We start from the raw sequence: 57,671 nt of genomic DNA, 5'->3' as shown, positions 1-57,671 counted from the left end.
CGTCACCGAGTGCCTCAAGTGGGCGCTCGCCAACCCCGACCTCACGCCGACCGGGGTGTGGGCGGCGACCACCAAGCGCGACCGCACCAGGCTGCGCAAACAGCTCACGGCCCGCCTCGGTGACGACTGGGCCGGGGTGGTGGCCGACCAGGACCGCCGCCGACGCGAGCAGCGGCACACGGCACGCACCGCCCCGCCGACCGTTCGAGACAAGGCCCTCGCCCGCCTGGAGCTGGAGCTCATCCCCACCCGGCCCGAGCCCTACAGCCGTTGGAAGCAGCCGATCACCCCTCAGCAGGCGGCCGCCAACCGGCGCGTGCTGGAACTCGCCCTCACCGGCAAGGCGGCGTAGCGCTGTGTTCACCGACTGGGCGCAAGCCCTCGAAGCCGAGTCCCTCCCCCTGGACCCCCCCTCCGCACAGCAGCTCGCCGCCGCGGCCCGGGTCACCGCCCACCACTCCCGCGACAAGCACGACATGACGCTGCTCCTGGACGTCCTCGGGCTGCCCACCGACCCCGACACCGTCACCGCCCTGCTCCCCCTCATCCCGGAAACCGGAGACGCACCCACCATGACGACCGCTCCCGCCACCGAGACCATCGACGTCCCCGTCGTCCCGCTGACCTTCTCCAACCCCGTCCAGGAGCTGCTGGACTGGGCCCTCGCCCACCCGGCCGCCGCCGTCCGCAACCGGGCCACCCGCATCACCGCCGACCTCGCGGAGCTGACCGAGCGCCGCGACACCGAGGCCGCCCAGCGCGAGGCCGACGAGAAGGTCGCCAGGGCCAAGGCCGAACTGGAACGCGCTCAGGAGGAGCTGCGGACCGTGAAGGCGAACACCCGCACCACGGCGGCCGCGCCCACCGCAACCCGTACGGGCAGTGGCCGCAGCCGGCAGGAGCTCGCCGCCATCCGGCCCTGGGCCCGGGAGAACGGACACCAGGTCGCCGACCAGGGCATGGTGCCCCAGCGGATCCAGGAGGCGTACGACACCGCCCACCGGGCCCCCGCCCGGAAGGCCGGCTGACCCATGGACACCAACGCACCCATAGTCCTGGACGGCTTCCTGGAGGAGCCCAGCGTGCCCGGCGACCTGCACGGCAGCACGGCCCGGTTCCGCCTCACCGTCTCCCCCACCGACGAGCGCACCGACGAAATGATCCTGCCGTGCGGCGTCACCGACCCCGCCCTGGCCCTCGCGGCCATCCACGACCTGGCACCCGGTGACAAGCTCCGCGTCACCGGCCACCTCCGACTCCCCCGCACCCCCGACGAGCCGGTGTGGCTGGCCGTCACCACCCTCGCCGTCCTGGAGACCGCGCCCCTCCTCACCGACCCGGCCCCAGACGCCACGGCGGTGCTGGAGCGGTTCGGGCCGTACCTCTGCTACTTCGACGCCGACACCACCGGCGTGGAGGTCTTCACCGAGACCGGCCAGCCGGTCGGCACCGCACCCGACCCCGACAAGATCGGCGCGCTCCTCGACACGTACGAGGAACGCCAGTCCGCCGGCGGCGAGTGACCACCCACACCTGACCACCCCAGCGCCGTGCCCCGACCGAAAGGCCGGGGCACGGCGCTTTCCTCTTCCCCTTCCATCAGCACCAGGAGCTCTTGCGTGTTAACCGTCCTCGTCCCCGCCTCACTTGCCGTCGTCGCCACCCTGCTCGGTGCGATCGTCTCCGGCCGCTTCCAGGAACGCGCCGCCGAACGACAGATCCGCGTCACCCACGGCCAGACGATCCGCCGCGACCGCCTGGAAGCCGTCACCGCCCTGGCCTGCGCCGCCAGCGACCACCGCACCGCGATGTGGCGGCGCGGCGACGCCACCCTCACGAGCGCGGGCACCGAACGGATCGAAACCCTGCGCGGCGAGAGCCACATGACCCGCAGCGCCATCACCCGCCCCCTGATCGCCCTGCGCGTCCTCATCGAGGACCAGGCCGTGCGCACCGCCGCCGACCGCATGATCGAGCTGACCTACGCCATGCGGAACGCGTACGCCACCACCGAGGACCTCACCACGGCCCGCGAGGCGGCGAAGGACGCCCACGACACCTTCGTGAACACCGCCGCCCACTACCTCCGACCGGCCAGCACCCACCCCATCTAAGAGCAGGAGAGCCCCCGATGATCCGTCGCTTCCGCCGCTGCGGCCGCGCTCCAGGCGCCATCTCTCTCCAGGACCAGGCCGTCGTCGACCAGTTCCGTGCGACGCTCACCGCCCTGCGCAACCCGCAGCCCTGGGCTCCCGGCCTCTCCCAGGACATCGCCGTCAGGGTCGGCCCGTTCATCGAACGCGCGCACACCCGGCCCGGCGACGACCACGGGACGATGATCGCCGTCGCCCTGGTCCACCCCGCCACACCGCACGCCGCGGCCTACCGCAACGCCCGCGAACTCGGCTACATCGAACGCGGCTGGCTGCGCTGCCCGACCAGCGCGATCCTCGGCATCTGGCAGCCCGGCTACGAGACGCTCACCCACGCCGCCGCGAACCTCCCCCTGCCCGACGACGTCGGCATGGAACCCGCCCACTACGCCCTGCACATCGAGGCCCGCAAACGCGACGGCAGCCTCGACGGCTACACCCTGCTGCGCCTCGGCCCGTACACCCAGACCCACCACGCGCAGCAGGACCACTACCGGCTCACCGCCGCACTGGCCGGGCAGGACACCACCCTCGTGCCCGGACACCGCGTGTCCGTGCGGTTCGGGCCCCTCGATGTCAGCGACCACCAGCTGTTCACCAACCCGTGCGGCACCGACGTCGTCGCGCTCCTGAACACCGCAGTCGTGGGTTCGGGCGCGTGACGTCCCAGCCAGGCTGATTCTCACTGTGAAGGCCCGCCCCCCCTGCCGCGAAAGCTGTGGCAGGGGTGCGGGCCTTCTTGCGTTTCTACGTGGCTCCCCTGCCATGCGAACGGCACCAAGGGCTACAACAAGTGTGGGCAGCCCAAGTGAAGGAGTTCACCAGCGCTCGTACGCGGTGAAGGGCTTGGCGGAGTTGCTCGAGCGGATGGCGATGATCCGGTCCTTGTAGGGGAGGAGGCGGTCGAAGGAGCCCGCGTTGTTCCGGAAGGTGCGGTCCTCCTCCTCGTCTCCGGTGGCGGCGTCGAAGCCGTACAGGTGGTCCCCGTATCTGTCGGATGCCTTCACGGCCATGACCCGGCCTGCATGGGTGTGCAGTCCCTGGATGGTGTAGGCGGCCCCGCCGATGTCGTCGTTCTGCCACAGTTCGTCGCCGGATGTCAGGTCGAAGGCGACGAGACGTCCCCAGGGGCCGCCGTCGGTGAGCGCGAAGAGTCGCTTGTCGGAGACGACCGTGTCCGGGCCGATCGAGCCGTAGTCGTCGCCGGTGACCTGGACCCGCGCTCCGGGGCGGCCGCCCGGCCCGAAGGTGAGGAAGGCCTCGATGCCCCGGTCGCCCTCGTCGACTCGCAGCACAATCGGGTCGGTGGCTGTGATCGTGACGCTCGAGCCGGTGGCAACGCCATTGCGGGTGTCGAGGGGTGTGGTCCACCGTTCCTTGCCGTCGGCAGGGTCGAAGGCGGCCAGCTTCACCTCCTCGCCGCAGGCCAGTACTGCGACGACCTGCTTCGGCGCAACGGCGGTCCTGGCTGGGGCGCAGCCCTTGGGCACAGCGGCCGTCCAGCGTTCAGAGCCGGTGAGCAGATCGAATGCGCGCACGGTGGTGGTGTCCGTTCCGGTCCCGGCGTCGAGGACCACGCCGAGCCCGCCGCCGGTGGCCAGGGCATCGGATCTGTCGGCGGTGCCCCCGCTCGCCATGGCGAGGGTGGTGTTCCACAGTTCGCGCCCGTCGGTGAGGTCCAGCGCCGTGACGACGGCGCAGCGCCCGCTGGCTGCTCCGGTCATTCCGGTATGGGCGACCAGCGCCCGGGCGCTGTCGGTGGTCTTGCTGGCGGCGTAGATATCGGTTCCCCGCGGCGGGACGAACTGCCAGCGCTCCTTGCCCGAGTCGGCGTCGAAGCCGGTGACGGCGTCGTACCGGGCGAGCGTGAGGGTGTCGCCGACGAGCCAGGTCTGGTGGGTGCTCTCCTCGGCAGCTTTGCTTTCGCTCCGGGAATCCCAGACTGTCGTCATCGAGGATCCCGGCCAGTAGCCCAGGAAATCCAGGGTCCCCCAAGTAGTGCCGCCGACGATCGCCAGTGCGACGCCTATGCCGGTAAGGCAGCCGAGCCGGGACCTCCATGCGCGTGGAGTTCCCGTGCCGCCTCTTCGGGCGCTGCTCGTTCGCTCCGCCATGAAAATCCCCGCCCCTGGTCCAGTCACTCGGATGGCCTACAGCGTAGATGCCAGTGATCATCCGTGCTGCCCCGCAGCGATGGCACCCCGTGAGGAGATGCCGTCCCCGCGTGCGGGGGGAGAGGTGAAGCCCCTGTGCTGCTTGGACGTCCACCGTCGAGCGCTGCCTCCTCCGGCACGAAGAGAACGGAGGGTGGAAAGTTGCCGGTGGCACGGTCACGCACGGCGAAGTCCGGCGGAGGGGTATCCAAGGGCCGGGCCCGGGTTGTTGTCTTTGCGGCCAAGCTGGGCCTGGCTGGCAGGATTATCGAACGGCCGTTGGACGCCGGACACTTCGTCGGCCGGGCCACCGGCTACGGGGTCCACGGCAGCAACTCGGAACTATGAGCCTTTTCCAACTTCAGCTTGAGGCGTGGCGAAGGACGACCACGGCCTTCACGATGTCGGTGATCTGGTTGGTGCTGCAGCGGATCTTGGCGTGGCTGCCGTTGTGTCGGATGGTGGTCCGCTCGGCCTGCGGGTGTCCTACTTTCTGGTCGTCGAACCCTGGCCATTCGCATGTCGTGCTGGGCGGCGTGCCGGGGCGTGCCGAAGTCTTCATCTTCAAACCGCTGCCAGGATGCGGATGACGCACCACCCGGCGGTCACATCCCGCAAGGTGACGGAGACGCCCATCAACCCGGACGGGGCGGTTCCGCCAGGACGAAGCAGGGGTCAGTGCTCGGTGAGGTCCCGGACGTCCCAGCCCGTGTCGATCATCAACTCCGCGTACCGCTTGCCGCGGTCGCGGTGGGCAGCGAGCACCAGGAGGTGGGTGGGGCGCGTCGCTCCGACGAAGACGAGCTGCACAGCGGCCTGGACGCTCTTTAGCTCGCGCTGGGGGTCGCTCTCCTCGGCGATCATGCGGAGCGACTCGGTCACGTCGAACTTCTTGCCGGTCTTCTCCAGGCATTCCAGGATCAGGGTCGCCGCGTGGGTCTCGCCCTTGGCGCTCTGAATGGTTCCGGGCACGGCTCGCACTGCCGACACCGCGGCGGAGCTCCGGGGGGCGCCGCCCACTGCTACAGCCGGCTCGGCCGTAGGGGTGAAATCCAGGCCGACGGCCTTCAGCGGCCGGTCGGCGAGCAGTTCCATCTGGACGGTCAGCTGCTCGATGAGCATGCCCCAGCCCACCTCGTCGAACGCGGCTCCGTGGACGAGGAGTTCACGCAACAGAATCCGCACCCTGCCGCCGGGGGTCGCCGCAGACCTATCCAGGCGGCTGAGCGCCGGTAGCCCGTCGCCGACCAGGGGCGTGAAACACGCCCGCAGGGCGTTCCACAACTCGGTGACTGCTTCGTGGCTGTCCCCGGGCCTCCAGTGGGTCCCTGCTGCGCGGGCCGCGTCGATCAGGGCGCGGTGGGCTGTCGGGCGGCCGGGCGGGGTGTAGCCGGGCAAATAGCAGGAGATCGACTGTGGGTATGCCTGGGAGTTTCCCCGGCCCTGCCGCGCGCCCAGCACACGCGGCGGGTGCTTGAGGAGGACGTTTTCGGGGAAGGTCGCGGCGGCCATGCGTTCGAAGGTGGGCACGACGTCGGTCGCGGTGGCCTCGTCGAACAGCAGGACCGCGACTTGGCCCTCGGGGCCGGCTCCATGGACTTGCTGGGGACGCCGGACGGTCAAGCGGCTGGCCACTGCCGCGATCTGTGGTCCGAAGCGGCGGCTGACCGGCAGCTCCGGGGCGCCGGCCAGAGGGAACGCCGACGCGGGCCCGTCCACGGTGCCGGCGTCACGGTAGATGCCCTGGTTGGTGTCGCCTACCCGCTGCACGACGGTGGGCGAGGAGGCGAAGACGAGGTCCAGCAGTTCGTGCTGGGGGGCGCTGGTGTCCTGCATCTCGTCGAGGAGAACAAACGGGAAGCGCGCGGAGACGGCCGGGACGATGCCGGGGCGCTCGGCAAGGTACTGCTGGGCGATGGCGTACATGTCCTGGTAGCGGAAGATGCCTCGACGGGCCAGCGTCCGCTTGAGGCTGGACAACTGCTTGCCGCTGGCCGTCTCGGCGCCGAAGGGCGGTTCCCTGGTCGCGCCGGTGACCACGAGTTCGCCTCTCGTGTAGGTGAACGTTGCCCCGGTGACGATGCCGACGCCTTCGCGCTGGCGTTCCACGTAGCTGCGCAGGGTGGAGTAGTTGTGTTGTTGCAGGAGCCGGATTGCTGCGGTCTCGAAGGCCGCGTCGTCGACGGACCGGACCTCGACGCCCTTGGCCCGCACGGCCGGCAGCGCGAGGAAGGTGTGCACGAAGGACTGGATGGTGCCGATGAAGTGCGGGTAGCGCAGCAGACTCCGCCCCCCGGCGAGGGAGGCCACCCGGTCTGAGATCTCGTTTTTTGCCGTGTTGGTGTGGGACAGCACGCACACCCCGCGTGTCGGGGAGGTCCATGCGTCGGCCATGAGCGCGAGTTTGAGCCCGATTAGGGTGGTCTTGCCCGACCCCGGGGCGGCCTGGAGGTCCTGGGTGGTCTCGCTCTGGAGGAAGTCCCACTGCGCGGCGTCGAGCGGGTCGAGTCCCAGGAGCTTCACCATGGCCTCCACTTTGTGGGTGGCGAAGGCATCGGGCAGGTGGGTGCCGGTCACGGGGTCACCTCGCCGCACAGGTGCTTGAAGGCGTCGACCAGGTAGGGCGGGACGTCGCTCTCCGTCAGCGGGGTGGAGGTGAGCAGTTGGGCGGCGAATTGCGCGGTGATCGACTTGCTGGCGCTGTTGAGTTTGAGTGGTCTGTAGATGTTCAGGGCGGCCTGTTCCAGAGTGAGGTTCTGGCTTTCCCACTCGTCGACATTCTTGTCGGCCTGGGCGATGACCTGATCGGTCTTGGCGGCGTCCGGCCAGGACCGTTCTGCGACGGATGCGAGCTTGGCCGCGCGGTGCATCAGCCTGGCCATGGTCCAGGAGGTGGCGGCGAGGTCGTACTCCAGCGTCCACCAGTTCGACACGAAGGTCTTCACCGGTCCGTCGTCGCCGCTGGCGAGGTCCGTGACGTGCGCGGCGATCTGCTGCTCCGTCATCTCGTCCCAGCACTTCAGTTCGCCGCGCATCTTCTCCGGGGTGCCGGCGGGGACGAGGTCTCGGTCGCGGATGCAGGCGACGGGGACGGGTATCTGCTCGCCGGAGCGCTGGAAGACGTGGCTGTAGCGGAACAGGCCGACGTGGCCGACGTTGACCACGCTGACGCCGAGCTCGTTGAAGGGCATGTCCAGGGCGGCGGCGAGGGCGGGCAGGAAGATTGCCTCGGCGTCGCCCTCGACGATCGCCAGGCCCCGGGCGAAGAACATGTTGGCCTTGGTGACGTCCAGGAACCGGGTCAGGAACGCGTAGTCCTCGCCGGTCAGACGTGTGATGCCGTGCCGCAGCGGGAAGGCGCGGCCCTTGACGACAAGGGTCAGGCACTCGACGGGCGTCGACGACGCGAGTTGGGGGCTGTGGGTGGTCAGGATGACCTGGACCGGGGCCCTGCCGCCCTCCTGCGGCCCTTGGGCCTTGTCGCGGAGCAGGTCCATGATCCGGGTCTGGAGCTGGGGGTGGAGGTGCGCCTCGGGCTCCTCGATCAGCAGCAGGGGTGCCAGTTCGCTCTTGCCCAGCAAGAGGAGCTCGGCGGCCATGAACAAGGCGTTGTTGTAGCCGAGCCCGCGGCGCGTCCACTCGTCGGACTCGGTAAAAAGATTCAGTTCGAGCCGTTCCAGCGCGCGGGCCAGCGTCGCGTCGGTGGCGACGCTGATCTTGGCGCGCAGGACGTCATCGCCGATCGCGAACCGCTGCAGGTAAGCCGAGTTGATGTCCTGACTCACATCAGCGACGGCATCGTTGTCGCGAATGTCGTGCTCGGCGCGGCGCAGGATCCCCACCAGAGTGGACGGAGGGTCGTCGCCATCGGGGTCGTAGTCATCGATCCCCTGGTCTTTCATCGCCGGGTAGCCGGCGAGGATCTGGGACAACCGTGATCCACGGCCCGAGCGCAGTTCCGCCTCCGCGTCGCGCAGGGGGCGCAGGTAGGTGGCGCGCAGGAGTTCGCGTGCGGCGCCGTCCAGGGCGGGGCCGTTGCCGTCCGGTCCGGTCCGGGTGGTGACCGAGACCCGGTTTCGGACTGGGTCCATCCGCTGGGCCTTAAACGTCACGCAGAGCCAGGCAGCGCCGCCGCGGTCGTGGGTGAGCAGTTCCAGGAAGACCGCCTGCTCCTCGGTCGACAGAGCAGTGAACCCGCACACAATGGTGAAGGTCTCCGCCCGCCCGCCCTTCCCGAGGTGAAAGTCGTCCTGGGAGACACGGTAGTAGTCCGACGCCGCGGTCTGCAGGCACAGCCGGATCGCGTCGATGATCGCCGTCTTCCCGCTGTCATTCTCACCGACGAGCACGTTCGTCCCGGCCGTGAACGACAGGTCCAGCGACGCGTCCGTCTCGCCCTCGCTCTGGGCCGCGGCTCCGAAGACCCGGAAGTTCTCGACCCGAAGATGCGCCAAGTACACAGATTCCCCCGCCGACGGGGCCGCGGCGCCCTCTTCTCCGGGAAGGAGTCCCCCAGGCGCGCGGCCCATGATCGATATTTCCGGAATCCTATGCTCTCCGAGGTCGCCGCTCGCGGAGAATCCGGCAAATTGCGGAGACAAGGGTCCCAGGCGCCTCGCCCAGCCCGGACAACCGCACTCCTGCGGGCCACCCGTGACGGTCTTGCCCGGCCCGGCAGGGCAGCGTGCAGGAGAGCCGCCGCTCCCCGCAGAACCTCGCCCTGGCCGCCGAAATCGAGTACAAGGAAGCGCAGCTCAAGAGCGCCCGCCGACGCAACGCCAGCCTCCTGCGCAGGTAAGAGGCTGCTCGCGCGGAAGATCCCGACCGCAGGTTCTGAGAAGAGAAGGCGCTACCGGGCGATGACCGCGATAAGTGCCTCCCCGCCCTCAGCCCACCGCTGAAGAGCTTCGCGGCCGACGAGACGAACTCATTCGGCAGGGGATCTGGTCAGGAGGACATATCGCTTCTGGTTCCACTCACAGAAGGGACGGGAAAGGTCACGGACTTGATGTTCTTGTCGGCGACTGCCTGGCCTGGCGAAGCGCGATCACGCCAAGATCCGCAGCCTCGGCGAACGCGCCATGGCCACCCTCAAATGCTGGCGGCTCCGCCTCTTCCAGGCGGATCCGCAGGTGGACGCCGTCGGCCCAGACGTAGACGTAAAAGCCGCGGTGCTGGTGTTGATGGGCATGCGGGCGGATGGCACAAAGGAGCTGATCGCGATGATCGACGGCTACCGGGAGTCGTCCGAGGCGTGGGCCGGCTTGCTGCGTGACTGCGCACGCCGTGGCATGCGTGCCCCAGTGCTGGCCATCGGCGACGGTGCACTCGGCTTCTGAAACGCGTTGAGCGAGGTCTTCCCCACCACCCGCCACCAGCGGTGTTGGGTTCACAAGACAGCCAATTGCCTGGACGCCCTGCCCAAGTCCGCGCAGCCCGCGGCCAAGCGCGCGACCCAGAACATCTACAACGCCGAGGACAAGGAGCATGCGGTCAAGGCGGTGATCGCCTTTGCCGAGCAGTACGGCGCGAAGTACCCCAAGGTCGTCAAGCGGATCACGGACGACGCGGACGAACTGCTGGCGTTCTTCGACTATCCGGCCGAACATTGGATCCACCTACGCACGACGAATCCCATCGAATCTACCTTCGCCACCGTGCGGCTCCGAACGAAGGTCACCCAGGTTGCCGGGAGGCGGACCGCCGCCCTCCCGATGGTCTTCAAGCTCATCGAGTCCGCCCAAGCCCGCTGGCGATCGGTGAACGCACCCCACCCCGTCGCCCTGGTCCGGGCCGGCGCCCGCTTCGAGCGTGGCCACCTGGTGGAACGGCCCGAAGGGATGGCCGCATGACCGACCCGCAGCACGACTCCGAACCCGCCGAGCACCTGCGTTACGCGCACTACCTGCAAGCTCTCGACGCTGTCGCGGATGCGGAGGAGGCCGATCTGGTGGCCACGGTGCTGCGCGACCAGGATGTGGCGATGGCGCAGGCCGCAGTGATCCACCACCTGGACCGCCGGGCCTCCCAGCTGCTGACCGACACCGCTTTCACCGCCTGGGCCCACCGCATGGCCGCCATCGTCGGGGACCGGGATTACCTCAGCCGCCGCCTGCGCGAGTGGACCCTTCTCAGGACCATGGCCATGAACGAGTCATGGGCGGCCGAGGAGCTCACCGCCGCATCCGACTGGTTCCAACGCACGGCCACGACCGCGCGGATCATTACCTCATCCAACGCCCTCAGCTTGCTCGCCGAACGGGGACGCACCCGCCGCGTCCGCAACGCGGCAAGCCGACGGATGGAACGACCGGAGCAACCGCCGAACTGACTTGATCCACAGGTATTGACTATTCCTCACGGCCAGGAGCCTTGCCTCGTTACGAACGCAGATCACCACCGACCATCACCCCGTCGTCACAGGATGGGAAGAGCTCCGTAATGACAGTAGGCCGGCTTCCTGAGGAAGCCGGCCTACTGCGTTCGGTTTTCGGTTAAGCGCGCCGTCTCTTTCTGGCTCTACGCAGGATATCCCCCACGTACGTCGCACTTCCCACCGCAAAAATGACCGTTAGGAGGGTTTCTCCCTGTATGGCCAACCATAGGGTGAGGCCAGCCAGTACGGTCGCTATTGCGGCGTCCGCTATAGCTTGAATCCTACCGTTTTCGAGAACTGCCAACTTTCCCCCTTCCAGTGATTCGCTCAGCACTTGACCGTGTATACGTTCCATGTGGCAAGCACGGTCGACTTTACTGCGCCAGCGTAGATCTTGGTGCATTTTTTGCGGGCGACAGCGATGGCCGATACGCTGGCGATATACCAGGCTACGGCTCGCAAAGCGTAGATTACGTGCTTGAAGCTCTTTGGCAGGTTGTCCTTGATGACGGACAGGTAGCCGCCAACAACTCCTCCACCTAGGGCCATGGCCTTCGTTTCCTTCTTATTGAATTTTACAGTCACGTAGTAGACCGGGGAGTACCACGGACTCCACCGCGTGACCTTATACGCACCGGTCAGGTCGGTGCATCCGATGGGATCCGCGGCGCAGTACTCGTAGGCGGTGGCGTTTCCGTTCGGAATCGGGTCCGCTGACAGGAATCGCCCGATGCTGGGATCGTAGAGGCGCACGCCCATCAGCGTCGCTCCGCTGGGGGTTTCGCTGGAGCGCTGTTTGCCGCCGAGCCAGCCGTAGCGGGTGGGATCGGTTCCGGGCAGCAGGTTGCCGTACTCGTCGTAGGCGTTGACCACCGGGGTGGAGCCGGAAACCAGCGGAATTTGTGTGGCGACGTCTCCGTGCAGGTTGGTCAGCTGCAGGACGACGTCTCCGGTTGCGCTGGTTGCGGCGATCAGATCGCCGGTCAGGTCCTTCACGCTGCGGCTGATGCTGCCGTCGGCTCCTGCGGTCCAGTCCGGGCTGTCGCTGCCGCTGCCGTAGTGGTTGGTCAGGGTGGCAGAGTTGCTCCAGGCCCCGCTTTCTGCCTGTTCCTCCGTAGTCCAGGAGGCGAGTCGGCCGGCAGCGTCCAGGTTCCAGGTGGTGCGCTTGGAGTTTGCCGTGCTCTGGCGAACCATGTCGTTGGCGTAGTAGGCGTACTGTGCCCCGCCGGCCTGGGTGGTGGTGCGGCCGAGTGCGTCGTAGACGGTGCCGGTGCCGGTCAGCCGGTCCGCGCTGTCGTATCCGTAGTTGACGGTGTCCGTGTCCGCTGTGCCTCCGTCGACGTCATCGACGGTGGTTGTCAGAGCGGTGCGGTTGGTGTTGTCGTCGAAGGCGTATGCCCGGTGGGTGGTGACGCCCGCTCGCGAGTCGTCTACGCGAGTGAGGCGGCCAGCCGCGTCGTAGGTGTGCTCCTGGTAGGCGCCACCTCCGGTGTAGGTGGTGCGGTTGGCGACCTGGCCGTGGATGCTCTGGCTGGTGGTTTCGCCCTGGACAGTCCAGCCGGACTCCCAGTGCCAGTAGCGGGATGTTTCGGCGCCGGTGGGATCGATGTTGAACTCGACGTCCATGTTCCACGGCAGCTTCTGCTTGTAGAGGCGGCCGTCGGAGTCGTAGAAGCCCGTGACGTCGCCGATGGTGCCCATCACAGAATCATGGATCCGTGTCGGCAAACCGCCGAGGTCATCGTAGTCGTAGGAGACCGTTGACGGTACGGAGTCTTTCACCCGGATCTTGCGGTCGCGGCTGTCGTATTCGCTTCGGGTGGTGTTGCCCAATCCGTCGTTGTAACTGATTTCCCGGCCGAGCACGTCGATCGTGTGCTGGATGGTGACGGTGCCGTCGGCGGCCGTCGCTACGGCACCGCTGGCGGGATCGTACGTGGTGGTCTGGGTTGCTACCGCCGTGCCGACGCCGCCGGTGATCTGGGTCTGCGTCGCGCGCCCTGCGGCATCGGAGACGTGGGATGTTGTGCGGGTCACTCCGTTGGCAGTCTCGGTGATTTTGGCGGGGTTGCCCCACCGGTCGTACTCGATGGTGCTGGTCGGTAGTTCGTTCGGGTTCGAACCGCTGCCGGTGATCTGGGCAGCCGGGCCCGTCGAGCAGACCAGGTCTGCCCATTCCGGGCGTCCCTCGCACGTACCGGTTCCGGTGCCGGACCAGTAACGGGTGACTGTCGCACCGGCGTCTGCCCCGTTGGACTTCGGTGCTGTGGTCTTGACTGTGCGGCCCTGGGCGTCGTAGCTCGTGCCCGATTTGAGCTTCAACCCGCCGGGGTCTACGACAACGGCGGTCTGTAGTCCCTTTGCCCAGTCGTAGACAGTGGCTGTACTGCGCGTGTCTCCGTCGGTCGGGTAACCGTCGATCGCAGCGCCGACGGTCGTGCTGGTGAGCTGGTTGGACACTGTGGCTGTGCCGTCAGTGGGTCGGCCTTCGTCATATCCGATGGTGGTGTGTGCCCGGGCCGCCACCTGGACCCCGGCGGGAAGGGCGGGGCTGTCCGCGTCGCCGTTAAGAGGCTTTGTCAGGGTGACAAGGTGCAGAGGCCCGTACTCCTCCAGCTTCCGCATGCCGTCGGCGGAGTACACCGAGACGGTACCGAGCTGTCGGGCGCGTTCGGTTGGAGTGTCGGCGAGAATGCCGAGTTCGCTCTGCTCGTTGACCTGGTAGGCCTCGCTGCCCACGGCCAGCTCGAGGTTGGTGGCCAACAGCTCGAAGACGGTGTTGCCGAATCGGTCGTACTGCGTCACGGTCAGGTGCCTGCCAGGAAGGCCGGTGTTCACCGCTCGCCCTGAGGCGTTGGTGTAGGTGATGGTGGCCTTGCCGTAGTCGGTCGCTGCCAGATCACCTCCGAGGTGAGAAGCAGGAACCTGGTCGGCGGGGAAGACCGCGGTGGCGTCTGTCGGCGCGTCCGTCTGGCTCCACTGGGCAGCCTGGTTGGGGGAAACCGCGTTCGGTGCCTTATCACCCGACAGCGGTACTTCGTAGACGAGAGAGGTGACGGCTTTGTTGCCGTCCTGCTCGTCCTTCGTGCCAGCCTTCAGCGTGGGACGGGAGAGAGCCAGCATCATGCCCTCGCCTGCCACAGCGTTGGAACCGACCTTGCCGTACTTGAACGTCCACGGCAGTTCGCCGGGAGGAGTCTGGGTCAGCACGCGGTCAGCGCTGTCGTAGGTGTACGAGGTCTTGAGCGCTGGGGAGATACGCGGGTCCCACTGCTCGCGCAGACGGCCCTGGTTGTCGTACGCGTACTGGGAGACGGCTGTCGCGGTCGATGTCGATGCGCCCGGAAGGGTGGTCCAGAGACGAAGTCCCGAGACCTGCCCCGCAACAGTGCCCAACGAAGTAGCGCTCGCCGTTGTGGCGGTGGCGTACTGGTACTCCAGGATCCGGCAGCCCTTGGTCGACGGTGTGGCTGCACAAGTGGGTGCCGACACAGCCGAGGACGGAGCGATCACATACTTGGGACGGGCTAGAGTCTTGCCGCCCAGAATGATCTTCTCCGAGATCACCGTCGTGGTCGAGTTCTCTGTGGGAAGGAATGTCCGAGACAGCTGCCAGGCAGTTGCGGCCGGATCGACCTTGGTGAACACCGAAGTGGACCCCTTCGTGTCCTTCAAGGTGAAAGAACCCGCCAGCGTGCCGGTCAAGGTCAGACCGTTCGCACGTGTCTCCGGCTTCCATCCGCCACTGGTAGTTGCGGTAAACCCGATCTCCGCGCCTGCCACGTCCACCACGGCCAGCGAGGTGGCCGAGGTCGGGCGAACATAAGCCCAGTCGCTCTCAGAGAGGTTGGCGAGGGTTCCTGAGGTCCACTGCGGACCGAAGATGGCCACCTGCCCTTCCTGCTGGGAGCCGTTGGCAGGCCGACGGGATGAGAAGGAACGCGTGGCAGTCAGATCGAAGCCGGAGGCATCAGTGGCCGAAAGGCCGAAGTCTCCTGTAAGCGCATTTACACTGCCGGGACCGACATCCTCGCTGGGAGCCTCGCCGGCATTGCGGTCCACCGTGACCGTGGTGGGCGGAGAGGCGTCAGTGGTGGTGGCGTCGGTGAACACCGCACGCAGGTCCACTGGACCGTCTTCGCTCAGGGTGTCAGTGATGTTCCAGATCAGCGCTTCGGTATTTCCGCCGGTGACCGTCGCAGGCCAGGCAGGCAATACTGAACCATTCGCCTTACGCCGCACGTCCTGGGCGGGAACGTTCTTCCAGGTGTCGGTCTCGCCACGGCGGTACTGGTAGCGCACTCCGGTGTCAGTGGTCTTGCCCTGGCCGGTCAGCTCAGCGCGGCGCGCGGGGCGGTCACCGTCCCCGGGGGTGAGCAGAGCTGCGCCCGACCCTGCGGAGAAGGTATAGCCCGTTTCCGCCGAGATGTTGCCGGCTGCGTCCTTGGTCCGTGCGGTCACGGTGTGCTTACCGGCGCGGAACACCGGCTTTGTGGTGACGGCAGTGCCTGTGGTGGGCAGCGACTGCCACGTGCCCGAATCCAGTTTCCACTGGACTTCCTTCACATCGCTGGTGGGCGGGGTGAAGCGGAAGGTGCCGGTGAAGTTGCCGGCGTCGTCGGGCGTACCGGACCACTGGCTGGCAGGGAAGTCGGTGGAGGACACCGCGGTTGTGGCAGGTGCGGTGGTATCAACCGTGAGTGTGCGGAACGGGGCGTAGGCGCTGTTCGCGGTAGCGTCCGAGGCACGTGCACGCCACTTGTAGCTGCCCGCCGGCAGGGCTGTGGGTTTCCAGGACGCCTGTGCGCCTGAGGCCACGTATGCGGTGGTACCTGTGCGCAGGGCCGAGGTGCCGTTGGAGGCCCATACCTCGAAGTCGAACTTTACCTGGGAACCGTCGCCGTCCAGAGCCTTCGCTGACAGCGTGGGCGTGGTGACATTCGTCGAGGCTGCGGCTGCGGGGGCTATCAGGGTCGGGACGTTGGGAATGGAGTTGTAGGTCACCGACAGGTACGGGGTGTTGCTGGCGGCGTTACCCGAGTTGAAGCGCTTCCACCCGTAGGGGTCGGACTCGTCGGAGGCACGCAGTCCCAGGTGGTTGGTGGCGTTGCCGTTGGCAGCCCAAGTCTGCGCCAGCGAAGTTGCGTCGACATTGACCCAGCCGTCGTTGCACGAACTGGAGAAGCCCTTGGTTTGTGTGCTGGTGGCGTACTTTGTACCCCAGCTCGGCTGGGCCGTCCAACGGGTGCTCGTCGAGGGGGCACCCGTGCTGTACAGGTCCCAGCCCTTGGCCGTGCACGACCACGAGTGGTACGCGAAGAGGTTGAGCTTCGCCGCGGTGACCTGCTTCCCGGTGATGTTCTTCATCGGGAAAGACAGGAGGGAACGGGCGACCTGACTCGACCCGTTGTTGCCGATCTTCAGGTCGGTGGAAGTGGACTGGTCGGTGGTGTGGCCCTCCTGGACGAAGGTGTCGAAGCTGGCTCCGACGTTGATCGACGGGTCGATCGTGACCGGGAACTGGGTCTTTTCGTCGGCCAGGAACCCTGCGTCCGGTGTCAGGGCGATGGTGATCCTGTCACCGTCCTGGGTCACCTTCACCCCGACCTTCGCGGTGCGGGTGTGTTCACCGGAGTTCTTGTCGGTGCGGGCGTCCCACATCACCGGCGACGGCAGAATTCCTGCGGCCTTGCCCTTCGAGTCGGTGAAGGTGACTGATCCGTCGTCGTGCACCTTGGCCTTGAGGCCCTTGGCTTGCAGGCTGTAGGAAACCTGGCCGTTGACATCGACGGCGGAGCGGTCCTTCAGCTCCAGGAACTGCTCGTAGCCGGTCCGCGTGGACTCGATGAGCATGTCCGTCGCTGGCATTACGTTCTTGTACCGGGCGACCGTGCTCTCGGCGCCTTCAATGGTGGGGGTGGGCAGAGACCCGTACCAGCCGAGTTCCATGGGCCGACCGGCACGATCCTCTATCGTCACCAGCGGCACGCCGGCTGATGCGTTGGCCACTCCGGTAGCCTTCAACGCTTTCGGAGCTGGCTTCTTGCCGGCGAGGGTCAGCCCGTGTGGGTGCCCCTTCGCGCTGATCGAACCGTCTGCGGACACGGCCAGCGTCGGGTCGACGTCGTGCCACGAGCCGTCGTCTTCTTTGAATCGGATGGGGCCTGAGTACATCTCAGACGTGACTGTGCCGTCGGCGTTCACAAAGGCGGACGACGTTTCCGAGCGAGCCTCAGTGACCTCGATCCTGCGGTTTTGGATCTTGGCTTTCAGTCGCGCAGCGGCTTCCGAAGCGGCAGTTGCCGGGCCCAAGTCCTTGGACGTGGCCGGCGGCTTCGTGGTTTCCGTGTCCTTGGCTAACGCGATTGCCGCACCGGTGCCCTGGACGATCACGCCCGCCTGCACAGCCATCACGAGGGTCACCGCCAGGGCGACAGGTCTCAGCCGCTGTTTGGACGGGCGGAGAGGTTGGTCGGAGTCCGCGGGTCTGAGCCGCGTCCCTCTGTTGAAGCTAGGCAACATGTGAAGTCCTCACTGGTGTAGACCATCTCCACCAACTGGCGATCTTCACATAATCATTACGTCATGTCACCACCCTCCCGTGAGGACGGCTCAAAATGTTGCATATGTTGAATCTGGCCATTCAGGCTTGAAATCAACCCAGCAGACCTTAAAGACTGTTCCACAACTGGACATAGGGCCGACTGGAGTTCGGATGGAGCGCCTAATTGCCCTCCTTGACACCAATTGCCGCCTACAACGAGCCCCCAATCAATTGACGCATACCGATCCCTGGCGAACTACGCAGGTGGCTCCAGGGAGCCTCTAACCAACACTTTTCAGAGTCTGAAAATTCACATATTTGGGTGAAATTCCCATACCTGACATTTCATTGCAACCATCTTCCAACCCAAAGATGACTTCTGGGCCCGGCGAGGAGCGAGAGCGCCGCTCAAGAGGTTGGCATGCGGCCCAAATGAGAAGGAACGGTCTAGTCGGGTGCGTGCTGTACTCTGTTGCCGTCGCCGAGGCGGCTTGTATCCCATACGCTTTTTAGCCGCTGTCCGGCAGAACGAAAAGCCAAAGTCCCAGGGGCTGCATTGAATAAGGTAAATCTCCAAGTCGGAGAAGAAGTTACCCACTACCGCGAAGGCGACAACGTCGGGTTGATCGTCAAAATTCGACGGCCCTGGTGGGCTTTCTTCGGACGCGTCTACTGGGTTCAGTGGCGTGAGGGCGTCTCCCCTGTGTTGATACACAACGGATTACAACCAGCAGGCGATTCGCGCCGAACCCATGGCAACCATGTGACGTAACACTACATACCGATCAAGCGTCCCGGCTTGACAAGTACGACCTCGCGAAGCAGGAGAAGATGAGCCTGACAGGCTCCTATTCAAACATCGCGACCTATGGTGTGCAGCAGCCAGTTACAGTAGCGGTCTCTTCGGGGCAATCCGCTCCTTCTTCGCGCACAAGGACAGGGCAGTTCTGGACGCGAAAAAGACGCTGAAGCGTGCGCACCAGATATCCACTGGCGGCACTTCGAAAAAGCCGTCATTGCCGAGAGGGAGTGACTTGACCTCTCTGATTTCTCTTGAGCCTTCCGATAGCAACGCGATTGCCGTCATCTCGCACTTTCCGGCCCGCTCTGTCTTCTATAGCTGAAAAATCAGCAGTCACGCAAGCCGGTCGGGTCATTGCCCGACTGCCTGCGCCGAAATTATTCAGCAGAGGGAAAATTGTTCGATCGCGTTGCCCTCGGTGTCGCGTCTGCGCTTGCGCTGAGGTTTTCCTCTGTAGCCGATCGGCCACCTTCCGCAATGTGGCCCAGGTCACAATGATCATGGGGCGGGAAGGGCTGGCGGGGAGGTACCTTCGACGCGTGCAGGACAAGTGCAGAGGTGATGAGATTGATAACTCGCAGCGAAGTTCCCAGAGTTCACGACTCGCTGGCAACGTATTGAGGTGGCTCATAGCCGCCGCAGTTCTCACCGTAACTGCATGGATGGTGTGGGCGGTTGTCATGGTCGGCGGCGGCATCACGCTTGCGATCGGCTGTGCCGTCCTGATCGCCCCATGGGTCTTGGTGTACCTGCTCTCGCGGCGTCGCCTCCCTGCGGTAGCCGCCAAGAGAGACCCTGTCCTCCAGGAGCCCCCGAGCACCTGACAAGCTTCCTCGGCACACCTCGAACCAGGGGCCGCCATCTGACGGGGCGAAGAGCGAGCAGGCTGAGAAGCTCGCGACTGGCTCGCTGACGCAGTGTCAAAACCTGGAACCGAAAACCGCTCTGACGCTGCACCAGAACGCCGTGCCCGGCAAGTCGGTTGACAAGCTCGGCCCGGTGACGGTGCACACCGATGCCGATGCGGTCCGTCGGCGCCAAGGCCACTGCGGCGGGTATCAAGCGGCCAGCCCGACACGTCGGCTGCCGACGGTACCGAGCTGTACTTCCACGTGTCCGCAGGCACCGCCGGCGGCAAAGCCTCCCTCCCAACCATGATGACCACTCAGGTCCCGATCGGCCGGGCCTTCGCGAGCGCGAGCAAGGGACAGACGCAGATCCTGGCCGGCTCCACCGAATCCGCGATCACCACGGACGCGACCGCGAACTCGGTGGCGAAGGATGCCGTCTCTTCTGCATTGGCGTTTTTTGCAGCTCTGCTGCCGGCGACGGCTCCCGCGAGGTTTGGTTTGTCCTGTTTCCCTACGTGGTGCTCGCGTGCGCGGTTCTTGTTCTTCGTCCCGATTGGCCTGCCGGGGACCGCGGTTGTGGGATTCGGTGCGTTGGCCGGCTGAGGCGTTTTCCCGTGGAGGCAGCGAAATCCTCGACGGACGCGCGCGGGTGTGAGGCGCCCGTGGCGGGTGGGCCGTTCCCAGGGATTGCGGAGGTCTTCTGCGAGGGGCCGGGCAGGGCGGAGTTGGGTATGGGCCGCGATGACGAGCCAGGTCCAGCGGCCGGCGGCGGCTGGCTGGCGCCGGTGGCCGACCACCACAGCCAGACCGGCTTTGGGCTGCGGTCTCTACAGAGGTGATCGACCTGAAGACGGATGACGGGGCCTTCGATGACTGGCAGGTCTCCTTCGGGTGGCCGGCCCAGGCTGAGCGCCGGACCAGCAGCGGATGCAGGCGGTCCCGGACAGTGGCGACGGCCTTCCCGTAGTGAGTGATGGCGGTCACCGTGGTGACCGATGGAACAGGCTGAGTGGCTGCAACCTCGAAAGCGAACTCCGCCCCGCGCTTGGGCTTGCGCCCACGTTCACCCGTCGGCTGCGGCAGGGGCGGGAAGTACGAAACGTGGTCCGAACGCATCCGGCCCAGCAGCTCCACAGGCAGGAAAAACAGACGACTCACCGGCACCACCGACTGCGGAACGGGGCCAAACGGTTGGCCCTGTCTCACGATCCGCTACCACCGCGACGGCCGTGTGGTCGGCTTCGCCGACCACACGCCGCCCCTGACAGTGGACTGCAGAATCAACGCCCCTTCCATCTGCTGCCCCCCCGGCCGTGACGCCGAGCTCCACAGGCTGCACCGCGCGGGGGTGCCCGGCGAGGCAGTCGATACGCGGACGATCCGGCCGGGCCAGGCGGGCTGCAGGACCGCCCCTTTGCAGCAGGGGAAGAAGGTGACGGATGCTCGAATTGGTTCTTCGGCCCCCCATCCTTCTCATGCATGCTGCTCGTAGCACGGGCGAAAAGCGCCCGGGCTGGGGCGTCAGGGCCGGTCAGCCATGATGTGACCGGATTCGCCCGAGCATCATGTGGAGATCGTGCGAAGCGCGCTGGTAATTTGAGAGCCGCGATCCCGTGAGGTCGGGGGGAAGTCAGGGTTTGCGACCGCCACAACGGTGCCTAGGTCAAGCCCTCGTACGTCTGCCTACCTGCCTGCGCGCGCGTAGGTAGTACAGAGAGAGGCCGATCGTGACCCAGGCAGGGCAGGGAGCGCACGCTCAGGAAGGCGAGGGAGACCCCTCGGAGTCGAGTGCCTCGGTGCACAAGCATTCCTTCGGTCAGCGGCCCGCACCTGACGAGACAATGCAGCTCCGCGTACCCGAAGACGGTATACCCACCACCCGCGCCGAAAAGCTGCAGATACCCGGCGGAGGGCGGCGTCAGATATCCGACGACAACGCTGATATACCCTCCAACGCGGAGGAAAACGGGCGGACCTCACCGACCGGCGACTCCCCGGCGAACGCCTCCGGATCACGCGCGTCCCCCCGCTCGCCCGCCAAAGCCACCGCACCCGGCCAGCCGGGTGCCCGGCGCCGCCGCAAGGCACCCAAGCCAGCGCCCGCCGACCGCCTCACCGCCGCGGTCGCCGCCGCCACCACCGCCGTCGTCGCCGTGCTGGGCCCCTGGCTGCGCCGCGTGCGGCCGCACTACCCCCGGCCCGGACGGACCGGCTGGAAGCGCTGGGTGCCCTCCTGGCGGCAGACCGGTGGCGCGGTCCTCGCGTCGTTCGGGCTGAGCGTCCTGACCCTGACCGTCGCCTACGCCGTCACCGACATCCCGGACGACCTCAACTCCTACGCCACCCAGCAGGACACCGTCTACTTCTGGGCCGACGGCACCCCCATGGCCCGCGCCGGCTGGGTACACCGGCAGGAGATGGAGCTGGACGACGTGCCCGAGGACGTGCGCTGGGCGGTGCTCGCGGCCGAGAACGAGAGCTTTTACAGCGACCCCGGCATCTCGGCCAAGGGTCTCACCCGCGCCATCCTGCGCACCTTCGGACAGGGCAGCACCCAGGGCGGCTCGACCATCACCCAGCAGTACGTCAAGAACGTCTACCTCAGCCATGAGCAGACCTACAGCCGCAAGTTCACCGAAGCCATGATGGCCCTCAAGCTCGACAACAAGATGAGCAAGGACGAGATCCTGGAGGGCTACCTCAACACCAGCTGGTTCGGCCGCGGCACCTACGGCATCCAGCGTGCCGCCCAGGCGTACTACGGCAAGGACGTCAGCGAGCTCAACGCCAGCGAAGGCGCCTTCCTCGCAGCCCTCCTCAAGGGCGCCGGACTGTACGATCCGACGCTCAGCGCGGCCAACCGCACCCGTGCAGAGGAGCGGTGGCGGTGGACGCTCGACCGGATGGTGAAGATCGGCAAGCTGTCGCCCGAGGAGCGCGCCGGCTATCGGACCTTCCCGAAGCCGCTGGAGAGCAACCCGCTCTACAACACGGGTGAGCAGAGCGACTATCTGGTGGAACTCGCCACTCAGCACGCCAAGAAGACGGCGCACATCTCCGACAAGGACTTCGACCGCGGCGGCTACCAGGTCTACACGACGTTCGACAAGAAGCGCATGGACCAGCTCACGAAGGCCGTCGGCGCTGCACGCGACAAGGCCCGCAAGGATGAGCCGGGTGCCGCGAAGCACGTCCACTACGGAGCCGCTTCCGTCGCTGTCGACGGGCGGATCCTGGCCATCCACGGCGGCCCCGACCACCGTAAGCAGGGTTACAACGAGTCCAACGCGACCACCGTGCCCGCTGGTTCGGCGTTCCAGCCGTTCGTCTACGCCGCCGCCCTGGAACACGGCGTACGCAAGAGCCGGGACAGCGGCCCCGTGCCGGTGACAGGCGAGACGGTGTACAACGGCGACGACAAGGTGCCCGTCACCACGCCGGAAGGGCCCTACTGGGACCGCAGCGGCCGCAAGGTCGCCGCGAAGAACGACGGCGGGCGGTCCTACGGGCAGATATCCCTGCACCGGGCCCTCGCATCCTCCGTCAACACCACCTTCATGCAGCTTGGCATGGACACAGGACTGGACAAGGTCCGCGCCACCGCCCAGGCCGCCGGACTGCTCCACTCCAGCCTCGGCGCCCAGGTGCCCGCACTGACCACCGGCAGCTCCACGCCCAGCGCCATCCGGATGGCCAGCGGCTACACCACCTTCGCCGCCGAAGGCCGGCACACCGAGCCGTACACCATCCTCAAGGTCACCCGCAACGGCCACGAGGTCGATATGGACACCCCGGTCCCGCGCCGGGCCATGGACGCCGACACCGCCGCCGAGGTGCAGTCCGCCTTGACGGACGCCTTCCGCACCGCCTATCCGGAGACCGCAGCAAAGGCGGGAGGCAACGTCGCCGGGAAGAGGGGCACCACCGAGCGCGACACCGCCGCCTGGTACGTCGGCACCGAGAAGAAGGTGTCCACCGCGGTCGTCGTCTACCGCATCGACCTGGCCAAGAGCCTCGAACCCCTGCCGCTGGAGGGACTGGGCGGCACGATCGCCGACAGCGTCCCGTACAGCATCTGGTCGGAAGCCCTGAGCCCCCTCGGCTGACCACCCGTGCGACCGACACCGTCCACGCCACCGAGAGATTGAGCCGCAGATGAACAAGCCGTCGGGCCGACGTCGCAAAGACCCCGCACACCGCCCCCTCCCCGCCCGCCCCAGAACGCTCGCCCTGGCGGCCGTCCTCGTCGTCGCCTGCACCCTCGGCGGCTACCTCACCCTGTCCGGCACCGACGACACCACCCCGACCGCGTCCGCGACGAACCGCTCGCCGCGCCAGCCGCTGTCCGGGGCCTCGGGGGAACCGGCCTGGGACGGCAAGGTCAAGGTGATCGGCGACGGCTCAACCTCCTACACCGGCCCGCAGAAGGGGCAGCTCAAGCCCCGGCCCCTCAAGCCCGGCGAGAAGCCGCCGCAGTTCGTGGTCTTCTCCTGGGACGGCGCCCTCCAGGGCGATGACGGACTGTTCGCGCACTACCGGGAGATGGCCAACCGGCACGACGCACATATGACCTTCTTCCTCACCGGGATCTACCTGCTGCCCAAGGGCAAGAAGGACCTGTACGACCCGCCGCAGCACTCCCGGGGTAGCGCGGCCATCAGTTTCCCCACCGATGAGCACGTCTACACCACCCTGGAGCAGCTGGGCGGGGCCTGGAAGGACGGCAACGAGATCGGCACCCACTTCAACGGGCACTTCTGCGGCCCGAAGGGCGGCGGCGACTGGAGCGTTGCCGAGTGGAAGAGCGAGATCGACCAGTTCTACGGCTTCGTCGAGAAGTGGAAGACGAACACCGGCAGGACCGACCTCGACCCACTGCCGTTCGATATACGCCGCGAGGTCACCGGCGGCCGCGCTCCCTGCCTCGAAGGCCAGGCCAACCTGCTCCAGGCCGCCAAGAACTACGACTGGCGCTACGACGCGAGCTCCGCCGGCGACTTCCAGATATGGCCGAAGAAGAAGAACGGCATATGGGACTTCCCGTTGCAGATGCTCCCGTACGAGGGCGGCAAGTACCAGGGCCTGTCCATGGACTTCAACTTCCTCTACAACCAGTCCGAGGGCAAGACCGACGGTGACCCGGCCATGCACCCGAAGTGGCAGCAGGAGACCCTGAACACCTACATGGCCGGGTTCAACCGCGTCTACTACGGCAGCCGCGCCCCATTGTTCATCGGCAACCACTTCGAGGAGTGGAACGGCGGCATCTACATGAAGGCCGTCGATCGCATGATAGAGGACGTGTGTACCAAGAAGGACGTCAAGTGCGTGTCCTTCAAGGAGCTTGCCGACTGGATGGACGTCCAGAAGCCCGCCACCCTGGAGCGGCTCCGCAGCCTCGACCCCGCCCAGTCTCCGGACTGGTCCAGCGTCGTGAAGTGACCGGCCAACGGCCGTCAACCGCCCCGTCGGTGACAGTCCGGAAACCTCCTTACATCAGTCGTCCTACCTCCTTCACACCAGCTGCACAAAGCGTGCGAAGATGCCGCTTAGCTCGGCGGTCCCATGCCGGGAAAAGAGGGAAGAACGCCAGTGAAGTCAAGAAAACTGAAGCACACGCGACGCCGGGCAACGATATTCACGGCGGCCGCCGCATCGGCCGTCGCGGGGGTCGCACTTCTGCCCAACTGGAACGCGGGCGCCTCCACGGTGACCGAGCCCCAGGTCGACGCAAGGACCAAGGCCGCCTTCCAGAGCTTGGCCGACGCGGTCTTCACCGACCGCACCAACGCGCTGGTCGACCGGCCTAGCCACGGCGGCAAGAAGGCCATCGCCGAGGGCTTTTCCGGCAAGGTGAAGCTCTCCTCCGGCATAGGCCGGACCGAGAACGCCGCCCGGAAGCAGCTCGACGACCGCAAGAACCGGCTGGCGCGCAACGGTGAGAAGTACAGCGCCGGCAGCACCAAGGTCACCCTGGACCGCACCGAGGTCAAAGGCCGCACCGCCGTCGCCAGGGTCACCGAGAACACCACCCTGACCTACGCGAAGGTCACCGGCGGCGAGCCGGGCACCACCGGTTTCCAGGCGCACCACGAACTGACCTTCACGGCAGACACGCAGGGCTCCTGGAAGGTCACGAAGATCCGCGAGACCGGCGACGGCTACCTCGCGGTCAACCAGCTCGCCCAGCCGAAGACCACAAGCGTGGCGGCCAAGACCACCACCACCACTCCGGCGGCGCCCCGCGCCGCCATCACGAAGCGCCCGCCGGCCGTCCCCAAGAACCTCACCGGCGGCGAGTACAACTACCAGGCGATGGCCGCGTACGCGGAGAAGCACTGGACGAACTACAACCCCGCCTACCCCAACTTCAACGGGGCCGGTGCCGGCGGCGACTGCACCAACTTCGTCAGCCAGTCCCTCAAGGAGGGCGGCTGGAAGCACGTGCCCGGTTACGTCTACGACTACACGCGCTGGTTCGGCACCGCCGACATCCAGTCGCACTCCTTCGTCGGCGTCAACGAGTGGTCCTGGTTCGCGCAGAACTCCAAGCGCACCACCAGCCTGGCCAACGTCTACCAGATGGACGTCGGCGACGTCCTCCAGATCGACTTCGACAAGGACGGGTCCAAGGACCACACCATGATCGTCACGTCGCGCCGTAATGGCGTGCCGTACCTGACGTACCACTCGACCAACACCCTGCGCCGTTCGGTGACGAGCATCATCTCGTCCTACCCGAACGCCGCGTACTACGCCTACCGCACCTGACGGTCGGCGGCCCCCGCGTCACAGCGCCCCTCGTCCGTGACGACGAGGGGCGCTGTGACGCGTCGCGGACACGGAGTAGCCCGATCGTTCTCAGAGAGTTGCCCGGTGACGCTAGTCGGCGTCCTGAATGCACTCCTGGGTGTACCTCGCGCAGTCGGTCATCATCCGGTCGATCTCTCGCTGCCCAGCCCGAGCGACTCACGGCCGGTCATGGAGTACAGCGGTGCCGGTGCCCCGCTTCGGCTTCTGGCAGGTGGCGCCGTTCTTCCCCGCCGCTTCCCGGTCGGCGAACAGGGCTTGGCGGGCGAGGTCGACGTCGAACGACCCCGCCGCCACTCATGCCTTCCCCCGGTGGGACAGCCGAGTTCCAGGTGCCCGAGCCGGAAGTGGCCGAGTTCGATCAGCTGGTTGCTGAACAAGCGCCTCACGGCTGACTCGCTGCAGCAGTCGATGTAGTCAAAGACGATCTGGTGGTCCTGCACCGCCCACGCCCCGCCAGTTGTGCGCACTTGCTCGCGGGTCAAGTCATCGAGGACCAGTCCGTGACCGTCGTCGACGTCGGTGGTCTCCAGGTCCAGGGCGGCGGGGACGGCAGCGGCCGGGCGCGGCACGGAGTCACTGCCTGTTCCGGAGCCTGGGCTCCACCGGCCTCCTCCACCACTCCCCCGCCGAGCAAAGTCCGAGCACGCGGCTCCCCCGCCCGGACGTGAAGTCCACCAGCAGTCGTCCGCAGCCGAGCGCCGTCAGGTGTCCTGTCCCAATAGACGCCGAACGGGCCGCCAGGCAGACGTCGGGCGCACTCGCCGTCGACCCACGTCAGGTGCGCAAGTCCGACTTCGTCCGACAGAAGGTCGATCCCTTGCGTGGTCCGGCAAGTAACAGGTCCAGGCCCTCCGCTGCATCGGTGGGTGATGGACAGTGTGCGTACGGCAGGCTGGCGGGTGCCAAGCAAGTTCGCGGGGTATCCGCAGCCCGCTCAACCACACTGTCCGATCCACATGTCTGTTCAGCCGCCGGCGCGCGCTCTCGTTCAGGGGTCGGTTTGGCGGACCGAGGTGTCGCGATGTGCTCCGAACTGCTTCCACTCAGCCTTGCAACGACGCCGACCCGTGCGAACCCAGAGTCCGCGGACCTCTCTCGTCTCACATCAGCCAGCTCGACAAACCGGGAAGAACTGTGACGACGGGATCACCACATCCGGCTGTGGGAGATGACGACCGTGTGATCTGCAAGACTGAGCCGGAATTGGCCCCCTCCAAACTGTCGGGGCGGGGCCTACGCTGTCGTATCGGGGTGGGGAATGCCGAAGCACCGGTTGTCCAGAAAGAACCGCTACATCGCCTTGGCTGCGACAAGTGCCGTCGTCGTCGTAGGCGGTGCCGGGTTCGCAGCGCAGAGCTCGATAGCCGCTCCGGCGTGGCCGACGCAGAAGACCTACACGGGCCGCGCGTTCGACGCTTGTACGGCGCCCTCGCTCACTGCGATGAAGGCGTGGAAGAAGGACGCGTACTACGGCGGTGTCGCGGTCTACATCGGTGGGAAGAACCGCGGCTGCGCGCAGCCCAATCTGACCAGGTCTTGGGTGAAGTCAATCGACACGAGCGGCTGGCGCGTCATTCCCCTCTACGTCGGCGCCCAACCGCCCTGCCAGAAGAGCGCAAACAAGGAGAGGTTCACCGCGGCCTCAGCGGCTTCGGTCGGGGCGCGCAACGCCAAGGACGCGATTGCCAAGGCCTCAGCGCTCGGCATGAAGGCCGGAAGCCCCATCTACCTCAACATGGAGTCCTACGACACCGCCGACAAGGTGTGCAACGACGCGACCCTCACCTACGTGCGGTCTTTTACGAAAACGCTGCGTGCCAAGACCTACCGCGCCGGCCTCTACGGCTTCAGCAGCTCAAGTGCCAAGGCGATCGCAACCGCCAAGGACCGTACGGACCTGCCAGGCAACCTCTGGTATGCCCTGTGGAACGGGCAGGAGACCACCACCAAGGACTGGCCTTGGAACCCGAAGCTGTACACCGACCACAGCCGCGGTCACCAGTACAAGGCCAACAGCAAGGAAACCCGCGGCGGTCACACCATCACCATCGACCGTAACTCCTGGGATGCGCCGGTCGCCATCATCGGCTGAGTGGCCGACCGGAAAAACACGGCCCAGTTTCGAAGTTTCATGACGGTCCGCCGACAGAGTCGGCGGACCGTTTTCATGCCGTGGGCTGTAGATGGGCAGGTCGAGAGACCGAGCGTCGATTCGGGCCGAGGGGTCCCCTCCTCTGCTCATCACCCTCTGCCCGTCGGCCGTCACGGCGCAGGCGGTGCTGCGCCGCTGGGACTGTAAAACGTTTGGCTCTGTCTCACATTCGGTGGTGACTCTGTGTGGTGAAGGGTCGTTGATATCGATGTGATGGATGTCAACCAGCTTGTGCAGATGGTCTTTTCGGGGATATCTCCGCTGGTCATTGAGGATGTGGTCGACGAGGGTGAGCGGGTCGTGGTGAGGGCGCGGACTCCGCAGAAGACCGCGCCCTGCCCGGTGTGCGGGGCGTCGTCGGGGCGTGTCCACGGTTATCACTGGCGGACCGTGGCCGACGTACCGGTCGACGGCCGACGAGTGGTGGTCCGCGTACGGGTGCGGCGTCTGGTCTGTCCCACACACGGCTGCCGTCACACCTTCCGCGAGCAGGTGCCCGGGGTGCTGGAGCGTTATCAGCGACGCACCACCCGCCTGACCGCGCAGGTCAAGGCGGTAGTCAAGGAGTTAGCGGGCCGGGCAGGGGCGCGCGTACTGGCGATACTCGCGGGAGGTCTGTCACGTCACACGGCTCTGCGTGCCCTGTTGCGGATCCCGTTGCCCACGGGACGGGTGCCCCGCGTGATCGGCGTCGACGATTTCGCTCTGCGCCGGCGCCACCGCTATGCCACTGTGGTGATCGACGCCGAGACCCATGAGCGGATCGACGTCCTGCCCGACCGCACGGCTGACACCTTGGAAGCCTGGCTGCGCAAGCACCCGGGCGTCGAGATCGTGTGCCGTGACGGCTCGGCGACCTACGCAGAGGCCGTCCGCCGCGCTCTGCCCGACGCAGTGCAGGTCGGTGACCGCTGGCATTTGTGGCACAACCTGTGCGAAGCCGCCCTGAGCGAGATCAAGGCGCACAGCACCTGCTGGGCCACCGTACTGGAGGCGCCCCTGTATGACGGGCCCCGCGCACGGACCACTCTGGAACGCTGGCACCAGATCCACGACCTCCTGAACCAGGGCGTGGGCCTCCTCGAATGCGGCCGCCGTCTGCAGCTGGCCCTGAATACCGTCAAACGCTATGCCCGAGCCGACCGGCCCGAGCGGATGCTCCGCGTCCCGAAATATCGCGCCAGCCTCGTCGATCCCTACCGCGAGCACCTGCGTAAACGCCGGGCCGACGACCCCGCCGTCCCCGTCCAGCACCTCTTCGGAGAGATCAAGGCCCTTGGCTTCACGGGCTGCCCCAACCTCCTGCACAAGTACATCAACCAAGGCCGCGCGGACGCCGACCGCAGCCATATCTCCGCACGCAGACTCGCCCGAATGCTCCTCACCAGGCCCGACAACCTCAAGGCCGAGCACCACGACCTCCTGGCCCGACTCACCGCCGCCTGCCCCGAGTTGGCCCAACTGGCAACCCACATCAGGACCTTCGCTCTACTTCTGAAGCCTCAGCCAGAAAACGCTGATGCACTCGACCCATGGGTCGCCCAGGTCCGCGCGGCCGATCTGCCGTATCTGCACGCCTTCACCCGCGGTCTCGAGCGAGACCGCGACGCTGTGATCGCCGCATTCACACTCCCGTACAGCAACGGACCGACCGAGGGCGTCAACACCAAGACCAAGCGGATTGCCCGCCAGATGCACGGACGAGCAGGCTTCACCCTCCTTCGCCACCGCATCCTCCTCGGATAACACCACGCAGAGTCACCACCGAATGTGAGACAGAGCCGCTCGTTTGACAGTCCCACGGAAAATTGCCAGGTCGGCACCTTTCTGGCCTACGCCTCGACGAAAGCCACTTCGACGCCGGTTCGCAATACATCTCATTTCGCCTCGCCGGACACCTCGACGCGGCTGGCATCGCGGCCTCCATCGGCTCGGTCGGCGACGTGTACGACAACGCGCTCATGGAGTCAACGATCGGCTTGTTCAAGACCGAGGTCATCAAACCGCAGCGGACGTGGAAGACGCTCTCTCACGTCGAGTTCGCCACCGCCGAGTGGGTCGACAGGTACAACCACCGTCGGCTCCACGCTGAGATAGGCACATCCCGCCCGTCGAATACGAGACCAACTACTACCGAGCAACCACGAAACCCCAGCTCACAGCCACCAACTGAGATCTCCACCGAACCCGGGGGCGGTTCAGTGAGCGCACACCTGGTCGCAGTGGTGGCTCAACAGTCAGCAGGCTCGTGGTCTTCGTGGCCGGTCGTGCTCGTAGTGTGCGATCTCCAGGACCTGCCGCCACGATTCGACATCGGGTCGGCGCCGTAGCAGTGCCCGGCGTTCGCGTTCCGTCATGCCGCCCCACAGCCCGAATTCCACGCGGTTGTCGAGCGCTTCGGCCAGGCACTCGGCGCGCACCGGGCAGCCCGTGCAAACCGCCTTGGCACGGTTCTGCGTGGCACTGTCCGCGAACAGTTCCTCCGCGTCGGTGCTACGGCAGGCCGCGTTCTCGCGCCACGATGTCCTCGCGTAAGTCACGTTTTCCTCCCCCGATGGCAGCTTCGGCGTAGTTGCGTAGTCGTCGGCGGATCGGGCGAGCAACTTCCCCACGTCTTACCGCCGAGCACCCCCAGTACCCGGTCAGCGAACGTACATCCTCCGCGATCACCACTCGGGTGGTGATCGCAAGGGTGTCCCCCTACCCCTTACAGCGATAGCCTCCGGCAGCAACAACCCGGCTACACCTCTGTGACAGATCGCCGCGGACCCTTCGCAAAAACCCCGGTCAGCCACAGCCGACAGGTGAGGTGACCGACCAGATTGAGGGTGACCACCCAGCCCGGAAGACACGGCCGTGGCGAGGTCACCTTCGACCCCGTGACGTGTGCCAGAGGACCTTGACCAAGTTCTCCGGCGCAGCCAGTACGTTCGGTGTCAAGCTGGGCGCGTCGACCCCGTACGACAAGGATCACTAGCAGCGGATCATCGCTGGCAGCAAGACCAATGCGAGACATGACCCCGGGGGAAAGAATGACAGGGTCTCAGGCAAGCCCGGTGTCTTCTACTCGTTCTAGAGCACTGATGCTCCTCGCCGTTCTGGCGCTGGCAGGATGCTCGCCTCAGGGAAGCGGTTCCGGCAACGAGGCGGGGGCCGAAGTCGGCACAGCACTGGCGACCGAGGGTACTCAGTCGAGCGGGGTCGTGGGGACCGAGAGCGCGAAGGTCGGCGAGGTCTGGTACTTCGCCCTCCCGGTGCCCTACAACACTTCCTCGCAGGCCATCGAGATCACTGAGGTCGCCCTCAAGCGCGTTCCCGCCGGGATCAAGGTCCTGGAGTACGGCGCTTATCACCTGGAGGACGCCGGCGGGCTCCCGCTCCTTGCGGACGACGGGGGGCCGCACACCCCTGATTTCGGGAAGCTGAAGAACTACGGCCTCAAGCCGGTGAAGGTCAAGGCCGGTGAAGAGAGCAACATCTTCTACCTGGCCAAGCTGAAGATCACCGCACCGCCGAAGGAAACAGCCCGCTGGTGCCGCTTCGACTACCGCCAAGGCGGCCAGGCCTACAGCCAGACCATGGACTGTGAAGTCGAGCTGAAAGTCGCCAAGTAGGCGCCCGTCCTCCCTACCGGCCCTCCGGTCCCGGTGCCCCGCGCGCTTCGCGGGACACCGGGGGCCGGACCGCACCGGCTGTGCAAGAAGCCGTCCTCGTGGCCAGGACCTCGCCCCCCAACCCCGCGCAGCGCCGGCACCCCACCAGCCCGCACGCACAAGGGCGCGCCCTCGACCTCCCCAGGTTTCAGGCGCGCCCTCTCACCCCAGTTCAGAAGGGGTGAACGTCATCTTCTCTGCCCCGCCGCCCCCTCGGTACGCCAGCCGTCCCGCTCCGTGGACCTCTCGGCGGTGGCGCACGTGACCTCGATCCACTTGTCTCTGGAGATTGTCGTGCTCATCCCCTGTCCGCGCCGCCGCACCGGCTGCCCCCGCCCCGGGGTTCCCGGCACCCGCTACCCGGCACGTGCTTTGCACCTGGGGCCGGTGATGGGTGGCCAGCGTGAGGGCCTGATCGAGGTCGGCGTGACCGACCCCGGCGACGGCTCGATACGGGTCTTCGACTGCATCGCCGTCCGCCGGCGGAACTGACGGCAGGTCACCCTGCTCTCGGTACGGTCCTACGGATGGTCGTTGCAGTCAGTACTGGAACCGACAGGTGCGCGGGGGACGTCGGGGCCGAAGCACCGCCAGGAACAGGGCCAGTTGCCCAGCCTGGACTTTTCGTCGAACCGCCTTCGGGATTCGAAGCCGATTCCTCCGCTTGACGAGGATCTGGAAGAGCACCCCGGGGGAGCGTCGGGCGATGCCACCGAATTCCATCGCTCAGTACAGAAACCTGGGAAAGATCGGCCTGAGGCCCGGCCCGGCTTCGCCTGGCCCCACCTCGCCCCCCATAAGAGGAATCCGGCATTCAGCCCTTTCATAGATCCGAGTATGGTGAGGAAAGTCTCGCCCTCTCCTCATACCACATTTCCGCACAAGCGCTGGATCGCCTACCTCTCCTCCCCGCCCTCCCTCCTCCATGTACCCGAAGGACTGGGGGCAGCGGCCTGCCGATCCCGCAGATCACCGAACCTGCGGACCACTCCCGGTGCGTATTGAGGTAGATCCGGATTTTTCGTTCAAAGCGGGTGGGCCGCGATGCCCACGCCGCTGAGCGGGACCACTGCCGGTTCGCCGGCCTGATCCCCGAAGTCGTTTCGTACCAGGCCATGTTCGGCCTTCTCGAGCAGTCGGCGATACAAACGCACGGCGAATGTAGAGATTTCAACTTGTTCGCCCTGTGGGCGGACCGGGAAGTTCTCCACATTCACCGCGACAGCCTCGCCGTGTGACCGCGAAGCGGGTATCGGCACGACTCGGCATCTTCGACGATGCCATCGAGATCAAGACACACCCAAGTCGCCCCAACGCCCTCCCGGCCGATTTCCGACGTACCACCGAGCGCACGGGAACTCGGTCGCAACCCGCTCCGCCTGGCCCCTCCGCCTGGAATACGAAGGCACCAGACACCTCAAGTCCCCCCGAAAGGGAAGGCAACCGCCGAAGAAGAGGAGATTATTTTGCCAGGGAGATATTGAAGTGCTCGGCGGGATCGGGTCGAATGGGCCGACTCACTAGGTGCAAGGAGCACGAAGAGCCCGTCATGACCCACCACAGCCAGTTGTACGCGCCTGCCCCGCAAGCCCGGGCAGCGAGACAGCCGTTCGTCCCTCGCTCCTCCGCGAACAGCGCCGCGACCGCGCTTCCCACGGCAGCGGAACGCGCGTGGCTCGACAGCTTCCTGGGCACACGTCCCCTGACCGACGCCGAAGTGCGGCGGCACGAACGGCGGAATGCGCTGCACACGCTGAGGGGCCTCCAGGCGCTCGCCCGGTTCGCGGAGGAGCGAGTGGACGCGTTCGCGGCCTCCATCGGGGTACCGCTCTCCACCGTCGAGCTGATCACACGTCGGATCGGTAACCCTATGGTCCGTGCCCAGGTGGTGGGCAAATTGATCGTCGCGGCCGAGCGCGGCGTGGACTTCCGGCTCGGACCCGCCTCCTGGCTGCCCGACGGTCTGGACGGGGTGGGAGAGATCGGCGCCGTCTTCGGCAACCTCGTCGACAACGCCCTGGACGCTGTCACCGGTACCGGACGGCCGGAACCCCGCGTGCGGGCCGTGCTCCGATACGACCGGGGCATCGTCGACCTCTCCGTGTACGACAACGGGCCCGGTGTGGCGCCCCACTTGCGGAACTGGGTCTTCGAGCAGGGCTCCTCGACGAAGACGGCATCGTCCATAAGCCCCCGCGGGATCGGCCTCGCGCTGGTACGCGCCATCGCCGAGGCACGGAACGGGTCGGTCGAAGTGAGGGGCGAGGAAAGCGGCGGCGCCGTCTTCACCGTCCGCATGTGCGCCGCCGAACAACACCACGGAGCCCACCGACACGTCACCTGCCGGGCGAACACGGGTCCGTCCAGACGACGTCGGGGAGACCGGTGATCAACGTGCTCGTCGTCGACGACGACTTCTACGTGGCGAGGATCAACGCCCACTACGTATCCGAGATACCCGGCTTCCAAGTGGCGGGAATCGCCCACAGCGCGGCTCCGGCCCTGGCGGCCGTCGAGCGCGGTGGGATCGACCTCATCCTGCTGGACCAGCACCTCCCCACCGAGAGCGGACTGTCCGTCGCCCGCCGCCTGCGCGGCCTGGACCTGGACGTCGACATCGTCATGGTCACCGCCGACCGCAGACCCGCCTCGGTCCGCGCGGCCCGCCGCGCGGGTGTCCTGCACTACCTCGTCAAACCCTTCACCTGCGAAAACCTCCGCGAGAAGCTGGAGTCGTACGCCACGATGCGCGCCGTGCTCGACGACACCACGGAGATGAACCAGGAAGCCGTCGACAGGTCCCTGGGCAGCCTGATCCCTCCGGACACGGGGTGGGACCTGCCCAAGGGTTTCTCCGAGCGCACCGCGGACCTGGTCTCGCGGGTGGTCGAGGAGCACGGTGCCGGGCGCCAGCTCGCCGCCCAGGAGGTGTCCGAGCTGACGCAGATCAGCCGCTCGACCGCGCAGCGGTACCTGAAGCTCCTCGCCGACAGCGGGCGGCTGCGGCTCACCCTCAAGTACGGCACCAGCGGCCGACCAGAGCATCTCTACTCCTCGGCGTGAGCCGAACCAGGACCCTACGGGATATGGACGCCTCCCCCGGACGGCCCGCACCCCCGTCGGTCTGCTGACGGTCCTCCCTCACGGCCCGGCAAGACCCGACCACGCGACAGGAAACCCATAGTGCCGATCCGTTTTCTCCCCGAGCCCGGTCCCACTCGGCTGCTGACGCTCATCACCATGGTGATGAGCCTGGGGCAGGGGCTGTGGATGGCTCTGAGCGCCCTCTACGCGGTGACAGTCGTCGGCCTGTCACCCGGCGAACTGGGCACCGCCCTGGGCGTCGCGGCTCTCCTCGTCCTGCTGTCCAGCATCCCGCTGGGCCACCTCGCCGACCGCGGGGGACCGCGTACCGTACAGCTGTGGTCGTTCCTCGCCCTGGCCCCGCTGACCGCCGCCCTGGTCGCGGCGCAGGGCTTCTGGTCGTACCTAATCATCACCTCCGTGCAGGGACTGGCCTACCGAGCCGGCAACAACGCCCGTAAGGCGATGATCGCGGCCAACGTGCCCCGGGAGAACCGGGTGCACGTCATGGCGTACATCCGGGCCGCGGTCAACGCGACCCTGGCGGTCGGTGCCTGTCTGGCCGGTCTCGTCCTGGTGTGGGACGAACGCGTCGGCTACGTGAGCGCCGTCCTCTTCACCGCCCTCTGTTTCCTGATCACAGGAGTGCTCACGCTCAAGGAGCGAGCGGTTCCCCCGGTGCCCGCCAAGCCCGGCGCGGCCTTCTCGGTGCTGCGGGACACACCGTTCCTGGCGTTCACCGTGCTGGACGGCGCCCTCGTCACCCACGCCCTGCTGCTCGACCTCGTCCTGCCCCTGTGGGTCATCCAGCACACGGACGCGCCGCGCTGGACGAGCGCGGCGCTGCTCCTGCTGAACACCGTGCTGGTCGTGGCCTTCCAGACGCGGGCCGCGCGCGGCGTCCGCGACCCGAGGTCCGCCTCCTTCGCGAGCTTCCAGGGCGCCGGCTGCGTGGCGGGCGCCTGCCTGCTCTTCGCCCTGACCGACGACGCAGATGTCGTGGCGGCTTGTGTGCTGCTGGGCGTCGGCGCGCTGCTGCACGCGTTCGGGGAAATCCGGCAGGCGGCGGGCAGCTGGACCATCGTCTTCGATCTGGCGCCCGACCACGCGCAGGGCCAGTACCAGGGTACGTACAAGATGGGCGGGGACATCGGCAAGATGTTTGCCCCCGCCGTGTTCACCTGGCTGATCATCGGTCACGGCGCCCTCGGCTGGGTCGTGCTAGCGGTGGCCTACGCCGTGCTGGGCGCCGCTGTTCCGGCCGTCGTGGCCCTCGGTGGCCGCAGTGCGGCCTCGACGAAGGATCCTGCCACGGTCTGAGCTCTCCTGCCCGGCCTGCCCGTATATCCCGCGGCGGCGTGCACCCTCCAGGGGCACGCCGCCGCCCTGTTTCCGGCCGACAGCCGCTCCGTGAAGCAGACGGCCCACCGACCGCCGGCCAGGCCGCCGTCGGCCAGCGGGGAAAACGAGCAGAACGTTCCTTTTCCCGGTCAAGGATGTTTAGCGCGGCAGCGCGCACAACCGGGACCGGCTCCCGGAGCCGTCGATAGCTTCGTATGCAATCCGCCGTCGACGAGTTCGGACAGACATGACCACAGCATCGGACATACGCCTGGGTGCCGGCCTTCTGAAGCACGCGCTCGTCCAGCCGGACCGCACCGCGTTGACCGTGGGGCACCGTGCGTACAGCTATGCCGAGGCCGCGACCACGGCTCGCCGCTGGGCCGCCCTGCTGGTCGAGGCCGCAGATGGCCGGCCCGCCCGGGTCGGAGTCTTCGCCCACCGCAGCGAGGCCTCCTACCTGGGAGTCGCCGCCGCGTTGTGTGCGGGCGCCGCGTTCGTCCCGCTGAACCGCAGGTTCCCGGCCGAGCGGACCCGCTCGATGCTGGAGAGCGCCGACGTCGACGCGATCGTCGTGGACGCGGCCTCCCTGCCCGGCCTCGCCGACCTGCTGCGGGGGCTGCCGCGCAAGCCGGTCGTTCTGCTCCCCGACGTCGAGCGGGCCCAGGTCGGGGAACTGGGTGACGTACGGGTCCTGGATGCCCGGGACCTGGCCGCCGCCACGCCGCTGGAGGAACTGCCCCCGGTCGCACCCGACGACATCGCCTACCTGCTGTTCACCTCGGGCAGCACGGGTGCGCCCAAGGGCGTCCCCGTCACCCACGGCAACGTACGCGCGTTCCTCGACGCCAACCAGGAGCGCTACCGCCTCACCCCCGAGGACCGGCTGACGCAGACCTTCGACCAGACCTTCGACCTGTCGGTCTTCGACCTCTTCATGGCCTGGGAGAACGGGGCCCGAGTCTGTTCGATGGACCCCATCGAGCTGCTGTCTCCGTTCAAGTACCTGGAGCGCAACCAGATCACCGTCTGGTTCTCCGTGCCATCCGTCGCCGCCGTCCTGCGGCGGCGCGGGGTACTCCGCCCCGGGACGATGCCCACGCTGCGCTGGAGCCTGTTCTGCGGCGAGGCGCTGCCCCGCGAGACCGCCGAGGCCTGGCAGGCGGCCGCCCCCCGGTCGGTGGTGGAGAACCTGTACGGTCCCACCGAACTGACCATCGCCTGCACAGTGCACCGCTGGGACCCGGTCACCGGGCTGGCGGGCTGCGTCCACGACAACGTGCCGATCGGCCGCCCCTACTCGGGCCTGCATCCGCTGGTGATCGGTGAGGACGGCACCCCAGTGGCGGACGGTCAGGTGGGGGAGCTCTGCATGGCGGGCCCGCAGACCACACCTGGCTACTGGCGGGCGCCCGAACTCACCGCCGAGCGATTCTTCCCGTACAAGGGGCGAACCTACTACCGCACCGGCGACCTGGTGCGCTGGCAGGACGACGCCTACGTCTGTCTGGGCCGCAACGACCAGCAGATCAAGGTCGGCGGCTACCGCGTCGAACTGGGCGAGATCGAGGCCGTCCTACGGCGGGCCGGCGCTGCGGAGGCGGTCGCCCTGCAGTGGCCGGACGCCAACACCGTGACCGCTGTCGTCTGCGGCGACGTCGATTCCACGGCGCTCACCGCGGCCTGCGAGGCCACTCTGCCCCCCTACATGACACCCGCCCACATCCATGTGGTGGCCGAGATGCCCGTCAACGGCAACGGCAAGACCGACCGGGGCGCACTGCGCGACCGCCTCCGGGCCGGCCTGTGACCGCCGCCCCCACCTCTTTACCAAACGCCGCCCGAAGAAAGGCCACTGTGAGCACAGTCGACCAACTCGTCGCCCGCACCCTGGGAATCACCGAGGATCGTCTCACCGCCGATCTCGCCTACCAGTCCGTCCGCGAATGGGACTCGCTCGGCCACGTCGCGCTCATCGTCGCCCTGGAGCAGGAGTACGGCGTCGAAATCGGCGACGACCTCATGCTGGAACTGCGCACGCTCGGCGCAGTGCGCGCCTTCGCCGACGGCCTGGCGAACCCCGCGGCCGCCGCCGGCTCCACAGCGCCCGCTCCCCACACCGGTGCCCCCGACGGAACGCCGCTCGACGGCACCGTCCACCGGGGTCTGGAGAGCGTCACCTTCGACCAGTCCGCCATCACCCTCATCGACGGCGCCGAGGGCACCCTGGAGTACCGGGGCTACAGCATCCACGACCTCGCCGAGCACGCCTCCTTCGAGGAGGTCGCCCACCTGCTGGTCCACGGCCACCTCCCCGACGCTGCCGCCCTCGAGGTCTTCGCCAAACAACTGCGCGCGGCCCGCACGCTGCCCGCGCCGGTCCTGGACCTCGTCCGGTCCCTCGCGCACGCCCACCCGATGGAGGCTCTGCGTACCTGCGTCTCGGCGCTCGGCGCCTTCGGCGCCCGCCGGCCGGCGGGCGCCGACGAGAGCTACACGGAGGCCCTCGAAGCCGGAATCGAACTCATCGCCCGCATACCGATGATCGTCGCAGCGCACCACGCCTTCCGCAGCGGCCGCGAACCGCTCTGGCCCCGCGAGGATGCCGGCCACGCCGAGGCGTTTCTCACCGTGCTGCTGGGAGAGAAGCCCACCCCGGCCGCGGTCCGCGTGATCGACAAGGGCTTCGTCGTCCACGCCGACCACGGGTCCAACGCCTCCGCGTTCACCGCCCGCGTCGCCATCGGCTGCCGCGCCAACATGACCGCGGCGCTCACCGCCGCCATCGCCGCCTTCTCCGGTTCGGTGCACGGCGGCGCCGCCGAACGGGTCATCGGACTCGTCGACGAGGTCGGCACCCCCGAGAACGCCGAGGCCCACGTCGCCGCCCTCCGGGGCCGGGGCGAGCCCGTCATGGGCTTCGGCCACCGCGTCTACCGCACCGAGGACCCGCGCGTGCGCCATCTGCGTGCCAGCGTCGTCGAATTGAGCGAGGAACGCAGCGACCGCACCGGCCTCGACATCCTGGACGCGGTCGCCGCCGCGATGCGGCCCTGGCAGCGGCACGGCGTCGCCGCCAACGTCGACCTCTACGCCGGTCTCTCCTACCGCCTCCTTGGGCTGCCGGACGACCTGGCCGTCGCCCTGTTCGTCGTCGGACGGGCGCCCGGCTGGGTTGCTCAGGCGCTGGAGCAGCACGCCAACAACGTCCTCATCCGCCCGCTGCTGGCCTACGCGGGCCCGCGCGGTCTGGCCTACCCCGCAGGAGCCGCGCGATGAGCACCATGCCCGTCCCGCCCTCCCTGCCGTCGCGGCTGCCGGACTTCGCCGAAAAGCACGGCTTCGACCTCGGCGCCGTCCCCTATACCGGCCGCGTCCTGCTGGAATCGCTGCTGAGGGGCGAAGACCCCGCGCAGGCCGCGGTCCTGGGCAAGCGCCTGGCACTCGGCGAGGACCCGGCCCTGGAGATGCCGTTCCGCCCCGCCCGCATCCTGGTGCAGGACTACACCGGCATCCCGCTCCTGGTCGACCTGGCCGTACTGCGCGACCGGGCTGCCGAGCCGGGCCGCGTCAACCCGGCCCTCCCCGTCGACGTGGTCGTCGACCACTCGGTGCAGACCGACTGGGCGGGCCGCCCGGATGCCCTGGGCCTGAACGAGGCCCTGGAGATGTCCCGCAACCACGAGCGCTATGCCTTTCTCAAGTGGGCCGAAGGCGTCTTCGACGGGGTGCGGGTCATCCCGCCGGGGCGCGGCATCGTCCACCAGGTCAATCTGGAACAGCTGGCCACCGTAGTCACCGAGGGCCCCGACGGCTCCCTGATGCCAGACACCGTCCTGGGCACCGACAGCCACACGACCATGGTCAACGGCCTGGGCGTGCTCGGCTGGGGCGTCGGCGGCCTGGAGGCCGAGGCGCAGATGCTGGGCCTGGCCCAGGCGATCCGCATCCCGCCGATCGTTGGGGTGCGGCTGACCGGCACCGTCAGCCCCGGGACATCGCCCACCGACGTGGTCCTGGCTCTGACCCGCCGCCTCCGCGAGGAGAACGTCCAGGGCCTGATGGTGGAGTTCACCGGCCCCGGCGTCGAGGAACTCTCCGCGCCGGACCGCTGCACGGTGGCCAACATGGCCCCCGAGTACGGCGCCATGTCGGCGTTCTTCCCGGTGGACGAGGAGACCCTCGACTACCTGCGGCGAACTGGGCGCGACGAGGCGGCGGTGACCCGCGTACGGGAGTACTGCCGGGAGCAGCGCCTGCTCCGGGAGGGCGCCGAGCCCGCCTTCCGGCGAACCCTCACCTTCGACCTGGGCGAGGTGGGCCCGAGCCTGGCCGGCCCCAGCCGCCCCGACCAGCGCATCTCCCTGGGCGAACTTCCGGGTTCGCTGGCCGCGCTCTGCCCGCAGGGTCTGCGGAGCGAGGCCGGTGTCCAGGATGGTGACCTCGTCGTCGCGGCCATCACCTCCTGCACCAGTACCTCCAACCCCAAGGCCATGCTCGCCGCCGGCCTGCTCGCGAAGCGCGCCGTCGAGCGCGGTCTCCGCGTGCCCGCCCACGTCAAGACCAGCCTGTCGCCCGGCTCCAGAGCCGTCACCCGCTATCTGGCCGACGCCGGACTCCTCACCGACCTGGAAACGCTCGGCTTCCACGTCGCCGGGTACGGCTGCATGACCTGCAACGGCGGTAGCGGCCCTCTCAACGAGGGCATCGGCGAGGCCGTCGACCGCGCGGACCTGACCGTGGCCGCCGTACTGAGCGGCAATCGTAATTTCGCCTCCCGGGTCCACAGCCAGGTCCGCGCCGGCTACCTCGCCTCGCCCGCCCTCGTCGTCGCGCTCGCTCTGGTCGGCAATGTCCGCACGGACCTCGAGAGCCAGCCACTGGGCATGGACCGCGACGGCAGACCCGTGCACCTGCGGGACCTGTGGCCGCACGCCGGCGAGCTGCGCGAGCTGGAGGCGCGGTACGTCACCCCCGAGGTGTTCGCACCCGACCACACACCACAGCCCGCCTGGGAGGCGATCACCGCCGCCGACAGCGAGGTGTACGCGTGGGACGAGTCCTCCACCTACATCCGTCCGCCCGCGTACGTGGACTGCGAGGGCGGACTTCCCGTCCTGAGCGGGGCACGCGCTCTGGTGGCCCTTGGCGACTACGTCAGCACCGACCACATCTCCCCCGTCGGCGCCATCCCGGCGGCCTCCCCGGCCGGGGAGTACCTGCGGGAGAGGGGCGTACAGGACTTCAACTCCTACGGCTCCCGCCGGGGCAACCACGAGGTGATGGCCCGCGGCACCTTCGGCAATCCGCGGCTGCGCAACCTGCTGGTGGGCGAAGGCGAAAGCGGCGGCACCACCCTGCACCTGCCCAGCGATGAGCGGCTGCCCGTCTACGACGCCGCACGGCGCTACACCGGGAGCGGCACCCCCCTGATCGTCCTGGCGGGGCGCGGCTACGGCATGGGCTCCTCCCGTGACTGGGCAGCCAAGGGCCCCTGGCTGCTCGGCGTCCGCGCGGTTCTCGCCGAGGACTTCGAGCGCATCCACCGGGCCAACCTGTGCGCCATGGGCATCCTGCCCCTGCTCCTGCCCACCGGGCGGAGCTGGAGCGACCTCGGTCTGACGGGCCGCGAGGAATTCGACATCGATCTGTCGCAGGTGCGCGGGAGCGGCGAGGCCCATGTCACGGCCGACGGCATCGGGTTCACCGTAAGGGCGGACGTGCGGTCGGCCGGTGAGTGGAACGTTCTGCTGGCCGGCGGCACGCTGCCCTACCTGCTGCGGACCATGGGGACACGGCGGGAGGACACCGCGTGACGCACATCCTGGACGCCCTGGGTCTGCGCACGGCGGCCGAAGCCGACGCGCTCGCTTCAGGCGCGAAGACATTCGTCCCCGTCCACGCCGGTACCCACGACCTGCCCATCGGCACCCTCCTGGATGCCTTGGCCAAGGACCCGTCGTTGCTGCCGCCGCGCACCGGCCACCTGGGGAACTGGGAGGACATCGCGGCCGGACGGGCCGGGCCGATGGACTTCAACACCGCCGTCTGCGGGGGTGGCCACGGCTACCCTCTGATCTACGGCTTCACCCGCACCGAGGCCGACACTGCGGGCGGCGACGAGGCGTACCAGCCCGGCTGCCTCATCGACCAGGGCAAACGGCACGTTCTGCCGCTGCACACCTGGGCCGGCTCCCGCTTCGTACGCCGCGACCGCACCGCACCGCTGTTCTGCCCCCTGGTGCAGGCCGAGGTCGACGGTCAGCTCATCCCCCTGGTGGACCTGCACAAGCAGCGGATGGCGGCCCTGCCCGACTACCGCTTCCGGTACTGGGCCACCGTCCTGACCGACCGCGCCGACCTCGTCACCGACATGCTCACCCTGCTCCTGGAACAGGCCGCAGCCCAGGGGCGCAACCAGGCGTTCGCCGAACTGATCAGCCAAGCGGTACGCCTGGACGGCGAGGTGGCCCGCTGCCGGGTGCGCCCGGAGGGCGCCGGCTACCTAGTGGAGGACCAGCACTACCCTTCGGCGCGCTCGCTGGCCGAGGCGGTCATGGTGACGGTCCAGGCGCTGGTGGACCCGGCCGCGTTCTTCGCCCGTCTGCCCGAGCTGCCGCCGCTGCTCCCTGTGATGTCGCTCCAGCTCACCAACGTCCTTTTCGCGCTGCTGGACACGCACCACCCCGACGTACCGCCCGGCCCTCCGGAACAGCCCTTCATCACCCATCTGCACTGGGGAGCGCGCGCCATGGCCGGCTGCCCGCCCCGGCGCAACGGCTACCTGACCCGGCGCTCCACCGTGCGTTCCCTGCGCGCGATCACCGACCCGCTGGTCGAGCACTTCGAGGCCGCCCGCCCGGTGGCGTTCGTCCTGCTGCCCGCCCAGACCTTCATGCTGTGTCCGCCCAGCACCTCTCCCCGCGACATCAACCTGCTGTGCGACCTGTTCGCCCGGCTCCGGGCCGCCGACCCGGAAGCCGCACACGGCACGACGCTGCGCTGGCTGGAGGGCAACGCCGAGTCACTCTCGCCATACCTGCGCGGCCGGTTCGCCGGGGGCAGCGGGGTCCCGGCCGACGGCACCGTGCGGGAGCCCGCCGTACCGGTCGAACCGGACCGGTTCCGCACGCTCACCTTCCGTCAGGCATGCGCGGCGGTCGCCGCGTTCGAGGAGGTTCTCGGATGAAGCTCGCCCACCGCGAGATCGTCATCGCCCTGCGCGAACCTTTCGTGAGCAACAACGGCGTCACCACCCAGGTACGCCAGCGCGTCGTCGAGCTGACCTGGCGTGACCTGCGCGGGTTCGGCACCGCCCGCGGCGCCGAACCCGCCGGGCTCGATGCCTGCGCGCCCGCGCTGGCCGGAGCGTCCCCGTACAGCTTGCGGGCGGCGCTCGATGCGCTTCCCGATGTCGGCGCGGCGACCCGTTCAGCCGTCGACATGGCCTTGCACGACCTGCTCGGCAAGGCCGTCGGCCGCCCACTGCACCAGTTGCTGGGGCTCGACGGCCTGCCCGTACCACCTACCGCCCTGTCCATCGGCGCTTGCCCCGACGACGAGTTGGTCCACAGGGGCCTCGCGCTCGCGCACTGGCCGGTCCTCAAGCTCAAGCTCACCGCGCAGGACGACGGGAGCCGCGCCGGAGTCCTCCGCTCCGTCTATCCCGGCCGTATCCGCGTCGACGGCAACGGCTCGTGGGATCTGGCGCAGGCCCTCAGGGTCGCGGAAGAGCTGCACCGCCACGATGTCGAACTCCTGGAGCAGCCCATCGCTCCCGGCCGCCCCGATGACCTGCGTCAGGTCCACGAGCGCTCGCCCATCCCCGTCTTCGCCGACGAGGACTGCGCCACGCCCGAGGACGTGCTGCGCCTACGCGGACACGTCAGCGGCGTCAATATCAAACTCGTCACCTGCGGCGGCCTGTCCGAGGCCCATCGCATGATCCTGCTGGCCCGCGCCTGCGGACTGCGGACCATGCTCGGCTGCAAGGTGGAGAGCGCGCTGGGCGTCTCCGCCATGGCGCAGCTCGCCCCTCTCGCGGACCACCTCGATCTGGACGGCCCCATCGGGCTGCGCGACGACCCGTTCACTGGGGTACTGATCGACGAGGGGACCCTCTCCCTGCCCACCGGCCCCGGCATCGGTGCCACCCCCCTCCAGCAGACTCCGACTCATTTGGAAAAGGACTGACATGAGCCTTCGCTGCGCCGTACTCGACGACTTCCAGCAGGTGGCCACCACTGCCGCCGACTGGGGCCCTCTCAAGGGCCAGGTGGAGATCGTCAGCTTCCCCGAGCATTTCGCCACCGAGGACGGGCTCGCCGCCGCCCTGGCCGACTTCGACATCATCGTGACACTACGCGAACGTGTCGTCTTCCCCGCCTCCCTCCTCGACCGACTGCCCCGTCTGCGCCTGCTCATCGCCTCCGGCATGCGCAACAGCGTCATCGACTACGCGGCGGCCGAACGCAACGGCGTCACCGTCTGCGGTACCGCCAGCACCTCGACCCCGCCCGTCGAGCTGACCTGGGCCCTGCTGCTGGGGCTGGCCCGGAGCATCGTCACCGAGAACACGGCGCTGCGCGCCGGCGGCCCCTGGCAGTCCACCGTCGGCGCCGACCTCCACGGCCGGACCCTGGGCCTCCTCGGCCTGGGCAAGATCGGCAGCCGGGTCGCACAGGTCGCGCTCGCCTTCGGCATGGACGTCCAGGCCTGGAGCCAGAACCTCACCGACGAGCGCGCCGCCGAAGTCGGTGTCCGGCGGGCCTCCAGCAAGGAGGAGCTCCTCTCCACCAGCGACTTCGTCTCGCTGCACCTGGTCCTCGGCGACCGCACCCGCGGCCTCCTCGGTCCCTCCGAACTGGCGCTCCTGAAGCCGACCGCCTACCTGGTCAACACCTCCCGGGCCGGCCTGATCGACCAGGACGCCCTCCTGGACGCCCTGCGGGAAGGGCGCATCGCCGGCGCCGGCCTGGACGTGTACGACACCGAGCCGCTGCCCGCCGACCACCCGGTGCGCACCACCCCCCGCCTCCTGGCCACCCCTCACTTGGGATACGTCTCCCAGAACAACTACCGCACCTACTACACCCACGCCGTCGAGGACATCCAGGCTTACCTCGCCGGCACTCCCGTCCGCCTCCTCGGCTGACCCCGCCCTCGTCCTGCGCCCCACCCCTCTCGAACTTGGAGGTTCCCCGGTGAGCCCGCACCCCCGCATGATGAAGCTCGGCGCCTTCCTTCCCGCGCCCGGCCACCACATAGCCGCCTGGCGGCACCCCGAAGCCCGTCCCGACGGCGGCCTGAACTTCGACTACTACCGCTCCCTGGTGCAGACCGCCGAGCGCGGCATGTTCGACATGGTCTTCCTGTCCGACGGGGCCGGAGTGCGAACCAAGTACAAGGACGCCGACGAGCTGAGCCGCCAGGGCCGCATGGTCCACTTCGAGCCGCTGACCCTACTGTCCGCGCTCGCCGTGCACACCCGGCACATCGGCCTCACCGCGACCGCGTCCACGACCTACAACGAACCCTTCACCCTGGCACGGCAGTTCGCCTCCCTCGACCACCTCAGCGCCGGCCGCTCGGGCTGGAACGTCGTGACCTCCGCGACGGACGCCGAAGCGCGCAACTACAACCTGGACAAGCAACCCGAGCACGCGGCCCGATACCACCGCGCACGGGAGTTCATGCAGGTCGTCACCGGGCTGTGGGACAGCTGGGAAGACGACGCCTTCCTCTACGACAAGGAGTCCGGCCGCTTCTTCGAGCCGGAGAAGCTGCACATCCTCGGACACAAGGGCGAGCACTTCTCCGTACAGGGCCCGCTGAACGTTGCCCGCCCGCCGCAGGGCCACCCCGTCATCGTCCAGGCAGGCTCCTCCCCGGACGGACAGGACTTCGCCGCCCGCTGGGCGGAGGTCGTCTTCACCGTCCAGCAGACCCTGGACCAGGCCCAGGTCTACTACCGCGGTCTGAAAAAGCAGGTCGCCGACTACGGCCGCGACCCCGACGACGTCAAGATCCTGCCCGGCGCCTTCATCGTGGTGGGCCGAACACTGGCGGAAGCCGAGGACAAGTACGCGACCCTCCAGTCCCTCGTCGACCCGGTGGTCGGCCTCGGGATGCTCTCGTACCAGCTCGGCAACGTCGACCTCACCGGCCACCCGCTGGACGGCCCTCTGCCGGAACTCCCCGCCACCGAGGGCAGCACCGGCAAGCAGCAGATCATCTACGAGCAGGCCCGCAGGCGGGGCCTGACCATCCGTGAGCTCTACCTGGCCGTCGCCGCCGGACGCGGGCACCGCTTCCTGCTCGGCACCCCCGAGACCATCGCGGACGAGCTGGAGGACTGGTTCGTCAACGACGCCGCCGACGGCTTCAACATCATGCCCGACTACCACCCGGGCGGCCTGGACGCCATCGTCGACCTCCTCGTACCCGAGCTGCAGCGCCGCGGCCTGGTGCGCACCTCCTACGAAGGCACCACGCTACGGGAGAACCTCGGACTGCCCCGGCCCGCCTTCCCCCCGGCCCCGGCGAGCGGAGCATGACCGTCGGTGCGACGTCCCTGCGCTCCGTCCTGCGTGCCCATCCCTCGGGGGTCACGGTCCTGACGGCCGCCGGGACGAGCGGCCCGGTGGGAGTGACCGTCACCTCCTTCACCTCCATCAGCGCCGAACCCGCTCTCATCGCCGTCGCTCTCGCGGACACCTCCACCACGTGGCGGAAGCTGGTGCACTGCGAGCACTTCGCGATCCATCTGCTCGGCGCCGATCAGGCGGCCACGGCCCTGCGCTTCGCCACCCCGGGCGCCGACCGCTTCGCCCCGCCGACCGACTGGCCCACCGGCCCGTACAGCGTGCCGTACCTGGGAGGATGTCTGGGTCGGCTGCTGTGCTCGCGCCACAACACCGTGCGCCTGGGCGACCACCATCTACTGGTGGGCGCCGTCGAGCAGGTCGAGCACGGCGAGCAGGGGGACGGCCTCGTCCACCGTCACGGGAGCCTGCAGCCGGTCCCGACTCCTCTTCCAGCAAGGACCTGACACATGCCCACCGTTCTGTTGCTTTCGCGTCAGCCACTCACCGCCCGGCCGCTCCAACAGTGGCTCGACCACCCCCAGGACGCCGTACTGATCACCACGCCCAAGGCGGTCGACGGTGCCGAGGAAGTCCTGGCCGCCTCCTTCCCCCGCCACCGGCTGGTCGACGACTACCACGGCTGGGCGACCGAGGAGCTCGCGGAGGCAGCCGCCCGCGCGTACGGGGTAAGCCTGGTGGCCAGCACCAGCGAGAGCGACGTGCTGCGGGCCGCCCGGCTGCGTGCCCGGCTCGGCCTGCCCGGACAAGACGTCGCCTCGGCCATCGCCTACCGCGACAAGGTGGTCATGAAGGAGTGCGCGCAGGCCGCAGGCGTACGGGTTCCGGCGTTCGCCGCCGTGGACAGCCCGCAGGATCTGCTCGACTTCGTAGACACCAACGGGCTGCCCGTCGTCGTCAAGCCGCGCGCTGGCGCCGGTGCGGAAGGAGTAGCGTTCCTGCGCGAGCCCGCGGACATCACGGACTTCTTCGCGCGGGAGCGCGGCTCCGCGGTGCCGTACCTGCCCGGCCAGTGGATGGTGGAGAGCCTCGCCCACGGCGACTTCCACCACGTGGACGGCATCATGCAGGACGGCCGGGTCGTCCACTCATGGCCCGCCCGCTACACCGGCGGCCTCGCCGAACGTGTCCGGGAGAACCTTCACACCGGCAGCATCCTGCTCGCCCCCGACGAGGCCACCACACACACGCTCCAGCGCATGACCGCCGACGTCATCGCCGCTCTGCCCCCGGCGCCGCACCCTCTCGCCTTCCACCTGGAGGCATGGGTCGGCCCGGACGGCATCCCCGTGCTGTGCGAGATCGCCAGCCGCGCTGGCGGCTCCCTCATCGGCGACCAGTACATACGGGCCTTCGGCGTCCATCTTGCGCGTGAAGGGCTCCGGGCTCAGTGCGGGCTGCCCCTCACCCTCACCACACAGCCAGCCGCCCCCTCCCGGTCCGTCGGCCATGTCCTGCTGCCCCCCGGCCACGGTGTCTTCGTCCCCCCGGCCGACCCATGCCCGGTCCCCGACACGAAGCTGACCCTGATGCGCAAGGCCGGGACGCACTGTCACGGCGTGGAGAGCGCGGCCGACGCGGCGGCAAGCGTCTTCGCCGAAGCCGACACCACCGACGCCGTGGAGTCCCGGCTCGCCGATGCCATGGAGTGGTGGAACCGGCACACCCGATGGGAATGAAACGTCCCGAGCCCGTCACCGTCCTCCGCCTCCTCCCACCCGGAAGGGACAAGCCGTCTTGTCCGAGCACATCCTGATCGTCGGCACCGGCCGCGACTTCCCCGCCCGCATCCGCGCCGCCCGTCCGGGCGCCCGCACCACGGTGTTCTGCCGTATCGACTCCGTAGACCGGGTCCGCGCCCCCGGCGACAACGCCCGCGTCCTGGGACTCCGGGACGATGCCCCCGAACAGGAGTGGGTCGATCTGGCAGCGGCCGTCCACGCCCGGGACCCCTTCACCCGGATCGGCACCTTCGGCGAGCGCAACCAGAACCACTACGCCCGCATCGCCGAGGCGCTGGGGCTCATCGCGCACAGCCCGGACACCGTCCATCTGGTGCACGACAAGCGGGCCATGCGGGCCCGGCTGAGCGAGGCGGGCGTGGACTCCACCGCTGGCGTCCGCGTCTCCGGCGCGGACGAACTGCGCACCTTCGCCCGCCGGTACGGCCTGCCCTGCGTGGTGAAGCCCGTCTCGAATTCCGGCAGCGCCGGCATCACGAAGGTGACCGACGAGAGCGAACTGGCGGAGGCGTACGCCCGCGCCGACAGCAGCTACGAAGGCCTGCCCGACGCGGGCGTCCTCGTCGAGGAGTTCCTCAACGGGCCGCAGTTCAGCGTCGAGGCCGTCTCGGAGTCGGGCGAGCACCAGGTCGTCGCGATCACCGCGAAATTCTCCGACCCGGCCTCCTTCGTAGAACTCGGGCACGTCACGCCGGCGCGGCTCACCGACAAAGTCAGCGACGAGATCCACACCTACGTCGGCGCCGTACTCGACGCCCTGGGTGTGGAATTCGGCCCGACCCACTCGGAGATATGCCTCACCGAGAAGGGCCCACGCCTGATCGAGACGCACGTCCGCATGGGCGGTGACGAGATCCCGGCGCTGGTCCGGGACGCGACCGGCGTCGACGTGGACGACTGCGCAGCCCGCCAGACCCTGGGCGAGAGCGTCCTGCCGGACGTCCGCGCCACGCTGGCCGAGGACCGCCCGGCGCTCTTCTCGGCCGTCTGGTTCGCAGCCCTGGAATCCACCGGTGTCCTTGACCACGTCGGCCGCCTCGACGAGGCTCGTTCCCTGCCCGGCGTGACGGAGGTGCGCCTCCTCGCCAAACCGGGATCGGAGGTGGGCGGCCTGACCTCCTCCGACTCACGAGTGGCCTTCGCCCGCGCTCTGGCGGACACTCCCGAGGACGCCGCACGCGCAGCGCGAGGGGCGGTGGAACTCCTGGAGTTCACCCTCAAGGTCTCCCCCCAGCAAGGCCGGGCCATCTGACCCCTGTGCGGCGTGGGCCCCGCCGAAGGCGGGGCCCACGCCGCACAGGGGTCAGATGCGTTCTGTCCTGGGCCTTCACTGAGCCTTCAACGACGTCACCGATCGCGGTCCTATGGGCGCCTCAGCGGTACGCAGCGGAAATCCCGTGACCTGCGTGGACAGGTCGTGGCACAGTCGCCCGCATGTCTAACGACGTCGCCTACCCCGTCTTCCGCACTTCCGACCTGGGCCTGGCTCTCAGCATCGCGAGCCGTCTGATGGAGTTCGGCCGCCGCGAGGACTTTCGGGTCACCGCGTATGCCGAGCTCTGCTCTGTTGCCGAGGTGCAGCGGGTGGCGAGGGAGCTGCCTCAGGGGCAGCACGCGGGGGATTTTGACTATCGAGAGGTCGGCGGAGTGCCACGGGAGTAGTGGCCCCTGCTCGTGGCTGGCCTCGCAGGGCGTGATCTGCCGACCGATTCGGCGGTGTACGAAGGACGGCTGCCAGTGACGTGCGAGCTCGACGACCTGCCGGTCGGGAGAATTAAGGACGTCTTCGCAGCGGCGATCGGCCCGAGCAGGGACTGGATCAACTGGGAGTTGCTGTGCTGGCCGGATGCACCTGAGCTGGGTTTCCTTGGCGAGCGCAAGCATGCCGAGGTGTCGCTCTCGACGGTTGACGGTGGGTCACACCTCGTTTCTGGCAGTGCCAGGACCTGGCCGCCCGGTCAGTCATTGCACGTGGTGAGGCTGGTGATTCGATCATGGAATAATACCCATTTCTCGCATTGAACCTGTAACCACTCAAAAGCGACTGCCAGAATGGGGCCTCAGGCGGCCGATCTCACCAGTCCCGGTATGAGCAGATACAGAAGCAGCCGAGAGAGCCTCAGCGGGCCGCACACGCGTTTTTCGGTCGCCAGGGCAGGCCCTGAGCTGCCGTCAGAGGGCCAGGAAGCAGCAAGTGAGACTTATCGCCCCTGTCCTCCATGGCACTTCATTGCTCCTACCAGCAGAAGGAACGACTGCTGGCGAGGTGTGGCCGAGGACCCTTTTCGTTCCGAGTTACGGGCGGTCTGTGCTGGTTGGCATCGGCGGAGCTGGGAGGCTTTCAGCACGCCAGGTCGTTACGGTACCGGCTGACACGATCCGTCCCATTCCGACGAGCACCGGTCCGGAGAGACTCTCGGCGAGTGCGAAGGCGCCGATGAGTGCGCGCATCACCGGGTCGAAGGAGAACAACATCGCAACCACTTTGGCGCCGTCCATTTTCACGGCCTGGAAATCCAGGGTGAAAGCGAGAGCCACCCCGACGATGCCGGAGAAAACAACCAGGCCCCAGTCGTATCCGTTGACGCTTGGGGCGGCGGGGAGAGAGAAGGGGAGGAGCAGGATCGCCGAGATGCAGACCGACACGGCCAGTCCCTCCAATCCGGAGGATGCCCTGCCCACGCGCTGCGCGAAGAGGGTGGAGCAGGCAAGGGCAAGCGTGGAGAGCAGTCCGAGGGCGATTCCTGCCCACTCGTCTGTCCCGCCGGGTTCCGTGACCAGGACTACGCCCGCCAGGCCGACTGTCGGGAGGAGCGCTTCGCGCCAAGCGCGCGCCGGGGCGACCGCGACGATGAACGGTCCGAGGAACAGCAGCGTCGCCGCCACGCCGAGTGGGAGGCGGCCCACCGTGCAGTAGCAGGCCACGTTCATGACGGCCATCGCCGCGCCGTAGATGACCATGCCGGCCCAGTCCTACCGCGTGTGGCCACGGATTCTCGGACGCACCGGCGCCATCAGGACGAGCGCAGCGCAGAGCTGGCGCAGCCCGGCGACGGCGGGAGCGCCCAGCCGGTCGAAGAGCGTCGAGGCGAGTGCTGCTGAGGCTTGGACACTCAGGCAACTGGCGAGGACCAGGCCCGCCCCGATGACTGCTTGGGTACGGTGTTCGGCGTCCTCACGTGTGCACCTCCGGTAGGAGGCAAGAAGGGCTCGGCCTTCCCTCCCCTCACTGAAACGATCGTTTCACTGTAACGCTCGTTATGCTGCGGTTCGCTGTCGTCGCATGCGATGAGTCCGGTGACGTCGGCGATCACCTCCGCCGTACTGTTTGCCCATGGATGAGGTTGAAGTCGTCGTCGCCCATGCCGAACGCGCGACCCTGCGCGTCGGCGATGTGTTCCTGAAGGTGGAGGCCGATCAGGCGCGCATCGACGCCGAGGTCGAGGCGATGTCCCTCGCGCCGGTGCCGACCCCGGAGATCCTGTGGCGCAAGCCGCCCGTGCTCGCGATCGCCGCACTCCCGGGAACGACGCTCGGGCGCCTCGGCGGGCCGTCGACCGGGTCGTCGGCGGCGTGGGCCGCGGCGGGGGCCGCCATCCGGAAGCTGCACGACGCACCGCTGCCGCCACGGACTGGCAGGGCCGGCCGGAGCCGGGTCGCGCTGGCGGCCGAGCTCGACGCTGAGTGCGAGCTGCTCGTGACGAACGGCCTCCTGCCCACCGACCTCGTCACCCACAACCGCCGGGTCGCTGAGGCCGCTCTCCGGCCGTGGTCTCCGGCGTTCACGCACGGCGATCTGCAGATCGCGCACGTCTTTGTCGACGGCGACGAGGTCACGGGCATCATCGACTGGTCCGAGGCGGGCCGGGGTGATGCCCTGTACGACCTCGCCACCTTCACACTCGGACACGAGAAGCACCTGGCCGACGTCCTCACCGGCTACGGCACCGACATCCACATCGACCTCGAAGTGATTCTCGGATGGTGGTCGTTGCGCAGCCTGCTGGCAGTTCGCTGGCTGATCGAGCACGGCTTCGACCCGTTCGCACCGGGCTGCGAGGTTGACGTGCTGAGATCCCGAATGTGATACCGCAAGGATTCAATGGCTGTACTTTCACGCGTTGTACGGGGTGACGGCCCTGGTGCGCGTATACGTGTTGGCTGAGTCCTGCGGACGCACGTCACTTCATGCTGCCGCCCCGGGTTCGCTCGGGGCGGTTGCTGGACGCTGTCCTTCTCACGGAGCCTGATCGTTGTCGCGGAAGGTCGACCGGCCGTTGGGGCCACTCCCCCGGCCTCGGTCACGGACCCGGGACCCCGCTCTGCGCCATGTGGATGTCGGAGCGGATCAGCTCGAGGAGACGGCCGGTCCAGTTGCGGCCGCGTCCGCCGTTGTCACCCCAGAAGGCCGAGTTGGCATCGTCGTAGACCAGGGTGGAGTTGCCTGTCGCGAGAAGAATCCCGGCTAGCTCGGGGTGCTGGTCGTACTTGGCGCGGAGCAGGCTGGTCATGACCGCGAGGCGAATGTGATCCCACCCCTCACGACGAGCGGTCTTGGCTGCGAGATCGCCCGCTGCGGCAGCGGTGCCCGCCGCTGCGATCGCGCTGCGGACCTCCGGCTGGGTGACCGAAAGGGCCCAGTAGGCGTGGGCGACGGAGGGGTAGACGATGTCCTCGACGGTGATGGGGGCGGGGTAGTCGTTGCGCAGTCCGCGGTGGCCGGGGTCGGCTACCGGCTTGTTCGGGTATGAGTGGTGGAGCTGGACTGCCGGGGCGTATGGGGTGGCCGGTTCGTCTGCTGCGACGCGTGAGTCATGCTCCGTGTTCCAGCGGGCGCGCTCCTCGAAGTATTCAATTGCCCTGTTGTAGCTCTCTTGTGAGACCGACGGGTCGTTGGGCAGGTAGGTCCGGCCTCCTGGGCCTGCCAAGAGGACCCGCAGGGGCCAGTCTTTGCTGTCCATGTCGCCCAGTGCGTAGCGGCGTTGTGAGGTGGGGATGGCGAGGAATGCTGTTTGGGCTGCGGCTCGGTTTTCCTCTGTCCGGTCTGTGAGGAAGGCGTTGACCGCAGCGAGGCAGCGGCCGGTCGAGTCGGGTCTGTGGTTCAGCTGGTCGATGGTGTCGCGGACTTCGGCGAGCACAAGCTCAGGGGTGAGCCAGCTCTGAGCGTCGGTGAACTTCCAGCTTGCCAGGTGGTGTGCGGATGCTTCGGCGCCGTCCGGGAGGGTGGTGGCCACCCAGCCGGTTCGGAGCTTTTCTTCGAACTCCTCGAGGGTGACGAGGCCCCAGCAGTCGATGAGTCCGTCGGCGTAGATGAAGAGGTCGGTGAGAAAGTAGCTGCCGTTGCGGATGAAGGCGTGTCGCCAGGTGCCGGGTATGCGGACGCCGTCCGCGGTGCGATAGGTGATTCGTCTGCCGATCATTCGGTGATTGTGCCGCAGTGGGTGTCGGGCGGGCCTTGCGGTTTTGGGGCTGCCGTACGGTCCACGTCGGCCGGGATGGCCCCCCTTGGCCACGGTCGACGAGAGGCCTGCCTGGCTAGGGTGGATGAAGCTTCGGACCGCTGATAACGCCGTTATCAGTGCCGCTCGCCGGGGCTCCTGGTGATGTTCCTGGAAGGGGTTCAGGTCCCTTGTGCCGTGTCTCAACGAAGAATTGCCGGTCTCCCCGAAGAGAGCGGCGAGCGGCTTGTTCCTCTCAACGAGGTCGAAGCGGCGGGGTCAGCAAGCCGGGCTTAGGCGATGACGTGGGCGGGCAACCAGCCGGGGGTTGTTGACCCGGGGCCGCCCCGTTCTGTGCGGTCGCTAGGCTCCCGCCATGTCTAACGATCTCGGTTTCACCTGCTCATGCTGCGGCGACCACCATGCAGAGCTCCCCATGAGCTACTCGACCATCGCTCCTGATGTCTGGGATCCCAGCTTCGAGAGCGATCCGAACAGCATGCTGTCGTCCGACCAGTGCGTGATCAAGGGCCAGCACTTCTTCATCCGGGGCCTGATCGAGATACCTGTTATCGGCAGCGAGGACGTCTTCTCGTGGGGCGTCTGGGTCTCTCTGAGCAAGGAAAACTTCGCCGGTGCCCTTGACGTCTGGAGCTCGGAGGGCCGGGAGGCGGAGAAGCCGTACTTCGGCTGGCTCAGCACGGAGCTCGCGCTCTATTCCGAGAGCACGACCAACTTGAAGACCAACGCTCACACCCGAACGGTCGGCAAGAGGCCCTTCATCGAGCTGGAGCCCACCGATCACCCGCTCGCGGTCGAACAGCGCATGGGGATCACGCAGGATCGCATCCGTGAGATCGCCATAGCTGTGCTGCATCCGGCCTGAGTCTCCGCCGGCCAAGGCCCGTCGGCAGCTTCCTGGGAGGAGGCAGTCGAACTGTCTCCTCCCAGGAAGAAGACGCATCCGCTTGAGCATCCGAGTGTTTCAGTAGTTCGCGGAGATCCCGACCGGACACACGGTTGGCTATGGCGACGCGGTGGATGAACGGGGCCACCGTGTCGTCGTTCAACGGTGGAACCACGCGGACCAGCCAACGGCGGGGCGTAGCCATGACTCTGCCCGAACTGAGGCATCTGGGGGCGCTTCGTTGTCAGATGCTCGCTTGGGATTCCGCAGGTCCACCGGATTCCTGAACGTTGCGAGTAGGACGCCACTCTCACGGCTCCGGACGAAAGCTGTTGTGCTGACGGCGGCAGCGTCCGCCATCAGGCGCCCTGCATTTGTGCACCAAGCCTTCTGCGGGCTTGGGAAGTCGCCCCTCAGGGGTGGTTCGAGGAGAGTGCGTTGCCTCTCGGAGAGGGACGAAGCGCATGGCCCGGGCCCACGCGTCGGGGGCGGGCAGAGTGAGGGCGGGTTCCTGGAGCGCGTGCTCGATGGGGTTGGTGCGGAGTCAGGGGCGGTAGGCGACACGCATGTTGAGCAGGGGGTGCGTCCAATCCCACCATGAGGTTAGTAAGCTGACCTCATGGTTACTCCAAGCATCGCCGGAGACAGAGAGAAGGTCGTCTCCAAGCTGCCGTCCTGGCTACGCCAGGACCTCAAGGTCCGTGCCGCTGAACTCGGCATCGACATCCAGGACGCCGTGTCCGCAGGCATCTCCGCCTGGCGCGCCTCCTCCGAAGACCGCTCCCCCGTCGATACTGCGGGCTCCAGCTCGTTCTCCACCTGGCTGCCTCCAGGGCAGTGGGAAGACCTCAAGACCACCTGCACCGAGCGAGACGGGATGCCCTTCGTCCAAGGGCTCGCCCAGTCGGTTCAGACCTGGCTGAGCGCCAACCCCTCCCCCAGGCACCGCCCGGTGACAGGCATTGTCCAGCGCAAGGTCGTCATAAACCAGAAGGGCGGAGTAGGGAAGACGGCCGTCGCGGCCGGCGTCGCCCAGGCCCTCGCCGAGGACGGCATGCGCGTCCTCCTGGTCGACTACGACCCCCAGGGCCACCTCAGCGATCAGCTCGGTGTCGAGCAACTCCCGCCGGGAACCGACAGCCTCGTGCTGCACATGTGCGGCGAAGGCAAGGGACAGCTGAAGGACCTGGTCGTCACGATCGAGTCCCCCCGCTTCGAGAAGCGCCTCCACGTCCTGCCGGCTTGCCCCGACGGATTCCTTCTCGACGCGAAGATCGCCGTCGCGCGGATGCGGAACAAGGAAGCAGCCCTGGAACGGGCGCTGCAGCCGCTGGAGAAGGACTTCGACGCCATCGTGATCGACTGCCCGCCCAGCCTCGGAATGGCAACCGACGCGGCGATCTACTACGGCCGGCGCCGCCAGGGCGAGGCAGAGGGCATCTCCGGCATGGTCATCCCCGTCCTGGCCGAAGACTCCTCCGCGACGGCCTACGCGATGCTCGCCGACCAGATCGAATCACTGCGCGACGACCTCAGCCTGGAGATCGAGTACCTCGGCCTCGTCGTGAACCTCTACGACAGCCGGCGCGGCGTCGTCGCCACCTCCTCCCTGAGGGAATGGCGGAACCTCGGCGACCCCAAGGTCCTCGCCGTCATCGGTGACCTCAAGGAACAGCGAGAAGCCGTACGCAAGCGCATGCCGCTGCTGGAGCACGCCCCCTACTGCGACCAGTCGACAGGCATGCGAGAGATCGCGAGGCAGATTTCATGAGCTCCAAGGAAGACCAGCTCGGCGCATCCTCCTCGTTCGCCCGGGCCGGTAAGGCCCGCAGCGTCCGCCGCCAGCTGACCGACCAGGCCTTCGGAACGGTCGACCCGAACGAGCTGCCGCTCACCGAGATCAGCGCCAACCCGGACAACCCCCGGGAGACCCTCGGCGATATCTCCGGCATGGCCGACAGCCTCACCGAGATCGGGCAGATCCAGTCGATCACCGTCGCCTCCGTCGAGGCTTATCTGCGGGACCGGCCGGAGCGAGCGACCGAACTCGAGCCAGGGGCGAACTTCGTCGTAGTGGACGGGCACCGTCGCCTGGCCGGCGCCCGCGCAGCGGGGCTGTCGACGATAAAGGTCACCGTCGACGACGCCCGGGTCACCACGGACGAGGCACTGCTGGAGTCCGCCTTCGTCGCGAACGCCCAGCGGGAGAACCTCTCCGACCTGGAAGAAGCCGCAGCACTCAAAACGCTGGTGGCGTTCTATGGATCCCAGCACAAGGCCGCCCGCCGCCTCGGCGTCACGCAGCCCTATATCTCACAGCGACTGTCCCTCCTGGAACTGGCACCGGAACTCCAGGCCGACCTGGAAGCAGGGCGCCGCAGGGTCGAGCACGTACGCGGCCTCGCCAAGCACACCCCGCAGGAACAACGCGAAGTCGCAGACGCGCGAGCTCAGCAAGCAGAAGCGAAGAAGCAACAGCGGAACAAGCCCGCGCCTCGCCCCGCGACTGATAACGCCGTAATCACTCCCGCCCCGGCGGAGCCCGCAGCTCCGTCTCACTCCCCCACCGATAACGCCGTAATCACTTCTGCCCCCGCAGAGCCCACAACTCCGTCTCACTCCCCCGCCGATAACGCCGTTATCACTCCCGGAGCACCCGCCAGCTCCGAACCGGCCCCGCCCCCCGGAGCGCAAAAGGCGGCGACTGATAACGCCGTAATCACTCCGCCCCCCGCACCGGAGTCCTCGGAGCGGCTGCCGTGGCACAGCCCCCAAGCGCTCAACAGGCTGGCCCGCGAGCACATGACCAGCGAGGACCGGCAGACCCTGGCCAAGCTCCTCACCCAGGAGTGAGCCCCCGCAAGAGTGTCCCTGCCGCGTTCACGCAGCCCGGCAGGGACTCTCGCCACTCCCCCGCCACCTCCACCGCACACAGCGACAACACACTCCAGAAAGAGAACCCCAGATGGCAGCGATACCGCTGACACGCACGCACCGGGTACTCATCGGAATCGTCGTCGCCGGTGCGGTGGTCATCGCCGCGATCGGTTTCGCGGGC

The 57,671-nt window shown here is 67.8% G+C and carries 44 protein-coding genes and 1 pseudogene (1 of these 45 running past the window's edge); 35 read left to right on the top strand and 10 right to left on the bottom strand.

The genetic code is table 11. The features are described 5' to 3' along the window. The 5 genes from IE264_RS34230 to IE264_RS34210 form a co-directional block, all read left to right on the top strand. On the top strand, nucleotides 1-352 hold the 3' portion of the coding sequence (locus IE264_RS34230; protein WP_190167788.1) for a WhiB family transcriptional regulator. The gene continues 197 nt to the left of window position 1, outside the view; only the last 352 of its 549 coding nucleotides appear in the window; its start codon lies beyond the left edge, outside the window; the stop codon is at nucleotides 350-352. 4 nt (nucleotides 353-356) lie between these two features. Beyond that, nucleotides 357-1,028, top strand: coding sequence for an Lsr2 family DNA-binding protein (locus tag IE264_RS34225; RefSeq protein ID WP_190167787.1), 672 nt, complete (start codon nucleotides 357-359; stop codon nucleotides 1,026-1,028). A gap of 3 nt (nucleotides 1,029-1,031) precedes the next feature. Then, complete coding sequence (locus IE264_RS34220) at nucleotides 1,032-1,523, top strand: hypothetical protein (RefSeq protein ID WP_190167786.1); 492 nt, start codon at nucleotides 1,032-1,034, stop codon at nucleotides 1,521-1,523. A gap of 96 nt (nucleotides 1,524-1,619) precedes the next feature. After that, the gene (gene kilB / locus IE264_RS34215) at nucleotides 1,620-2,114 is read left to right on the top strand and encodes a plasmid transfer protein KilB (protein WP_190167785.1); all 495 of its coding nucleotides are present in this window, start codon (nucleotides 1,620-1,622) and stop codon (nucleotides 2,112-2,114) included. Between the two features lie 17 nt (nucleotides 2,115-2,131). Beyond that, nucleotides 2,132-2,815, top strand: a complete 684-nt coding sequence (locus IE264_RS34210; protein ID WP_190167784.1) for a hypothetical protein — start codon at nucleotides 2,132-2,134, stop codon at nucleotides 2,813-2,815. 156 nt (nucleotides 2,816-2,971) lie between these two features. Here IE264_RS34210 and IE264_RS34205 read toward each other — a convergent pair whose 3' ends face one another. From IE264_RS34205 to IE264_RS34190, 4 genes are all read right to left on the bottom strand, one after another. Further along, nucleotides 2,972-4,105 (bottom strand): outer membrane protein assembly factor BamB family protein, encoded by a 1,134-nt coding sequence (locus IE264_RS34205; RefSeq protein WP_190167783.1) that lies wholly within the window; start codon nucleotides 4,103-4,105, stop codon nucleotides 2,972-2,974. A gap of 562 nt (nucleotides 4,106-4,667) precedes the next feature. Beyond that, entirely contained in the window at nucleotides 4,668-4,874 is a 207-nt protein-coding gene (locus tag IE264_RS34200) for a hypothetical protein (RefSeq protein ID WP_190167782.1), read from the bottom strand. A gap of 107 nt (nucleotides 4,875-4,981) precedes the next feature. Continuing rightward, nucleotides 4,982-6,883, bottom strand: coding sequence for a UvrD-helicase domain-containing protein (locus tag IE264_RS34195; RefSeq protein ID WP_190167781.1), 1,902 nt, complete (start codon nucleotides 6,881-6,883; stop codon nucleotides 4,982-4,984). Then, nucleotides 6,880-8,760: an ATP-dependent nuclease gene (locus tag IE264_RS34190; RefSeq protein WP_190167780.1), complete on the bottom strand. Its 1,881-nt coding sequence runs from the start codon at nucleotides 8,758-8,760 to the stop codon at nucleotides 6,880-6,882. Before IE264_RS34190 ends, IE264_RS34195 begins: the two co-directional genes overlap by 4 nt. A 708-nt stretch (nucleotides 8,761-9,468) precedes the next feature. On the opposite strand from IE264_RS34190, the pseudogene IE264_RS34185 reads away from it, so the two are divergent. Beyond that, nucleotides 9,469-10,158: pseudogene (locus IE264_RS34185) on the top strand (IS256 family transposase); the annotation flags it as partial. Then, complete coding sequence (locus tag IE264_RS34180) at nucleotides 10,155-10,637, top strand: hypothetical protein (protein WP_190167779.1); 483 nt, start codon at nucleotides 10,155-10,157, stop codon at nucleotides 10,635-10,637. The pseudogene IE264_RS34185 and the gene IE264_RS34180, both read left to right, overlap by 4 nt. Nucleotides 10,638-11,009: 372 nt before the next feature. Here the strand turns inward: IE264_RS34180 and IE264_RS34175 are convergent, their stop codons facing one another. Beyond that, nucleotides 11,010-17,093, bottom strand: coding sequence for a DNRLRE domain-containing protein (locus IE264_RS34175; RefSeq protein WP_229887910.1), 6,084 nt, complete (start codon nucleotides 17,091-17,093; stop codon nucleotides 11,010-11,012). Nucleotides 17,094-19,182: 2,089 nt separating this feature from the next. Here IE264_RS34175 and IE264_RS34170 point away from each other — a divergent pair. The 5 genes from IE264_RS34170 to IE264_RS34155 all read left to right on the top strand — a co-directional run bounded on the left by IE264_RS34170 (nucleotide 19,183) and on the right by IE264_RS34155 (nucleotide 25,650). Beyond that, nucleotides 19,183-19,482 (top strand): hypothetical protein, encoded by a 300-nt coding sequence (locus IE264_RS34170; protein WP_179280782.1) that lies wholly within the window; start codon nucleotides 19,183-19,185, stop codon nucleotides 19,480-19,482. 406 nt (nucleotides 19,483-19,888) lie between these two features. Further along, complete coding sequence (locus tag IE264_RS38780; protein ID WP_373301951.1) at nucleotides 19,889-20,371, top strand: DUF6009 family protein; 483 nt, start codon at nucleotides 19,889-19,891, stop codon at nucleotides 20,369-20,371. Nucleotides 20,372-20,720: 349 nt separating this feature from the next. Next, the gene (locus IE264_RS34165; protein ID WP_179280784.1) at nucleotides 20,721-22,985 is read left to right on the top strand and encodes a transglycosylase domain-containing protein; all 2,265 of its coding nucleotides are present in this window, start codon (nucleotides 20,721-20,723) and stop codon (nucleotides 22,983-22,985) included. A 49-nt stretch (nucleotides 22,986-23,034) separates the two neighbouring features. Continuing rightward, nucleotides 23,035-24,321, top strand: a complete 1,287-nt coding sequence (locus tag IE264_RS34160; protein ID WP_094211889.1) for a polysaccharide deacetylase family protein — start codon at nucleotides 23,035-23,037, stop codon at nucleotides 24,319-24,321. A gap of 150 nt (nucleotides 24,322-24,471) precedes the next feature. Then, on the top strand, nucleotides 24,472-25,650 hold the full coding sequence (locus IE264_RS34155; RefSeq protein ID WP_094211890.1) for an amidase domain-containing protein: 1,179 nt from the start codon (nucleotides 24,472-24,474) through the stop codon (nucleotides 25,648-25,650). 198 nt (nucleotides 25,651-25,848) lie between these two features. Here IE264_RS34155 and IE264_RS34150 read toward each other — a convergent pair whose 3' ends face one another. After that, nucleotides 25,849-25,986 carry a hypothetical protein gene (locus tag IE264_RS34150; RefSeq protein ID WP_179280783.1) on the bottom strand — a complete coding sequence of 46 codons (138 nt, stop codon included), beginning with the start codon at nucleotides 25,984-25,986 and terminating at the stop codon, nucleotides 25,849-25,851. Nucleotides 25,987-26,950: 964 nt separating this feature from the next. Here IE264_RS34150 and IE264_RS34145 point away from each other — a divergent pair. The 3 genes from IE264_RS34145 to IE264_RS38775 all read left to right on the top strand — a co-directional run bounded on the left by IE264_RS34145 (nucleotide 26,951) and on the right by IE264_RS38775 (nucleotide 30,174). Beyond that, nucleotides 26,951-27,784 (top strand): glycoside hydrolase domain-containing protein, encoded by an 834-nt coding sequence (locus IE264_RS34145; RefSeq protein ID WP_094211891.1) that lies wholly within the window; start codon nucleotides 26,951-26,953, stop codon nucleotides 27,782-27,784. 273 nt (nucleotides 27,785-28,057) lie between these two features. Beyond that, on the top strand, nucleotides 28,058-29,590 hold the full coding sequence (locus tag IE264_RS34140; RefSeq protein ID WP_373301950.1) for an ISL3 family transposase: 1,533 nt from the start codon (nucleotides 28,058-28,060) through the stop codon (nucleotides 29,588-29,590). 62 nt (nucleotides 29,591-29,652) lie between these two features. Beyond that, complete coding sequence (locus IE264_RS38775) at nucleotides 29,653-30,174, top strand: integrase core domain-containing protein (protein ID WP_190167778.1); 522 nt, start codon at nucleotides 29,653-29,655, stop codon at nucleotides 30,172-30,174. On the opposite strand, the gene IE264_RS34130 is transcribed toward IE264_RS38775, so the two are convergent. Further along, entirely contained in the window at nucleotides 30,082-30,384 is a 303-nt protein-coding gene (locus IE264_RS34130; protein ID WP_094211508.1) for a WhiB family transcriptional regulator, read from the bottom strand. The two genes, IE264_RS38775 and IE264_RS34130, sit on opposite strands and share 93 nt — an antisense overlap. 543 nt (nucleotides 30,385-30,927) lie before the next feature. On the opposite strand from IE264_RS34130, the gene IE264_RS34125 reads away from it, so the two are divergent. After that, nucleotides 30,928-31,458: a hypothetical protein gene (locus IE264_RS34125; RefSeq protein WP_094211509.1), complete on the top strand. Its 531-nt coding sequence runs from the start codon at nucleotides 30,928-30,930 to the stop codon at nucleotides 31,456-31,458. Nucleotides 31,459-32,522: 1,064 nt separating this feature from the next. Here IE264_RS34125 and IE264_RS34120 read toward each other — a convergent pair. Next, on the bottom strand, nucleotides 32,523-32,714 hold the full coding sequence (locus IE264_RS34120) for a hypothetical protein (protein ID WP_143681167.1): 192 nt from the start codon (nucleotides 32,712-32,714) through the stop codon (nucleotides 32,523-32,525). A 332-nt stretch (nucleotides 32,715-33,046) separates the two neighbouring features. Here IE264_RS34120 and IE264_RS34115 point away from each other — a divergent pair, with 332 nt between their 5' ends. The 15 genes from IE264_RS34115 to IE264_RS34045 all read left to right on the top strand — a co-directional run bounded on the left by IE264_RS34115 (nucleotide 33,047) and on the right by IE264_RS34045 (nucleotide 50,290). After that, nucleotides 33,047-33,886 (top strand): sensor histidine kinase, encoded by an 840-nt coding sequence (locus IE264_RS34115; RefSeq protein ID WP_179280745.1) that lies wholly within the window; start codon nucleotides 33,047-33,049, stop codon nucleotides 33,884-33,886. Then, nucleotides 33,883-34,560: a response regulator gene (locus tag IE264_RS34110; RefSeq protein WP_190167777.1), complete on the top strand. Its 678-nt coding sequence runs from the start codon at nucleotides 33,883-33,885 to the stop codon at nucleotides 34,558-34,560. The genes IE264_RS34115 and IE264_RS34110 overlap by 4 nt, the downstream gene beginning before the upstream one ends. Nucleotides 34,561-34,680: 120 nt before the next feature. Continuing rightward, nucleotides 34,681-35,901 carry an MFS transporter gene (locus tag IE264_RS34105; protein ID WP_190167776.1) on the top strand — a complete coding sequence of 407 codons (1,221 nt, stop codon included), beginning with the start codon at nucleotides 34,681-34,683 and terminating at the stop codon, nucleotides 35,899-35,901. 268 nt (nucleotides 35,902-36,169) lie between these two features. After that, nucleotides 36,170-37,732: an amino acid adenylation domain-containing protein gene (locus tag IE264_RS34100; protein ID WP_094211514.1), complete on the top strand. Its 1,563-nt coding sequence runs from the start codon at nucleotides 36,170-36,172 to the stop codon at nucleotides 37,730-37,732. 47 nt (nucleotides 37,733-37,779) lie between these two features. Next, nucleotides 37,780-39,201, top strand: a complete 1,422-nt coding sequence (locus tag IE264_RS34095) for a citrate/2-methylcitrate synthase (protein ID WP_190167775.1) — start codon at nucleotides 37,780-37,782, stop codon at nucleotides 39,199-39,201. Beyond that, nucleotides 39,198-41,738 carry an aconitate hydratase AcnA gene (gene acnA / locus IE264_RS34090; RefSeq protein WP_190167774.1) on the top strand — a complete coding sequence of 847 codons (2,541 nt, stop codon included), beginning with the start codon at nucleotides 39,198-39,200 and terminating at the stop codon, nucleotides 41,736-41,738. The genes IE264_RS34095 and acnA overlap by 4 nt, the downstream gene beginning before the upstream one ends. Then, a complete protein-coding gene (locus tag IE264_RS34085; RefSeq protein WP_190167773.1) occupies nucleotides 41,735-43,111 on the top strand; it encodes a DUF6025 family protein in 1,377 nt (458 codons plus the stop codon). Before acnA ends, IE264_RS34085 begins: the two co-directional genes overlap by 4 nt. Continuing rightward, on the top strand, nucleotides 43,108-44,115 hold the full coding sequence (locus tag IE264_RS34080; protein WP_179280746.1) for a mandelate racemase/muconate lactonizing enzyme family protein: 1,008 nt from the start codon (nucleotides 43,108-43,110) through the stop codon (nucleotides 44,113-44,115). The genes IE264_RS34085 and IE264_RS34080 overlap by 4 nt, the downstream gene beginning before the upstream one ends. A 1-nt stretch (nucleotide 44,116) precedes the next feature. Continuing rightward, complete coding sequence (locus tag IE264_RS34075; RefSeq protein ID WP_190167772.1) at nucleotides 44,117-45,076, top strand: D-2-hydroxyacid dehydrogenase family protein; 960 nt, start codon at nucleotides 44,117-44,119, stop codon at nucleotides 45,074-45,076. A 49-nt stretch (nucleotides 45,077-45,125) separates the two neighbouring features. Beyond that, nucleotides 45,126-46,478 carry an LLM class flavin-dependent oxidoreductase gene (locus tag IE264_RS34070; RefSeq protein WP_308428543.1) on the top strand — a complete coding sequence of 451 codons (1,353 nt, stop codon included), beginning with the start codon at nucleotides 45,126-45,128 and terminating at the stop codon, nucleotides 46,476-46,478. Beyond that, nucleotides 46,475-46,972: a flavin reductase family protein gene (locus tag IE264_RS34065; protein WP_190167771.1), complete on the top strand. Its 498-nt coding sequence runs from the start codon at nucleotides 46,475-46,477 to the stop codon at nucleotides 46,970-46,972. Before IE264_RS34070 ends, IE264_RS34065 begins: the two co-directional genes overlap by 4 nt. A gap of 3 nt (nucleotides 46,973-46,975) precedes the next feature. Then, nucleotides 46,976-48,205 carry an ATP-grasp domain-containing protein gene (locus IE264_RS34060; protein ID WP_190167770.1) on the top strand — a complete coding sequence of 410 codons (1,230 nt, stop codon included), beginning with the start codon at nucleotides 46,976-46,978 and terminating at the stop codon, nucleotides 48,203-48,205. A gap of 58 nt (nucleotides 48,206-48,263) precedes the next feature. Then, nucleotides 48,264-49,520 (top strand): ATP-grasp domain-containing protein, encoded by a 1,257-nt coding sequence (locus IE264_RS34055; protein WP_190167769.1) that lies wholly within the window; start codon nucleotides 48,264-48,266, stop codon nucleotides 49,518-49,520. A 182-nt stretch (nucleotides 49,521-49,702) separates the two neighbouring features. Further along, entirely contained in the window at nucleotides 49,703-49,930 is a 228-nt protein-coding gene (locus IE264_RS34050; protein ID WP_094211524.1) for a hypothetical protein, read from the top strand. Between the two features lie 12 nt (nucleotides 49,931-49,942). After that, nucleotides 49,943-50,290 (top strand): hypothetical protein, encoded by a 348-nt coding sequence (locus IE264_RS34045; protein WP_190167768.1) that lies wholly within the window; start codon nucleotides 49,943-49,945, stop codon nucleotides 50,288-50,290. A gap of 273 nt (nucleotides 50,291-50,563) precedes the next feature. Here the strand turns inward: IE264_RS34045 and IE264_RS34040 are convergent, their stop codons facing one another. Further along, nucleotides 50,564-51,229, bottom strand: a complete 666-nt coding sequence (locus IE264_RS34040) for an EamA family transporter (RefSeq protein ID WP_190167767.1) — start codon at nucleotides 51,227-51,229, stop codon at nucleotides 50,564-50,566. A gap of 373 nt (nucleotides 51,230-51,602) precedes the next feature. Here IE264_RS34040 and IE264_RS34035 point away from each other — a divergent pair, with 373 nt between their 5' ends. Further along, on the top strand, nucleotides 51,603-52,355 hold the full coding sequence (locus IE264_RS34035) for a phosphotransferase family protein (protein WP_190167858.1): 753 nt from the start codon (nucleotides 51,603-51,605) through the stop codon (nucleotides 52,353-52,355). 214 nt (nucleotides 52,356-52,569) lie between these two features. Here IE264_RS34035 and IE264_RS34030 read toward each other — a convergent pair whose 3' ends face one another. Further along, a complete protein-coding gene (locus IE264_RS34030) occupies nucleotides 52,570-53,688 on the bottom strand; it encodes an NADAR family protein (RefSeq protein ID WP_190167766.1) in 1,119 nt (372 codons plus the stop codon). A gap of 394 nt (nucleotides 53,689-54,082) precedes the next feature. On the opposite strand from IE264_RS34030, the gene IE264_RS34025 reads away from it, so the two are divergent. The 3 genes from IE264_RS34025 (at nucleotide 54,083) to IE264_RS38260 (ending at nucleotide 57,466) form a co-directional block, all read left to right on the top strand. Next, nucleotides 54,083-54,592: a DUF2199 domain-containing protein gene (locus tag IE264_RS34025; protein WP_190167765.1), complete on the top strand. Its 510-nt coding sequence runs from the start codon at nucleotides 54,083-54,085 to the stop codon at nucleotides 54,590-54,592. Between the two features lie 640 nt (nucleotides 54,593-55,232). Beyond that, complete coding sequence (locus tag IE264_RS34020; RefSeq protein WP_190167764.1) at nucleotides 55,233-56,384, top strand: ParA family protein; 1,152 nt, start codon at nucleotides 55,233-55,235, stop codon at nucleotides 56,382-56,384. Then, nucleotides 56,381-57,466: a ParB/RepB/Spo0J family partition protein gene (locus IE264_RS38260; protein WP_229887908.1), complete on the top strand. Its 1,086-nt coding sequence runs from the start codon at nucleotides 56,381-56,383 to the stop codon at nucleotides 57,464-57,466. The genes IE264_RS34020 and IE264_RS38260 overlap by 4 nt, the downstream gene beginning before the upstream one ends. Nucleotides 57,467-57,671: the final 205 nt, after the last annotated feature.

It is taken from the genome of Streptomyces microflavus, from assembly GCF_014650075.1.
GTDB classification, from domain to species: domain Bacteria; phylum Actinomycetota; class Actinomycetes; order Streptomycetales; family Streptomycetaceae; genus Streptomyces; species Streptomyces microflavus.
The sequence above is the reverse complement of the archived record's forward strand: the minus strand, read 5'-3'. Positions and strand labels throughout refer to the sequence as shown.

Coding starts and splice junctions, on each gene's coding strand:
- IE264_RS34080 (WP_179280746.1), top strand. CDS start 43,108: ATGAAGCTCGCCCACCGCGAGATCGTCATCGCCCTGCGCGAACCTTTC.
- acnA (WP_190167774.1), top strand. CDS start 39,198: ATGAGCACCATGCCCGTCCCGCCCTCCCTGCCGTCGCGGCTGCCGGAC.
- IE264_RS34125 (WP_094211509.1), top strand. CDS start 30,928: ATGCTCCTCGCCGTTCTGGCGCTGGCAGGATGCTCGCCTCAGGGAAGC.
- IE264_RS34050 (WP_094211524.1), top strand. CDS start 49,703: ATGTCTAACGACGTCGCCTACCCCGTCTTCCGCACTTCCGACCTGGGC.
- IE264_RS34115 (WP_179280745.1), top strand. CDS start 33,047: ATGACCCACCACAGCCAGTTGTACGCGCCTGCCCCGCAAGCCCGGGCA.
- IE264_RS34165 (WP_179280784.1), top strand. CDS start 20,721: ATGCAGCTCCGCGTACCCGAAGACGGTATACCCACCACCCGCGCCGAA.
- IE264_RS34180 (WP_190167779.1), top strand. CDS start 10,155: ATGACCGACCCGCAGCACGACTCCGAACCCGCCGAGCACCTGCGTTAC.
- IE264_RS34030 (WP_190167766.1), bottom strand. CDS start 53,688: ATGATCGGCAGACGAATCACCTATCGCACCGCGGACGGCGTCCGCATA.
- IE264_RS34075 (WP_190167772.1), top strand. CDS start 44,117: ATGAGCCTTCGCTGCGCCGTACTCGACGACTTCCAGCAGGTGGCCACC.
- IE264_RS34140 (WP_373301950.1), top strand. CDS start 28,058: ATGGATGTCAACCAGCTTGTGCAGATGGTCTTTTCGGGGATATCTCCG.
- IE264_RS34035 (WP_190167858.1), top strand. CDS start 51,603: ATGGATGAGGTTGAAGTCGTCGTCGCCCATGCCGAACGCGCGACCCTG.
- IE264_RS34145 (WP_094211891.1), top strand. CDS start 26,951: ATGCCGAAGCACCGGTTGTCCAGAAAGAACCGCTACATCGCCTTGGCT.
- IE264_RS34040 (WP_190167767.1), bottom strand. CDS start 51,229: ATGGTCATCTACGGCGCGGCGATGGCCGTCATGAACGTGGCCTGCTAC.
- IE264_RS34170 (WP_179280782.1), top strand. CDS start 19,183: ATGATGACCACTCAGGTCCCGATCGGCCGGGCCTTCGCGAGCGCGAGC.
- IE264_RS34025 (WP_190167765.1), top strand. CDS start 54,083: ATGTCTAACGATCTCGGTTTCACCTGCTCATGCTGCGGCGACCACCAT.
- IE264_RS34210 (WP_190167784.1), top strand. CDS start 2,132: ATGATCCGTCGCTTCCGCCGCTGCGGCCGCGCTCCAGGCGCCATCTCT.
- IE264_RS34100 (WP_094211514.1), top strand. CDS start 36,170: ATGACCACAGCATCGGACATACGCCTGGGTGCCGGCCTTCTGAAGCAC.
- IE264_RS34205 (WP_190167783.1), bottom strand. CDS start 4,105: ATGACGACAGTCTGGGATTCCCGGAGCGAAAGCAAAGCTGCCGAGGAG.
- IE264_RS38260 (WP_229887908.1), top strand. CDS start 56,381: ATGAGCTCCAAGGAAGACCAGCTCGGCGCATCCTCCTCGTTCGCCCGG.
- IE264_RS34175 (WP_229887910.1), bottom strand. CDS start 17,093: ATGGCTGTGCAGGCGGGCGTGATCGTCCAGGGCACCGGTGCGGCAATC.
- IE264_RS34020 (WP_190167764.1), top strand. CDS start 55,233: ATGGTTACTCCAAGCATCGCCGGAGACAGAGAGAAGGTCGTCTCCAAG.
- IE264_RS34060 (WP_190167770.1), top strand. CDS start 46,976: ATGCCCACCGTTCTGTTGCTTTCGCGTCAGCCACTCACCGCCCGGCCG.
- IE264_RS34160 (WP_094211889.1), top strand. CDS start 23,035: ATGAACAAGCCGTCGGGCCGACGTCGCAAAGACCCCGCACACCGCCCC.
- IE264_RS34220 (WP_190167786.1), top strand. CDS start 1,032: ATGGACACCAACGCACCCATAGTCCTGGACGGCTTCCTGGAGGAGCCC.
- IE264_RS34065 (WP_190167771.1), top strand. CDS start 46,475: ATGACCGTCGGTGCGACGTCCCTGCGCTCCGTCCTGCGTGCCCATCCC.